Below are 57,044 nucleotides of genomic sequence, written 5' to 3' on the forward strand. Positions count from 1 at the left end.
AGTCCCCACTTGTCAGCATTTGCGCGTTGGCGGCCACGGGCCAGGCAAAGTAGCCGGACTTGGCCACTGAGTAGATCCGCCCCTCTTTTTCCAATATCGAGTAAGCGTACTGAATCGTCGAGATCGACACCTTCAAGCGAGTCGACAGCTGCCGCAGCGAAGGCAGCTTTACCGGCTTTTCAAGGCTGACTTCGTCGATCAGGTTGATCATGTAGCGGTACACCGCCTGGTAGGCAAAGTCCGCTTGCCGCTCCCCTCGCAGTTTCATGAACGTCCACCCGGTGTTGCACGTACAGGCACGCCGTCAACGTCCCGACAATTGCGCGATTTGCGCTTGCGCCCGCACCCCGTGCTGTTTGCGCGCCTGGCTGCCACGGCTCGTCTGCTGCACGCGCTTGCGGTACAGGTGCTGCAGCAGGGGCAATGGCAAGCCGCTGGTGTCGATCAGCCACTGCTGCAACATGTCCGCGACTGGCTTACCCTGCAGCGCCTTGTGCAATTCGGGAAGCCCCACCAGCATGCCAGGGTGGCATTGACGCAGGTAACCCTCCAGGCGCTCGCCATGATGGATGAAGGGTGAAAACAGCAGGCAAGTCAGCTGGCCCTCGTCCAGGCCGAAGAACTCCTGGGCGTAGGTCGTCGACAACACGCGCCCATCATTGCCGCCCATCTCATCGATCAGGGCGCTTGGGATTTGTCGGCGGCCCATTACGTCCCTCGCCTGCCGCACGAATGCCTGGACGCCTTCCTCATAGGACAGCTCACGCAGGCATTGGGCCTGTAACCCATGCAGGTGCGCCATGAGCAACGGGTTGGGGTAGTCTGGATGACTGAAGTGAAAGTCGAACGGGTCCGGTTTGTGCGCTAGAAACTCGGTAAGCAGCGCTGCCGAGGTGACGTCGACCTCGTCAAGCAGATCAGCAACCCCGATATAAGCCAGATGGCGATGTGCGCCCCGCCCTAGCCGCTCGGCCTCCACGTATTGCTCGCCATAAAGGTCGCGGTAGCAACCAGTGCTCCACTCTTCCATGCGTGCAAACAACATATTGAGCGACGCTGGCCGGCGCGGCGCAACCATGACGCCCGCGTCCAGGGCCGAGCGCTTGAGCCAGGCCAGGTACTGGCTTTGTTTGCGCGCAGAGTCGCCGCTGACCATGGCATGTACGCCGCCGTTCCACGTGCTCACACGCTGGTAAAAGTCGCCCAGGGCCAGGTAAGTGTCGTTGCACAGCGTTGCACGGACATCGCCGGAAGTCAGGTGCCCGATCATCAGCATATTGCGCTGGCTCACCTCACGACCGACGCTGGAGGCCGGCCGCTGGTGGTTGAAAGGTTGCACCTCCTGATTCTCGACCATCAAGAGTTCCACACGAGGGTCATCGTGGAAAAACAGCGCGTTGTAGCCTTCGTTCAGGCTGGCGAGTGTCGCCTGGGTCATTCCTGCATGCCGCAGAGTCGCGACCCGCAGGTGAAAGGTCTTGGGCGCACGGCCTGCGATGCTTAACTGCGCCGCGCGCAGCAGTGCCAGGGTATAACTGCTGACCTCGCCGCCACCGTGGGCGATCAGGACTTTATAGTTACCCACTTGTTCCATGCCGCCTGCGGCCACCACGATTCGCTGGATCAACAATTGAAGTGCAGTCCGTTCGGCGCGAGTGAAGTGCCCCATCAACCGTTGCAGAACTTGCTGATAAACATAGTTCATGGCTTGTTCGTGAATTGCGCTCATTGTTCTACTACCTGAGTTGAAATATCTGTTTCAAGCAACTCTTTGACGTCGTTGCCTGACCCATTACATCGATGGGTTTGTCTTCCGCTGTAGAGCGCAAGGATGATTAAACATTAGCACCTTGCAATAAAATGACTGGAGCGGGCATCCGAGCGCCTAGCGACCCAACCCTCGTACAGACGCGCCAATCCGCGGCCACCGGAGGCCATGCCGCAAGCCCTAGGAATGTTCCGACAACTTCCTACAGCGCGCTAACTCATTAACTAGCGAAAAATCCGACAAATATTAAATCACCCACTTAATGCGACCTCCTGCATGAAGACGCGGTGTCCTGACTATTCTTCGGCGGACAGGGTGTCGCCTCATTAGTTTGTCGATGTTAGAAAGTTTTGTCGGGCAGCTAATCATTGCTCAATCCTTGAGATGACGGTTAAGCCACAATTATCGGCACTCAAATAATGATTAATAGATACAGAACAGCGCAGGAAAGCAGTTCAGATGATCCCCGGCACAAACTTCGGTCACGACCACACACCAGCGCCGCGCTGGATTTCAGGGCGGCGTAGGGGCCAAAGGTATGGTTTGCGGGGCGCAGCGCCCTCGGAGCGGCTCAACCCTGGGGTGGGTTAAGCCCTGACAAATGGCGCATCTGCTGCATCTGCGCAGACGCTGGAGTATGCATTTGCGAATACTCCTACAGCTCAAACAGCTTCAACCTGCAACGCAACTCGTTCGCGGCAAGGGCATTCGTCCATATAGCGGTGCGCTTCGACGAATTGACTGAATGGAAACACCGTGGTTTTCAGCGGCACCAGTACCCGGTCGGCAGTCAGTTGGTTGATATCCCGCAAGGCGCGCTGCAATGCGACCTGGTCCTGGATGATGCCCAACTCCGGCTTACCGGTGAAGTTGCCGATGCAATGCACGAAAAACTGAATATTCTTCTGGAAGGCAGCGCAGGCCGGGAACGGTGTCTGGTTACCGCCTTGCAGGCCGTACAACACCAGGCTGCCACGTGGCGCCAGCACATCACCGAGCAGTGACATCTGCGGCCCGCCCAGGCCGTCGAACACCACATCAACGCCGCGATTATCGGTGATTTTGTTGATTTGCATGAGCAGGTCCTGCTCTTCGGTAACGATGACTTTTTCCGCGCCGAGAGACAGCAGGTAATCCCGCTCCGCACTGTCCTTGGTCGCCGCGATCACCCGCACACCCAAGGCTTTGCCCAGCTGCACGAACGACGGCCCGGCACAGTGGCTGGCATCGGTCACCAAGGCAAACTGCCCCGGTTTGACCCGCGCCAGGTCCATGTAGGCAAAGTAGGCAATCAACAGCGGCGTGTAGTGCACGCTCGCTTCAATCGGGCTCAAGACGTCCGGGTAACGGGTCAGGGCCGAACGGGGCAGGACGATTTGCTCGCCGTACACCGGGTAGTCATTGGGGCTTTCGGCGGGAAAACTGGCGACCTTATCGCCCACCGCCAAGTCGTCCACGCCATCGCCCAAGGCAACCACCACACCGGCCATTTCATGACCAAGGCCCGACGGCAGGCGTGCATGGGACGACGCCAGGTTCTGGCGCCACAGGATGTCGTACCAGCTGATACCAATCGCGTCGACACGCACCTGCACTTCGCCCGGTGCGGGCTGCGCGGCTGCATGCTCTTCGCATTTGAGCACCTCGGCCGGACCAAACTTGTGAAAACGAATCGTGCGGGACATCGCAAACCTCGTCAAAGTAACCTCTAATGCCATGAACTCTATCTGGGCTTTCCCGCTAAGACCACCGGTCGCCATTAATAGTCGACATGCCTGTCATTGATTCCGCTTCTGAGGAATAGACCTCAGCTTGCGTAGGAAAACTCAATTATCCGGTGCAGAGTACCAGCCTTTCCCCGTAAGATTCATGCCGGTCATGCTTCTGAACGGAGCCTTGGAGGTTCTTGATATGACCGCTCTCGTCAAGTTCGCTGACTCTTCCAGGACACAAGATGAACCGTAACGACCTGCGTCGTGTCGACCTAAACCTCTTGATCGTATTCGAAACCCTGATGCATGAGCGCAGCGTGACCCGCGCCGCCGAGAAGCTGTTTCTCGGCCAGCCGGCCATCAGCGCCGCCTTGTCACGTCTGCGCGGGCTGTTCGACGACCCGCTGTTCGTACGCACCGGGCGCAGCATGGAACCGTCGGCACGCGCCGTGGAAATCTTTGCCCTGCTCTCCCCGGCCCTGGACTCGATCTCCACCGCCGTCAGCCGCGCCGCCGAATTCGATCCCGCCACCAGCACCGCAGTCTTCCGCATCGGCCTGTCCGACGACGTGGAATTCGCCTTGCTGCCGCAATTGCTCAAACGCCTGCGCGCCGAAGCCCCCGGCATCGTGCTGGTGGTGCGTCGCGTCAACTACATCCTGATGCCCGGCTTGTTGGCCTCAGGCGAAATCTCCATCGGCGTCAGCTACACCGCCGACCTGCCGGCCAACGCCAAGCGCAAAGTACTGCGCCGCAGCCTGCCGAAACTGCTGCGCGCCGACAGCGTGCCGGGCTCATTGAGCCTGGACGACTTCTGTTCCCGCCCGCACGCCCTGGTGTCCTTTGCCGGTGACCTGAGCGGGTTTATCGATGAAGAGCTGGAAAAACTCGACCGCAAACGCCACGTGGTGCTGGCCGTTCCGCAGTTCAATGGCCTTGGAACGCTGCTGGCCGGCACCGATATCCTCGCCACCGTGCCGGATTACGCGGCTGAAGCGCTGACATCAGCCGGTGGCTTGCGAGCGGAAGACCCGCCGCTGCCGGTGCGTTCGTTTGAGCTGCATATGGCGTGGCGTGGGTCGCAGGATAATGACCCGGGGGAGCGGTGGTTGAGGTCGCGGATTCAGATGTTTTTTGGCGACCCTGAGAGTCTTTAGGCGTCGTCGGGTGGGCTGTTTAGCTGATCATTTCTGCCTTTCCACAAACCATGCAGTTCCATTCACTTCCGGTAGATTGCTACATTGGGGGCACATCTGAGGGCATACGTTGGATGGTTTGAAAAGGATGCCCCCAGCCTGAGGTCCAACAGTTCCCTTCTAGAAAAGTCACCCGTTGTTGTTCCCACACACCGCGGGGTAAAGGTAGGCCGATGAGATGCTCTCATCTGCCCAAGTGCGTGAGCAACCGAGTGATACCTCCTGTGCAATTAATATTTCAAGTGTAAGTCGCCAAGCTGAATTCAGGTATTGCTCCGACGCTTTTCAAAACGCTGCCAAAAGTCGGCTGCTCACTCCAGAGGGCCAGCAGGCTTTACCAGACCTCTAGTTGGACAAAGGCTGCTAACGGTAAAGAGCAAAAATTCAGTAGGCGCAGCTCCTTGTCTGCCTTGCTGCGATATCTGACACACAGGCAGTCGTGGTCTGACAGCCGCTCTCAGCAATTTTCCGTCGTACGTGAATGGTTGCTTTCGGTTACCTGATGAATCACTGCGAAAACTGCGGAGCCAAGCTCGGCGACTTCTTCATGCACAGCGAACCTGGTGGTGCTTTCTTCCCGACCTCACTACAAGAGGCTCAGCGGATGACGCTCATCAGAATCAACGAGCGGTTCGACGCCAACTGCAGCGTCGGCTTTGCATCCGAAGATTTTTTCGACTGGATTCCGGTTCGCGAACAACCCTAATTGCCCTATCCAATCCAGGACTGTCTGAGAACCTCAGGGGATTCCACGACTCCTGGGGCATAATTGAGGGCAAATTTCGGTTCCTTAAAAAGGGTGCCTCCACCGATACCCCCAGATAACGCGGTTGTTTTCAAACGAAAACTCAGAGATGCCTTGATCCGCTCGCTGACCGAACCAGGCAAACACGCCGATGGCCAAGTCCCTGGTCTCTACTTGAAGGTAAGGGCGTCGAGCAAGGTCGGCAAATCCCCTTCCAAGTGCTGACGCCTGAAGTGTTGGCTACATGGCAAAGAAAACCGCTTCTCCCCAGGGCTGGGTTCAAGCGCACGTTAAATATATTACCGAGCAGCCGCCACGGAAGCCGCTCGCTGAGCTCCTGAATGCATTCGTCGATCAGCGTGTTTTCTCAATCACCCAATAATCGGCAGTGTCGACGTTGATGTAATTGCCCCGCTCAATACGCAGGACCACGCGTACCTTGCCGTCTGCCACGAGGCGCTCGACGTGGGCGACAAAAGGCTCATGGTCCAGGTAGCTCTGGCGCGTACTGACGATCAGGTAGCCAGGGCTGCGCGCAACACGCAGCAGCTCATCAAGTGCAGTGATGGCCACATGCCCGTCGATGAACACGCCGCAGCACACCACCAGGTCATAGTGATCGTCCGCGATGGCGACATTGCGGGCGTTCAAGTCGATATCGGCCGTGAGCCGGCCGTAAGCGTTGGTTTTGCGCGCCTGTTCAATCATGCCCGCGGACAGGTCGACGCCATCGATATCGCCGTAGCCGATTCCAGCCAGTTGCTCCCCTACCAATCCGGTACCACAGCCGGCATCAAGAATGCGCGCACTGTGCGGCCCGCCCGGTTTGACCAACGCGTGGGCAACCACATCCAGCAACTTTGCACAAACCCAATGGCCGACATATTCCTCACCAAAGGCCGTCTCCACATAACCTTCTGCCCACTCATCGTAGAACTCGCGCAGCACTTCCTTTTCACCATTGAGTCTGTGGGAAGCCGTCACCAATGCACTTTCCTCTGCCGTACGTTTCATTGTCGATCCTCGATAAGGTGTCGCCTGGGTATTCGCCGGCTCAGCTTGCCAGCCGTTGGCTGCGCGCAATGCCGGCCCGGAAGCAGTCGGACAGGGCCAAGCCTTCGCCTACGGCATCCAGCAACGCTTCCGTGACGCCACCGGGCGTGGTGGCGCTGTGCAGGTAGTCGCGCCGGGCGCGGTCATCCAGCCCCCGTGGCCTTACAGCATTGGCCCAGGCAATCACCTTGCCCCAGGGCGGGAGGTTGCAGGCCGTGGCGCCGCTGGCGATGGCTTCCTGGGACACACTTACGGCCAGGCTTTCGCAGTAGGTCAATACAATCGGCAGGCATGGCCCGTAGACGGTGAAGGCGTCGAATTCAGCTTGCGAGGGCAGGTTAATCAGTTCGATCCCCAGCTGGCGTAGCAGCGTATCAACCAACACTGAATCTGCTCCGTAACGTGCACCGATGGCGCAGGCGCCGGCAATCGTATCCGGGGCACTGACCATCACGCGGATGACCTGGGGGGGCGGCTGGAACAGGGACCTGATGCGCTCAACCGGCAAACCGGCGATAAACGAGACCAGCACTGTGGCGCTTTTGAGCTGCAGCCCACCCAGAGCCCGGTAATCCTGCGGCCTTACCGTCAGCAGGATCAGTTGCGACTCATCAACGATTCGCTGGTTATCGGCATACCGGTCTTCCAGCCCGGCCTGTTCAAGCCTGGCCTGGGCTGCCCTGGAATGCCGGTTGCCGAGTAACAGATTGCCCCTGGGTAAGCCGGCGGCAATCAGCGCCTGGGCAAGGGCGACGCCCAAGTGGCCGGAGCCGAGAATCCCGATACGGGTGGACAACACACTGGAAAGCGTCTTGCAGTCATTCATAGGCATAGCGACTTGACCATTGGCAGTAGAAACAGCGGTATCACGCCTCGGACGCCAGGCGGGACGTTACCCCTGCGCGGCGCAGGGTCAGCACCTCCAGGACGCTGACGCCCAGGATCCCGATCAGTACCAGCAGCGCGCCGCACACGAACCACAGGTCCAGCGCATCATTGAGCACCACCACACCCAGCGCGACGCCTGCCACAGGCGTCAACAGCTGCAGTACGGACAGGCGTGACGCCAGGTATTTAGTCAACAGCCAGTACCAGCCCAGGAATGTCCCCAGCACCAGGACCAAGGTCTGGAAGGTCAGGTTTGCGACGACGGCACCATCGATTTCAAACGTTGAGTGGCCCATGAAAAAGGTCAGCGGGAATATCAGCAGCGTCGCGATACTCACCTGGTAGAACAGGGTTTTCTCCGGCCGCGCGCTGGCCAATGCCGACGTGCGTACCGCGATAGTGGTGGCTCCCCAGGCTGCTCCGGACAGCAGCCCAAGCCCGTCCCCCAGCAACGTGTTGCCTTGGGCATCTTCCCCCCGGCCCATGAAGGTAATGACGATGCCCAGGAACGCCAGCACCACGAAACACCATTGGCTGCCACTGAGCCGCTCCTCCTCGCGCAGGAAATGCAGGCCGAAACTCGCAAACAATGGGCCGGTATACAAAAACACCGTGATATGGCTGGCGCTGCTGTACCGCAGACCTTCAGCGATGAAGATCGATTCCAGCGCCACCAGGATTCCGACCACGACACCTGCACTGACTGTCTTGTCACCGAACAGCCCGGCGCCCTCGCGGTACCACAGGTAGCCGCCCAGGATCAGCGCAGAGATAGCGTATCGAATGGTCAGTTGCATCAACGGGTCAAGCTGCGGAGCGGCAAGCTTGATCAAGACCTGCTGCCCACCCCATAACAGACACAGGACCACCATCGTGGACACGGAAAAAACATCGAGGGATTTACGTGCGTCGAGCATAGTCATTGACCTTGAGCCACAGCATTGAAAAACATGGGTTCAAGGCTATGCGCATCGCTTCTGGCAAGTAATCGATTTTTTGCTAAGGTGCTTGCATGAAACTCAACCTGGAAAAACCTCGCCGCCTTCCCTCCCTCAGCGCCTTGCGTGCTTTTGAAGCAGCGTCTCGCTGTCGCACGCTCACCGAAGCCGCACAGGAGTTGTGCGTGACGGTAGGCGCAGTGAGCCGGCAGATCCGCCAGTTGGAGGACGACCTGGGGCTCAGCCTGTTCCATCGCACCGCCAACGGCGTGACACTCAATGAGCCGGGGCAGCGCCTGGCCCGGGATGTGTCCAAGGCATTTTCGTTGTTACTCAAGGCTACCCAGGACGTGCGCCCGCACCTGGGCACCAGCATCGTACTGACCTGCACGGTGTCCATCACCAGTCACTGGCTGAGCAAGCGCCTGCCGGACATCACTGCCGGTGGCGCTATTGCGCTGACGATTGACCCGAGTTCCGAAGTGCGCAACCTCGACCATGGCGATGCCGACCTGGCGATTCGCTATAGCCCTCGCGAGCTTGCGTCGAAAAACTCGGCGTTGCTGCTGCAGGACCGCTATTTTCCAGTCTGCAGCCCGGCCTACCTGAGCAGCCTTGGGGCTATCGACGAACCAATGGACCTGGTGGGCGCACGGCTGGTCCAGTCGCCCTGGTATCACCAGGATCGCTTGGGCAACGCCACCTGGGACGACTGGTTCATGGCGGTTGCCAAGCGCCACACCCAGACCACGGCGGCGTTATCGTTCAGCGGAGTGGGCTACGCCATGCATGAAGTAGCGCAAAATGGCGGAGTGATGATAGGCAGCTCTGCGCTGCTGCACGACGAATTGGCCGACGGGCGCCTGGTGGCAGTGTTCGGCGACCGCCATCAACTCGCCTCGCCCTACGAATACAGGCTGGTCTGGACGCAATCGGCGTATCAGTCGCGCGACCAGCAGCACCTGATCAATGGCTTGCTGCGCGCCGCCGGGCAACCGCCGACATTCCCACCCGTGGCAATTCACGCACCGGGGTAGGCACCACCGTCCATGTTGATGACCGCGCCCGACAAGTAGGACGCTTTGGGGCTGGCCAAGAACAACGCCAGGTCGGCCACTTCTTCCGGGCGGGCAAACCTGCCCATCGGAATCAATGCCTGCTGTTGCGCCATGACCCGCTCGAGGCTTTCGCCGCTGCGCTGAGCCATGCGCGCCAGGGTCGCCTGGGTGCGTGGCGTCAGGGTAAATCCAGGGTTGATCACGTTGATACGGATGCCGTGGCGACCATACGCCTGCGCCAGGCCCTGCGAGACCAGGATCAGTGCCGCATTGGCCGCGCCGCCAGCGATGTGCTCGGGCATTGCTACCTTGCCGCCGATGCCGACGATATTGACAACCGCTCGCAGCGACGGCTGCGCCTGCCCAACAAAGTGGGCGAGCACCGCATGTTGGGTGTTGATATAGGGGCAGAACTTGGCGTTGAGTGCCTGGAGGTAATGCAATGGCGTGAGTTGATCGACCGGATGCCTGGCAGCGGCACCGGCGCAGTTGACCAATACGTTGATGGCCCCATGGCTCGCAATGATCGCGTCAATCACTGACTGCGCCTGATCCACGTCTGCCAGGTCGCTGGCGAAGGCATGCACCTCCAGGCCGGCACTCGCACACTCCTGTTGCGCCTGTTCAAGGCGCTGGTGTGACCTCGAAATGATCGCCACCCTCGCACCTTCAGCGGCAAATGCCTGGGCACAGGCCAGGCCGATGCCGGAGCTACCGCCCGCGACCACCACAAGGCGTCGTTGAAGAGACAAATCCATTCGGGCAGGCCTCCTTCAGGCGTTTCCTTTCAGTTGGGCAAGGTAACGGTCCACTTCCCCGGACAACCAATGGGAGAACTCGCGCTGCTTGTCTTCCGAACTTTCCCTGGGCGGCCACACCAGCCAATAGGGATAGGCATACGGCGCACTGATGTCGCACAACTGGACCAGCTCTCCCCGCTCGATGGCGTCATGAACCAGGCTGCGCCGTTCCAGCGTGATACCCTGCCCCAGGCGAACCGCCTCCAAGACCAGGTTGGAGTCGTTGCTGCACAACCCCTTGCGTTCGTTGCCCATCTCGACGCCCGCCGCCTCGCACCAGGGCAGCCAGGATTCGGTGTTATAGATGATCTTGCTTTCAATGACCTGTTGCGGGGTCTGCGGCAAGCGTCCGCCATTGAAGTGCGGGGCGGCGACAACGACGATTTCATCATGGAACAACAGCTTCTGCTCTACACCCTCCCAATCGCCTTTGCCCATGCGGACGCCGATATCCACCGATTCCTGATGCAGGTTAGAGATCGTCAGGCTGGCTTGCAGCCGAATGCTGATATGGGGGTAAAGCTGCTGAAAACCCGGTAGGCGCGGTAACAGCCAGGATCGGCCGAACGACGGTAATACCGCCACCACCAGCTCGCCCATCTTGGGCTGGGCCTGAATCAATCGCGTGGCCTCGGCGATATCTCCCAGGGCTTTGCGGATCTGCAGCGCATACAGTCCCCATCCTCACTCACACGCAAGCCACGCCCCTCCCGCACGAACAGGGTCAACCCCACAATTTCCTCCAACACCTTGATCTGCTGGCTGATCGCTGAATGGGTGACGTGCAATTCCTTGGCTGCCAGGGTGACGCTTCCCAACCTGGAGGTGGCCTCGAAACTGCGCAGGCAGGTCAATGGAGGAAATGCACTCATGTAAGTTCAACTAACCTGTCGTGGTAAAAATTATCGATATTGAAAGGACCTCTCTCGCTATAAAGTAACCTCAATTTAACAGTCCTGCCAGTCACAGTTTTTTTCCGTTACACCGTCAACTCGCGAACCGCGGAGCGTCTCCGATGAAAACCACGATGATGGAACATAACGTCTCGACTGCCCGCATCAACCAGGCACCACAGGCATTGCTGACGCAAATGGCCCTGGGCCGACATTCGCTGAAATGGCTGGTGACCAAGGATCAACTATTCTCTTTCTGGCTGGAGCAGCAGGCCTATGTCGTCGCATTGAAGGGACGCCACTGGATTACCTCCGAAGGGTCTGACGTATGCCTGGAACAAGGGTATTTCACACGCCTTGCACCGAGCCTGATCCTATTGGAAGGTGAGGGAGAAATAGAGCTGTTCGTGGCCCCCGAGGCAGAGGCCGAAACCGGCTCCCCCGGGCTGCTGTTAAATCTGCGCAAGTACCTCAAGCACCCTCACTGCACTTTGAAAATTACCCTGACGTAAATGGAGGCTTCATGAAACTGGTCGGCATGCTGGACTCGCCCTACGTACGCCGCGTGGCAATTTCCCTGGATCTGTACGGCGTCGACTTTGAGCATCAGTCGCTCTCGGTATTCAGCGCCTACGACGAATTTGCCAGGATCAACCCGGTCGTGAAGGCCCCCAGCCTGGTGCTGGATGAATCGACTGTGTTAATGGACTCAAGCCTGATCCTCGATTACTTCGAAGCGTTGGCGCCCACCGACAAGAAGTTGTTGCCACAGCAGTCCAGCGCGCGCGCCCAGGACTTGCAATTGATCGGCCTCGCCCTGGCCGCCTGCGAAAAAACCGTACAGATTGTCTACGAGCATAATCTGCGCCCTGCAGAAAAACTCCACGAACCTTGGCTCGACCGAGTTACCGGCCAGTTACTGGCGGCTTACTCTGCCCTGGAAAGACAGCTGGCCCACGGCGCTGACGAAGCGCTGACCCAAGGTGCCATAACCGCCGCAGTGGCCTGGTCCTTCAGCCAGTTCACCGTTGCTTCAGTGGTCAACGCCGGGACGTTCCCGCATCTGCAGCGCCATGCCAAGCGACTTGAAGAACAACCGGCCTTCAAGCGCTACCCCATCGAATAAGCCGCCTGCAACGTACTGCGAGCCGGCGACCACCGGCTCTGCGTTCTGCGCCCACATGAATGGCCTTTATGTACACCGTATTTTTCTCACCCACCGCCAATGGCTATAAAATCCTGCTGATGCTGGAGGCCCTGGCGGTCAGCTACGACATTTGCCACATCGACCTCACCCGCGATGAGCAACATCTACCCGCGTATCTACAGCTGAACCCACACGCCAAAATACCGGTACTGCTGGACAACGAAACCCGGCAAGTGGTGGTGGAGTCTGCGGCGGTCCTGCTGTATCTGGCGGACAAACACGCGCGCTTTTGCGGGACATCGCCCGAGCAACGCTGGCAAGTGGTGCAATGGCTGATCTGGCAGGTCAGCAGCCTGGGACCGATGGCCGGCCAGAACTACCACTTCCACCATCAGGCCCCCCAACCCGATACGTACTCGGCCACGCGTTATCTGAACCAGACCCGCACACTGTTCCAAGTATTTGAGCAGGCGATCGCCGAGCACCCGTTCATCTGCGGCGAGTTCTCCATCGCCGACATGGCGATCTATCCTTGGCTGCGCCTGCACAACGTGTTGCAGGTCAGCCTTGAGGCCTTACCTCGCACCACGCAATACCTGCAGCGCATGGCACAACGGGACGACGTTCGGCGCGCCTATGCGGCAGGCGCGCCGTACCAGCAGCGTGCGAAGGGCGACGTCGATAAGCTGCAGGCCATTGCCGGCCGCCTCGAACGCCGCAGTGCGGGCTAGACCGCCGTCGCGTATTTACCCCCGTGAAAGATCAGCGGGCTACCCTCATTCAGGGTGAAGCTGATGACCTCGCCAATGAAGATCCAGTGATCACCGCCGTCGAATTCATTGCGTTTGATGCACTCGAACTGCGCAATCGCGCCGTCAATCAGCGGCAGTTGGTTTTCGCTGATCGCGTAATGCACCTGGCTGAATTTATCCGCCGTCGGCGTTGCAAAACGATCGCTCAGCAGTTGTTGCTCATAGGCCAGTACATTGATCGCAAAGCCATCAGCCGCCTGGAACGCCGCGGCGGTATAGGACTCCTTGCGCAGGCTCCACAGCACCAGTGCCGGCTCCAGTGAAACCGAATTGAAACTACTGACGGTAAGCCCGGCGGGCAGCCCCCGATCATCAAGCGTGGTGACCACGGTGACACCGGTGGCGTACTTGCCGTAGGCGTTGCGCAATGCACGTTTATCCAACTGTTTTTCAAGCGTCTGCATATCCCTGTCCACCTTTTCAGAGTTGGCCAACCACGGTGTGGTTGTCGAGTGTCGCCAAGCATGCCGCCAGAATCTCCAGGCCTTCGAGCAACACAGGCCGGGGAATGGTCAGGGGCATGAGAAAACGGATGACATTGGCGTATGGTCCGCATGCCAGCAGGAGCAAGCCCCGCTCACGCGCGCTTTGGATCAATTGCTTGGTCATGCGCGCAGAAGGAATGCGCCGCGCCGTATCGTCAAACAGCTCCAGGGCAACCATCGCCCCCAGGCCACGGATACGGCAATGAATGCCCAGGGCGCTGGTGATTTCCTCAAGGTGATAGCGCAGATCCTTGCCGAGCTCCCGGGCGGCGTTGAGCAACCCTTGCTCATCGAATGCCCGCAATACCGCCAACGCCGCCGCACAGGCCAGCGGGTTGCCCGCGTAGGTCCCGCCGAGACCACCGGGCACAGGTGCATCCATGATCGCCGCCTTGCCGGCCACACCTGCGAGCGGCAAGCCTCCGGCGATGGACTTGCCGAACACAATCAAGTCGGCGTTCACACCCATTTGCTCCATCGCGAAAAAACTGCCGGTGCGCCCGGCGCCACACTGTATTTCGTCTGCGATCAGCACGATGCCGTGCTGGTCGCACAGAGCGCGCAGCGCCACCATGAACGCCACAGGGGCAGCGACAAACCCCCCCTCACCCTGGACCGGTTCGATGACGATGGCCGCGATATCTGGATCCGTGAAATCGGTCGTCAGGCATCGGGCAACATCTGGCGCAACGTCTATCCCCGGGAGTCCTTCAGCAATCGCCACTCGCGATCGCTCGCACACCCGGTGCGCATTGGGGGCAAAATCGGGGGCACAACTAGCATTTTTTTGTCTGAAACTACCGTTCTAGAGCCCAGTCAAAATGTTTTTGGGGGACCCCGATAGCTTGTAATGGAGTGCCAGTGAATTCCATAAAACTCCTGCGTAACAAGCAGTTATTGTTAATTAACGTCAACTCAAGCTCTGGCGCTTGAATTAGCGGCGCGCTTAACAATCACACCTTGCTCATCACGTGATTTTCACAGCTCCAATCGATAGCCACCGGCCTTCTGAGCCACGTGAGCACCTGCAGTTCGTCGCCCAATCGCAAAACGCTAAAATCTCGACTACTGTCTATATGTACAGATGAAAAAGTAGTGGGTTACTTCGACCCGAGCTCAAGCACGCTCTTTACTTAAGGATGAGTAACATGAACGACGATTTGAAGCAGTCAGGCTCCACCACCACCGCACAATCCACGGTTTCCATGGAACAGATCAAAACCGGTCGAGTCCTTGATTTCACCTGGGCGCCCAACGCCAACACCACGACCACCATCGTCTCGGCGGACTTTGTCGACTACAAGGTCGATACCTCCCAAGGCAGCCCGACGGGCGACAGTCACTCAATAGCGCGGTTCACCTATGTCCAGGGCAAAGGCGGTGGCCAGATCGATACGCTGTTTCTTGAAGAGATGCGTGCAGGTGTACGTGCCAACGCCCGGATCGGGCTGATGGTGGGACGCAAATGGGTGATGGACTCCAACGCAGAGGTGTCCGGCAGCATCGGCACCTACGTTGTGGAGCAGTTCGATGACATGCGCGCCAGTGTCAATTATGTTGGCGCCTTCGCCCGTGTCTTCGCCGATCCCAGGATGGTCAGCTATCACGCCGGCGGCCATGTGCACACCAACGCCTCGATCACTGCCAGCAGACCTTTGACCATGGCCGATTCAGGCAAGTCGATTCTGGTCATCAGCAACACTGACGTCACGCTGACTATCGATGACGATGTGACTGAGGGGTTCAAGGCCACACTGATCCAGGCGGCCGCCGGCAAGATCAACATCGTCGCCTCCGGCGGCCACACGCTCTACAGCAATGCCGGGCGCCGAACAGGCACACTCGCGCCACTGGATGAGCTGGAGATCAGCACCTTTCCGGCCGGTCCGGTATTCCTGGCCTTTCGCGCAAGGCCTGCCGCCTGAAGCACTGCAGTCTGAAGGGGGGATTGGACGGGCGCTCGGGACCTAGCGATACCCGCGCGCCTGTACATCGAACAACTCGGCATAGCGCCCACCCGCCGCCATCAGTTGGTGATGGCTGCCCTCCTCCAGGATTCGCCCGCCGTCCAGCACGATGATGTGGTCGGCATTGCGCACGCTGGAGAATCGATGGGAAATCAACAACGTCATGCGGCCCTTGGCGTGTTCGCGAAAGTGCTCGAACACCGCCGCCTCGGCGCCGGCGTCCAGCGCAGCCGTCGGCTCGTCAAGAATCAGCAGATCCGCCTCTTGGCGCATATACGCGCGGGACAAGGCGACTTTCTGCCATTGCCCACCCGACAACTCCTGGCCGCCAAGCCAGCGCCCCAACTGTGTGCCGTAGGTCCTGCTCAGGCGCTCGATGAATTCCGCGGCCACTCCCTGGGTTGCGGCAGTGCGCCAGCGCGCCTCGTCATTCAACGCATCGACGTCACCCACTCCAAGGTTCTCGCCGACGGTCATCTGGTAGCGGATGTAATCCTGGAAAATCACCCCAATGCGCTGGCGCAGTGTTTGTTCATCCCAGTCCTGCAAGTCGCTGCCATCCAGCAGAATGCGTCCCTCGTGGGGGGTATACAGGCGCGTGAGCAGTTTGATCAGGCTGGTTTTGCCCGAGCCATTCTCGCCCACCAGGGCCAGGCTTTGCCCCGGCGGCAAGTGCAGGTTGATGTCGGTCAATGCCGGCCGCTCAGCGCCGGGGTAACTGAACCCCACGTGCTCGCAACGCAGGCCGTCGCCGGGACGCGCGCCCTGGGTAAGCCGGCCACTCGGCACGACCACAGGGGTTAGCAGGTACTCATACAGGTCCGACAAAAACAGGCTGTCGTCATACAGGCCGGCAATCGCGCTGAGGCTGGCGGTGATCGCGCTTTGCCCCTGCTTGAACAGCACGATGTACATGGTCATCTGTCCCAGGCTGGTCTGGCCGCGCACGGTGTCCAGCACCACCCAGGCGTACGCCACATAAAACGCCGCAGTGCCCAGCAGGCCCAGGGCAAAGCCCCAGGCATCCCGGCGCACCGTCAACTGGCGGTCTTCGGTGTACAAGCGCCGGGCGTTGTCGCGGTAGCGTTTGAGGAACAGCGGCGCCAGGCCGAACAGCTTGACCTCTTTGGCATGGGTCTCGTGGGACAGCAGCGATTCCAGGTAATTCTGCTGACGGGTCTCGGGCGCGCGTCGGTGGAACAGACGAAACGCATTGCCCGAGAAATGCGTCTCGGCGAAAAACACCGGTAAGGCGCCGACCACCAGAATCACCAGCGCCCACGGCGAAAAGTGCACTAACAGCACGGCAAAGCTGATCAGCGAGATCAGGTTCTGCACCAGCCCCAGGCCCTTGGTGACCAGGCTCAGCGGCCGTGTCGACGCGCCCTGGCGCACGCGCACCAGCTTGTCGTGGAACTCGGCGTCTTCAAATTGCAGGAGTGAGAGGGTCTGGGCTTTCTCCAGAATCATCAGGTTGACCTTCACCCCCAACTGCACCCGCAGCAACGATTGCTGCATCGACAACGCGCGCTGGGCGGCGGCCAGCAGCGCCAACACGCCCGCCTCGGCCAGCACGTACTGCATCACGGGCCACACGGGCGCCTGGCTGCCGGCGGCATGGATCTGCATCGCGTGCACCACGCCATCGACAATACGCTGGCCGATCCAGGCCGCCAGCGCAGGCAACAGACCGGCAATGATGGTGGCCAGCAGCAGGCCTATGAACAGGGGACGCGACGTCCCCCACACCAGCTTCAGTGCTCTGCGCGCCTGAATGGAAAACGCGCTCAATCGATTCAACAGCACCATGAATGGCATGGACTCCGTATGGGGGCTGGGGTGAGACCGGTGGATTATGACAGGCGATGACGTTGCGCACATCCAACGGCGAAGCGACACGCCGCACCGGCCAGATAATAAAAATAGATGATCTTATTAAAACGAAAGATAACAATATCTGATAATTAGCTTATTCCAAAAAAGAATTTCCCCGCAGTTTTTTATAGAGATACCTTCGTTTCACAGACCGACCCCATGCCTGGCGGAGGACGTACTCCCGACATGGATCTCTCTTGATATGCCAGATATTTATCTCCCCGCCCCGCTGAAAAAATTCCACCTGTCGCTGTTGACCAGCTCGCTGCTGCTGGCGGCGCTGCCCGCCTGTGCCGAGGACGCCAAGCTCGGCACGGTAAAACGGTGATTTCCACTGGTTTGCGCGGCCAGGAGCGCACCGTCGCCGACAGCCCGGCACCCATTGATGTGATCAACAGCGAGCAGTTGCTAAAGACCGGCCGCGCCGAGTTGTCCGAGGCGATTGCCAAGCTGCTGCCCTCCTTCAACTTCGGCACCAATATCGCCGGCTACAACTCGGTGACCCGCCCGCTGAGCAACCGCAGCCTCGGCCCGGCCTACACCCTGGTGCTGGTCAACGGCAAACGGCGCCACAACGGCGCCACCGGCCAGCGCGGCTCGATCGACAACAGCGGCGCGAATGCCGTGGACATCGACCTGATCCCGGTCAGCTCGGTCGACCATATCGAAGTCCTCAAGGACAGCGCCGCCGCCCAGTACGGCTCGGATGCGGTGGCTGGGGTGATCAACATCATCCTCAAGTCCGCCAACAACGGCGGGCACCTGGAGACCAGCTATGGCCAGTTGTATTCCGGCCAGGGCGAAACCATCAAGGTCGCCGGCGACCAGGGTTTCAAGCTCGGCGATGGCGGCTTCTTCCACCTCTCGGCCGATGCGCGCAAACGCGGCGAAGCCTCCTGGAACGACAAGGCCGACAGCAGCGTACGCGCCTTCAACGATCCGGCCAAGGAAGCGGCCTGGGACCGGGTGGCAATCAAGAACGGCGACCCCGACCTCAAGGCCTTCAACCTGGCCTACAACGCCGAGCTGCCGCTGGAGGACCTGACCCTTTATTCGTTCTCCACCTACGGCGAGCGCGACGCCGAAGCGGCCAATTATTTCCGTCTGCCCACCGGCCGCGCGGCGGTGCCCGAGGCGTTCCCCGACGGCTACTACCCGCTGAACAACATCAAGGACCGCGACTACCAGTTGCTGTTTGGCGGCAAGGGCCAAGTGGCCGAGTGGAACTGGGACCTGAGCACCACCTACGGGCGCAACAATGTGCACCACTCCAGCGACCTGAATATCAACCCGTCGCTGGGCACCGCCTCGCCGACCCAATTCGACAACCTGGCGACCTTTCGCTTCGAGCAATGGGTCAACAACCTCGACTTCACCCGCCGTTACGACAGCCTGTTCAACCTCACGGCACCGGTGCAGGTGTCGGCCGGCCTGGAGCATCGCTGGGAGCATTTCAGCACCTTCGCCGGCGACCCCGAGGCCTACCTCACCGGCACCTACCCGGCGGCATCGGGCGCACAGGCGGCAGTGACCATTCGCCCCGAAGATGAGGTCAGCCTGATCCGCAACAACTACGCCGGCTACCTGGACCTGGGCTTTGACCTCACCGAGCGCTGGTTCCTCGATGTGGCCGGGCGGGTCGAACATTACGACGATGACTCAGGCAACACCTTCGGCCTCAAGGTGAACTCGCGCTACGAGCTGACCGACAGCGTGGCGGTGCGCGGCACCGTCGGCACTGGTTTCCGTGCGCCGTCGCTGACCCAGATCGGCTACACCGTGGCAGACAACCGCGTGGCCACCGACGTCAACGGCAACGTGGTTCCGGCCGTCACCCGCCTGACCCCGTCGGGCAGCAACCTGGCCAAGGCGCTGGGTGGCGATGACCTGAAACCGGAGAAGTCGCGCAACCTCGGCCTGGGCCTCACCTGGCAACCCGCGCCGCGCACCAGCATCACCGCCGACGCCTACCTGATCGACATCGACGACCGTATCGCCCTGACCAGCAATATCTATGACCAGGGCAATGGCGCAGTCAACGCGATCCTCGCCGCCCAGGGCGTGCCCACCGGCACCTGGGTCAACTATTACACCAACGCCTTCGACACCCGCACCCGTGGCCTGGATGTGGTCGCCGACCACACCACGCCGCTGGATGCCTGGGGCGACGTGCGCTGGAGCCTGGGGTTCAACTGGAACAAAACCACTATCGAAGGCACCCGCGACACCCCGGCCGCACTGAACGGTTCCGGCGTGACCCTGGTGGGCCGCGACCGCGAGGGTGACCTCACGCAGGCGTCGCCCAAGACCAAGTGGATCCTCGGCGCGAACTGGAAGGTCCGGGACCTCGCGGTCAACCTGCAAACCGCCCGCTACGGCGCGGTCAAGACCCTGGCGGTCAACCCCACCGGGGACCGCAGCTTCGGCGCCAAATGGATCACCGACCTCGACGTCAGCTACACCTTCGTCGACAGCATCACCGTCAGCATCGGCGGCACCAACATCTTCGACGTGCGCCCCGACCGGCACGCCGTCTACAGCAACCTGGGCCTGGCGCCTTACGGCAACCCGCCGTTCTATCCGGGCGGCGGCTACTGGTACACCAAGCTGGCCTACGACTTCTGATTCACATCGCCAAACGAGGGCACCCCATTGAACACCTCCAACTTGATGAGCCGTCTGCTGGCCCCCTGCGCCCTGGCAATCAGCCTGGCCGCCTGCTCACCTTCGGGTGACCCGGCGCAAGCGAACAAAACCCTGAACATTGCATTTTTTGGCGACAACACCACCCTGGTCAGCGTCGACCCGTTCCAGGTCTACTGGCTGGAACACCGCGTGCTGCTGCGCAATGTCGCCGAGTCGCTCACCGATCAGGACCCGGCCACCGGCAAGATCATCCCCTGGCTGGCCAAGCGCTGGGAGATCAGTGACGACGCGCTGACCTACACCTTTCACCTGCGCGACAACGTGACGTTCAGCAACGGCGAGCGCTTCGACGCGAAAGCGGTGAAAACCGCGTTCGACAGCGACAAGGCCCTGGCCACCGAGCTGCCGGCGACCTTCGGCGCCACCTACCTGGCGGGTTATGACCACGCCGAAGTGGTCGACGACTTTACCGTCAAGCTGGTACTGGCCAAACCCAACGCGGGCTTTTTACAAGCCACCTCTACCACCAACCTGGCAATCCTCGCGCCCGCGTCCTATGCACTCACGGTCAAGGAGCGCTCTCTGGGCAAGATCATCGGCACCGGGCCGTTTGTGCTGGCCAGCTATACCCCGGAAGTCGGCGCGCACCTGACCAAACGCAAAGGTTACGCGTGGCCCTCGGCAAATATGAAGAACCCGGGTGAGGCACACCTGGACGCCGTCGACATCAGCTACATCCCTGAAGAGAGCGTGCGCAACGGCCTGTTCCTGCAGGGCAAAGCCGACATCCTGTGGCCACGCAACCCGTTTTCGGAAGTCGACCTGAAGCTGTTCCAGTCCAAGGGCGCGACCATCCAGAGCCGCTCACTGCCCGGCCCGGCGCTGAACCTGTACCCCAACACCCGTGGCGAACGCATCCTCGCCGATCAACGCGTGCGCCTGGCCGTGCAGAAGTCCATCGACCGCAGAAGCTACGCCAGCACCGTGTATAACGCCGAGTTTCCGGTGGTAGACGGCATCTTCGACGTGACCACGCCTTACTTCAAAAGCCAGGGCAGCAAGCTCGGCTACGACCCGGCAGCTGCCGAAAAACTGTTGGATCAAGCCGGCTGGGCCAAGGGCGCGGACGGTTACCGCAGCAAAAACGGCAAGCGCCTGAGCCTGAGCTACAACATCAGCCCGGCCGAAACTGCGGGTGACGTGCTGATCCAAGACCAACTGCGCAAGGTCGGCATCGAGTTGAAACTCAGCGTGGTGACCCGCGCCGAATGGGTGGCCAACAACTCCGCCGGCAACTACGACCTGACCATCAACTACATGACCCGCGCCGACCCGATCATCCTGCAAACCATCCTCGACCCGCGCAGCGCCAACAGCTCCACCGTGGCCACTAACACCTACGAACCGGCCACCCTGGAAGCAGCCAAGGGCTTGTTCGATGCCGGCATTACGGCCACCCAAGGCGCACAACGTGCCGCCGCCTATGGTGCCCTGCAGGACCTGCTGGTCGACGAAAGCTCGGCGTTCCCGGTGTACGAGCGCGTGTGGCAGGCGGCAACGTCGCCCAAGGTGAAGAACTTTCGCTGGACCGCCGAGGGCTTCGCGCTGCTGGGTGATATCGAGATCGGCACGCCATGAGTCGCTACCTGATCGGCCGCGTCGGCCAGGCCCTGCTGGTGCTATGGGGGGCCTATAGCATCACCTACTTCATCCTCTACCTGCTGCCGGGCGACACGCTGTCGATCATGCTCAGCGCCTCGGGCATGGAAGCCGATTCATTGTCGGTGGCCGACCTGGCCAAGGCGCGGGCCTATTACGGCCTGGACAAGGGCCTGTTCGAGCAATATGTCGACCTGCTGCTGGGCGCCTTGCGCGGCGACTTCGGCCAGTCGCTGTCGCTGAACCGCCCGGTCGCCGATCTGCTCGCCGAGCGCCTGCCGCAAACCCTGTCCCTGGCCGGCCTGGCGATTGTGTTGTCGCTGGTCGGCGGCATCGGCCTGGCCTACCTGACCGCTTATATTCGCTGGCAACCGCTGAAAAAAGTCCTGGCGCGCCTGCCTTCCCTGGGGTTTTCGGTGCCGGTGTTCTGGATGGGCCTGCTGCTGATCCAGGTGTTTGCCTTCGGCCTCGGCTGGTTCCCCGCCACCGGGAGCCGGGGCTTTGAAAGCCTGGTACTGCCGGCGATCACCCTGGCGATTCCCAGTGCGGCGGTGTATGCCCAAGTGCTGCAGCGCAGCTTCCAGGGCGTGTGGCAGGAGCCATATATCGTCACCGCCTACGCCAAGGGCTTGAGCCGCGCTCAGGTGCAGGCGCGACACGGGTTTCGCAACGCGGCGCTGCCCATTCTCACGCTGATCGGCCTGCAGGTGGGCAACACGGTGTCCGGTGCGGTGTTGGTGGAAACCATCTTCGCCCGCTCCGGTATCGGCCGCCTGGCCCAGGAGGCCGTGCTGCGCCAGGACATCCCGGTGGTGCTGGCGATTGTCGCGGTGTCGGCGGCGGCCTTTGTGCTGGTCAACCTGTTGGTGGACTTGCTGTACCCGTGGCTCGACCCGCGCATCGCCCACACGCCAAAGGTGTCCTAGACCATGACTATTCTTGAGCAAAACCTCGGCCTTACGACCCCACTCTGGCAACGCCGCACCCGCCGACAACGTGCCACGGCGGCGGCGATGCCCTTGCTGCGGCGACCGGGCTTCAGCCTGGCGGTGTTGATGGTGTTGTTTTCATTGCTGGCCGCCGTGGCGCCGCAGTGGTTGACCAGCTTCGACCCCTATGCCACCGCACCTGTGGTCAAGCTCACGGCGCCGAACCTGACCCACTGGTTCGGCACCGACGAGCTGGGCCGCGACCTGTACACCCGGGTGGTCTACGGCTCCAGCCTGTCGGTGCTGGCGGCCTTTCTGGCGGTGGGGATCGCGTTGTTGGGCGGGCTCGGGCTGGGCATTCTGTCCGGCTTTGCCGGTGGGCGTATCGATGCGCTGATCATGCGGTTTGTCGACGTGCTGCTCGCCCTGCCCGGCTTGCTGCTGGCCCTGGCGATTGTCACCGCCATCGGCTTCGGCACGGTGCCGGTGGCGATCGCCGTGGGCGTCGGGATTATCCCCGGATTCGCCCGCACCACCCGCGCCGAAGTGCTGCGGGTCAAGACATTGCCGTACGTGGAAGCCGCACGCCTGGGCGGCGCCAGCTGGGGCCGCACCTTGCTGCGGCACATCCTGCCAAACGCCTGGGGGCCAGTGGCGGTACTGGCGACCCTGGATTTCGGTGCAGCCATCCTCGCCACCGCCGGCCTGAGTTTTCTCGGTTTCGGCGCCGCGCCTCCGGCCGCCGAATGGGGCACGTTGATCGCCAACGGTCGGCACTTTCTGATCACCGCCCCCTGGGTGTCGTTGCTGCCCGGCCTGTTCCTGGTCGCGGTGGTGTTCAGCCTCAACCACATTGCCCGCACGTTCGAGGAAGTCCAGCGATGAATGCCTTAGTGGATGTTCGCCAGCTTAGTGTCAGCTACCGGCACGGCAACCTGGCGGTAAACCAGCTGTCACTGACCATCGCCCAAGGCGAGACGCTGGCGATTGTCGGCGAGTCCGGCTCGGGTAAATCCACCCTGGCCAACGCGATTCTCGGCCTGTTGCCGGGCAGCGCAACCATCAGCGCCGGCGAGCTGTGGGTGGACGGCAACAACCTCACCCACGCCGGCGAACGCCAGAAACGCGGCCTGCGCGGGCGCACCATCGGTTTGGTGCCCCAGGACCCGATGGTCAGCCTCAACCCGACTCTGCGCATTGGCCAGCAGATTGCCGAGGCGCTGATCCTGGCCAAGGGCAAGCGCTACCCCGGCGTCGATGCGGATATCGTCGAGCTGCTGCAACAGGTCGGTATCGACAAGCCGGTACTGCGCGCGCGCCAGTACCCGCATGAACTCTCCGGGGGCATGCGCCAGCGCGTGCTGATCGCCATCGCCCTGGCCGGCAACCCACGCTTGATCATCGCCGACGAGCCGACCAGCGCCCTCGACGTCACCGTGCAGCGCAAGATCCTCGACCACCTGCAGCGGCTGGTCAGTGAGCGCGGGATTTCGTTGCTGATCATCACCCATGACCTTGGCGTGGCGCTGGATCGCGCCGACCGCGTGCTGGTGATGCAACAGGGGCAAGTGGTGGAGCAAGGCGCGCCACGGCAGATTCTCGGCGCGCCGCAGCATGACTACACCCGCGCCTTGATCGCCGCCGCGCCGGCGTTCGCCACGCGCCGCCAGCCACTGCCCCGACCGGACCCGACGCAGCCGCCGATCCTGCACCTGCAAAACGTTGGCAAGACGTTCGCGCTGCCCAAGGTCAAGGGCGAAGACGCGACCTTTGTGGCGCTGGAGGACCTGAGCCTGCAGGTCTACCCCGGGCAGACCCTGGCGATTGTCGGCGAGTCCGGCTCAGGCAAAAGCACCGCGCTGCGCATCGCCCTCGGCCTGGAAAAACCCAGCCGCGGGCGGGTGTGGTTCGAGCAACAGGACGTCACCGACCTCAGCTGGCGCGACTTCCGCCCGCTGCGCCAGCGCCTGCAACTGGTGCAACAAAACCCGTTTGCGGCGCTGGACCCACGCTTCACTGTGTTCGACAGCATCGTCGAACCGCTGGTGTCGTTCGGTTTGCTCAAGGGCGCGGCCCTGGAACAGGCCGCGCGCGAGCTGATCAGTCGCGTGCATTTGCCGGTGAGTTTCCTTGATCGCCTGCCGCGCGAGCTTTCCGGCGGCCAGTGCCAACGGGTCGCCATCGCCCGCGCCCTGGCGCTGAAGCCCGATCTTTTGCTGCTGGATGAACCGGTCAGCGCCCTCGACGTGTCCGTGCAGGCGCACATCCTCGAACTGCTGCAAGAGCTGCAACGGGACATGGGCATCGCCTACGTGCTGGTGTCCCACGACTTGTCGGTGGTCGCCAACTTCGCCCATGAGGTGCTGGTGTTGCGCAATGGCCGGGTGATCGAACAGGGCTCGGTGGAGCGCATCTTCAACCGCCCGACCAGCGACTACACCCGTGAGCTGATTGGCGCCATTGCGGGCCAGCACGCTACCGCGAGCGCCGCCTGCGGATAAGCCCTTACGCAGTCAGGGGCCCGGACACCCGGTAGGCGTCTATCAAGGTATCGAAAAGCGAGATGTCCGACCGGCTTCTGGCGATGAGTTGAGCGCCGGCGACGGCTGCAAACATGGCGCGTGCCCGCGCTTCAGCGTCTTGCGGTGTGCACACCTCGGCGGCCGTAAGAAGTTTGGTTATCCAGGCGATATTCACGTCAGCAAACGCCTGGATTTCCGTGGTCATTTCGCTTGGCAGTTTGTCAGTTTCGGCGCCCACGAAGCTGGCGAGGCAAAGGCGATTATCGGCTTCAAGGGATCGACGAAAAATTTCGGGAAAGCGACGCAGCGCGTCTATCGGGTTGGGGTCTTCTTCGGAAATCGTTTCGAGTGCGGCCGCGCCATCTTGCCAATAGCGCTTGGCGACCGCCACACCCAGATCGGCTTTGCTGGGGAAGTGATAGTAGATGCTCGCTGCTTTGATCCCGACAGCTTGGGCAAGGTCGCGAAAATTCAGGCCATTGTAGCCCTGTGACTGGGCAATTTTGGTGGCGGCCAACAGGATGGCTTCTCGGGCGTTAGTGTTCATTGTGATGCCTTTCGCCCTAAGGACGATGTCTCGGAGGATGTGCAGCTATGCTATCTCAAAAGCCTACCTTTGGTTAGGTAGATATCAATGTCTAACGGGTATCCGTCAGGAACGCCATGTGGCAGCGGTCCCGACGGTTGCACGGCAATCCACCCAACCTTTATTCGGCCGGCGAATCCAGTTCAGGAATGCCACTGCTGCGATCGGCGTAGGCAGCCTGGAAGCTAGGGCGTTTCTGCCAGCGCTTCCAGTAGGCGTCCAGAAACTCGAAGCGCTCGTCCAGCGGGGTGGCGTTGACCGGGAACTTGGAAAATGCGATGGCGGTGGCCAGGGTTATGTCTGAGAAGGTCGGAGCATCCCCGCCCAGCAGCCATTCGCGGCCGTCAGACAGATGACGGTTGACCAGCGCCGCATGGGCCAAGGCTTCCTTGCGGCAGTGCTCGCCCCAGGCCTCGTTCTTGGTCAGTTCGAGCTTGAACCCGAGCCCGGTGTGCAGCACGTGAAACGCGGTGACGATACGGTACAGGATGTGCACCCAGACCCGGTTGTCCCACATGTTATCGAGCCCTTGCTCCAGCGCGTTCTCGCCCATGATCTTGCGACCGGGATAGGTCTGGTCGAGGTAGCGAACGATGGCGGCCGTCTCGGAAATGAAGCTGCCATCTTCCAGTTGCAGCGTAGGCGTCTCGCCCCACGGATTCATGTTCAGGTGACGCCAGCCACGCTGCTCGCCGCCCGGGGACATGTCATAAACGGTTTCGTCGAACAGAGCAGCGATGCCCTTTTCGTGCATGAACAGGCGCAGGCGCTGTGGGTTAGGGAAGGCCGAAGGAGATGTGAAGAGCTGGAGTTTAGTGGTCATGATCAATCCTGAGTGGGGCTGGCTGATTACCTAACTAGCGTTAGGTAACTGAACAATAGCGAGCGAACTGGCTAGCGTCAAGCCCCCTGCCTAACATTTGTTAGGCTTCTTGATTGCCACGGTTTGCATTGAAGCGCTGATAGGTTTCGGTTACAGCGTCTGGATTTTCGCAGGCCATTTCATGCACTGAATCAGGCGATGTCGGGGAGGGAGTATTGGATGAGTCTGGTGCGCGCGCGGGGTGTCAGGTAGATCGCTTTCGCAGGCAAGCCAGCTCCTACAGGCAGTGTGGGAGCTGAAGATTATTTAGCGCTGAACACCGAACAGTTTGGCGAGGCTGGTTGAGCCTTTGGATAGCCTGACCCGAGTAACTTTACTTAGCCCCGGCCCTTTGGATCGCTTCTCGGACTTTGATTAGAAATACAGATATTTCAAACGGCTTCATGATCATATCCATCCCTTCGTCAAGAATGTCCTGACGGTTCAGAGCGTTTTCCGCATAGCCCGTCATGAACAACACCGGAAGGTCTGGGCGACCCACTCTCGCCAGATGAGCGAGTTGGCGTCCATTCATTTCTGCCATTCCAACGTCCGTCAGCAACAGGTCGATAGACCCATCTCGCTCCATAGCGGACAGTGCGGTCGTCACGTCTGCCACCTGAGTGCATCGGTACCCTGCATCAACCAATACCTCCTCCACGAACATGCGCACTGAGGCGGTATCTTCAACGATCAATACGTGCTCTCCCTGACCCAGTTCCACGTCTTGCTGCTTTTGCGGCGCTGTAACCGGTTGATCAATTGCCGCAGGCAACATCAATGTCACCTCTGTTCCCTGGCCAATCACACTGCGAATCTTTACGTCGCCTCCAGACTGGCGGGTAAAGCCATGAATGGTCGAAAGACCGAGACCGGTTCCTTTACCAATGGGCTTGGTAGTGAAGAAAGGGTCGAACACCTTGCTGATAACACTATGCTCGATGCCAACCCCGTCATCACGTACAGCCAGGGCAATATAGGGGCCATCCGCTAAACGGGAGTCGCCGCTGGAATAAGCTTCGAATGTCCTGATCCAGATATTACCGCCCTCTGGCAGGGCATCCCGCGCATTGATTACAAGATTAAGTACGGCGCTCTCCAGTTGCCCCGCATCGACCATCGCGACTGTGCTGCGTGATGTCAGCTCAAGTTTCAGGCCAATCCGCTTACCAATCGTTCGTCTGACCAGCTCCTCGAACGAGCGCACATGTCGATTGACGTCCGTAGGCCTTGTATCCAAAGGCTGCTGTCGCGCGAACGCCAGTAACCGTTGAGTCAGCGTCGCGGCGCTCTTGGCTGAGCCGAGTGCCGCATCTGCATAGGCAAGCACCTTCTCCGGTCGGCCGTCCTCAGTGCGTTTTTTAATGAGCTCAAGCCCCGTCACGATGCCCGTCAGCAGGTTGTTGAAATCGTGCGCGATGCCTCCCGTGAGTTTGCCAATAGCGTCTATTTTTTGTGCTTGCAGTAACTTCTCTTCAGTTCTTTCGCGCTCCGCGACGGCATCGGCAAGCTGATTGCTGACTGAATCCAAGCGAAGTAAATGTGACTGTTCACGGCGTCGGTGATCAGTGACATCCTCGATAAATACCAGGCTTAATCCGGTGGCACGATAGGGCGAGACTTGCCATTCGGTTTCACGCACATCGCCTCTGACACGCATCGTCAACGTGCCCTTCCAGCGCTCACCCGTGCTGAGGGCATTACACAGACCCGCAACCACTGGCGCCTGGTTTTCGCTGAAACACTCCAGCAAGCCATGTTCACTGGAGCCTTTGGCAATCAGTCTGGCGAAGGCGTGGTTGCATTCGTGCACATTGAGCGCGCCATCTATAACTGCAATCGGGGCCGAAACATTGATGAAAATTTCACGAAAGCGTTCTTCGCTTTCCCGTAATGCGAATTCGGTATCACGTACCCTCAACAGGGTCCGTATTGTTGCCAGCAACACATCGGAATCGACTGGGTGGGTAAGGTAAGCATCAGCGCCTGCTTCAAGGCCGGTCACGACGTCTGACGTTTGTATCGACGCCGCCGATACATGCACCACAGGAAGCAGCGCGGTGCGCGGCTCGGTACGTAGCTGGCGTACGATATCAAAGCCGCTCATGTCCGGCAGGTTGACGTCCAGAATCAGGGCATCCGGAACGCGCTCTGCGATCTGCGCGAGCCCATCGGTGCCCGTCCCCGCCTCAAAAACCGAAAACCCATGCCGCTCCATTCGCTTACGCAGTGCGTAGCGAGTCGCTTCGTTGTCATCAACGATCAACAGTCGAACTTCAACTTTCATCAATGATTTCCTGGGTAACCGCTAAAGGAATGACAACATAGAAAGTCGACCCTATGCCGGGCTCGCTTTCCAGGCCTACCCGACCGCCAAGCAATTCAGCGAACCGTTTACAGAGTGACAATCCCAAGCCGGTACCCCGAAGACGTTTCTGCAAGGGTGAATCAACTTGTATGAAGTCTTCAAACAGCTTGCTGTGCATCTCTTGGGGAATACCAATCCCCGTGTCGCTCACCGCAAAACGTACTTCTCGCAGATTTTCCATACGCGCAGACACCCGAACCTCTCCACGCTGCGTGAACTTCAGAGCGTTCGAAATGAAATTGCGAAGTATCTGCGCGAGCTTTTTGTCATCGGTGTAAAGCCTAGGTAGCCCTAACGGCTCCTCAAGAATCAGATCCACCGAAGATGCGTCGATAATTGGGCGAAACATACCGCGCAGCGCCGAGAACAAATCAAGCATGTCAAACCAGGCAGGCGAAATGCTTATCCGCCCGGCCTCAATTTTAGCCAGATCCAATAGGTCGTTGACCATATCATTCAGTTCACGCGCAGCTGTACTCACGAAGGTGACCTGCTTGTGCTGTTCTGGGCTCAAAGGGCCATCGAGTTCGTCACTCAAGATGCTGGCAATGCTTAGAATCGAGCCCAGTGGCGTTCGAAATTCGTGACTCATGTACGATAAGAATCGGCTTTTTAGATCAGAGGCTTGGCGTAATTCATCGGCTTGGTTATCCAATTCGGCATACAGCGCCAGCACGCCCTGGTTGGTCTCTTCCAGTTCGGCTCGCAGTGCCTGTGCTTCCGCTCGCAACTGTCGAAGTTCTGCTGACTCCTCGACTAAACCGCTAAGGGGTAGGTCAGTCATCAGCGCTCTCCAGTGCAATCACAACTACCGTTACGTCGTCTCTACCTCTGCAATAATCCCGGTGGAGCACCGCCGCGATAACAGCGGGGTGTCTAAATATCAATCCGGGGTAGTCACGAAGATTCCAGCGCGACTGGAGACCATCGCTATACAGTATCAGCAAGGCGCCAGCACATTCAGGATAGTCGGTCACTCGAATTTTTCGGTATTGAAGTCCAACAATACCTGGGTGCGATGCAATGCCACGAGTCTTGTCAGTTGCCACCAGCGTGGCTCCGATATTGCCAATACCGATGAACCGTAAAATGTTCTGGTTTGCGTCGAATTGCGCAATGGCAACCGCGCCTCCGCGTGTGCCACGCATGTCGTGATGGAGCTCTTCAAGCATAAAGTCAGGATGAGCGAACGGATCACGGTTGAACGCACAAACCCCTGCCTTCGCGGCATCTTCAGCTTCGGGGCCGTGTCCGAGTCCATCGATGACGAGGACACTTATTTGCTTATCGCTGATCGCCACCTCCCACGCATCGCCGCACGCAGGATCATTGTAGAGCGAGTGTTGGCTGAAGCCGGCACGTACGTCTCTCGTAACGGAGGAACGCGGGTAAAAACGGGTCAACAGCACCGTCCCACGACTGTCCGTATGAACATCAAATACTTGCGCCTGGCGTAGGATCGAACCCAAGCCGATCCCCTGGGTGCCACGGGTTGAAAAACCGTCAACCAGGCAATCCTGCGGATCGAATCCCGCTCCGCGATCAATCGCGATGACCTCTATACCCAACGGCGAGGAATTTAAAACGCGCAGATGCAACTCACCATTGCTCGCGTGCTTGAGGATATTGCTGGCGAGCTCTGTAACAACCAATGCCACACGACCTGAGTCGACGGCATCGAAGCCAGACTGTTCAGCCAGACTCTGGGCCGTCCGTCGGGCGTGCCCTATCTGGCTACTGTCTTCTATGGGCAATACCAGCGTTAAGCCACCGCCAAGCCTTATGTCCATTTGCAAATCATCACGCGCGTGCCCGCCCCAGGCGCCGTTTCAAGGTCGAAATCATCGACCAGGCGCTTTGCGCCCGTCAGTCCCAACCCAAGGCCACCGCCAGATGTCCAGCCATCGGTCATGGCCAGCTTGAGATCGGGGATACCCGGACCTTCATCGCGAAAGGTCAGACGCACACCGGTACGCATGCCATCCTCGATAATCTGCCAGTCCATGACACCACCACCGCCGTAGGTCATGGTATTTCGCGCCAACTCGCTCACTGCTGTTACCAGCTTGGTCAAGTCGATCAAGCGCATGCCGCAGTCCTGAGCAAGCTTGCGAGCCAGTTGCCTGGCCAACACAACGTCTTGTTCAATGTTAACGGGCTGAGTGCCGCTCACGCGGACGTTCATTGTGAGGCTGCCCGAGCACGCAACAGCGTCATGCCTCGCTCAACATTCAGCGCAGTGCTTACGCCTGGCAGCGTCATGCCCAGCTCTACCAATGTGATCGCCACCGCAGGCTGCATGCCCACCAGCACGGTTTCAGCGTCCATGATTCTGGACAATCCTGAAATCATGCCAATCATGCGACCGATGAATGAGTCGACCATATCCAATGCCGAGATGTCGATTAGGACGCCACGTGCCGATATCTGACTGATGCGCTCGGAAAGATCGTCCTGCAGCGTCAGTGCCAGTTGGTCATGCATATCGACTTGAATGGTGACGAGAAGAAAGTCACCCATTTGCAGGATTGGAATCCGCTCCATTTTTTTATACCGAAGCCTTGGCGACAGTCACACCCAGACGCCGCAGCGCCAGGGCCAGCGCGTCAGCAAGATTGGCTTTGGTCACAACGCCCTGCAGGTCGAGTCCCAGGTGAACGATGGTTTGGGCAATCTGCGGTCGGACTCCGCTGATGATGCAATCGGCACCCATTAGACGGATAGCGGTGACGGTCTTGAGCAGATGCTGGGCGACCAGCGTGTCGACAGTCGGGACGCCCGTAATATCAATGATCGCAATTTCAGAACCTGTATCGACTATTCGCTGCAGCAACGACTCCATCACAACCTGGGTGCGCTGGGAATCCAACGTGCCAATCATGGGCAGTGCCAGCACGCCATCCCACAGCTTGACCACCGGCGTCGACAACTCCAATAGCTCTTCTTGTTGGCGCTTGATGACGGCTTCGCGTGATTTCTGGTAGGTGCGAATAGTGTGCATACCGAGTGTATCGAGCAGTTGCGAGAGCTCCCAGAGTTGCTCTGCCAATAAACTTGCATCGTCGGAATACTCAGTTTGCAGCAAAGCAAAAAGCGGCCCTTTCAATGAGAAAATAAAGTAAGCCGTCTGCTGCGCGTCTTGTCCGACAAGCGCACGCTGCTGCGAAAGTTTTTCCAGGAATTGACGTACTTCATCACCCTGAGCCGATCCGACAGTTTGTGAGCCACCGTCATTCGCTATGGCATTTAACAAGCGCAGAAATTCAGCCATTTGCTGCTTGATATCATCGACTTTCAGGTTGCGAGTAGAACCACTGGCTTCAAGATCTGCCATCCAGCGGACGGCCAGTTCCACGTCGGATTTCTTGAGCAGATTTACGGTTCGCTGATGCAATGCAGCCATGTGTCGGAGCTCCAAGGTTTCGTGTGCGAGCCTTGAGCAATGAGCCGGCCGACACAAACAATTTGAGGATATTGAGAAGTACGCTGAAGACGAAGCCTTGCCGAAGAATGCAAGACATCCGGCAGAGTAGCAGCAGAACTAAATGAGGCCTAGCAGATTGATTCAGGTGCTTTTCTTTATCGATAAATTGCCAAGGGCGATACATAAGCATCAGCGTCCGGCCAAGTCACCCACCGAACGACAGCATTTAGGCCCAGGGTATCCGCGTATTGTTAAGCGTCATATTGTTCATGGGTTATCTCCTGGTTACGAACGGGATCAAGGCGGCCGGCAAACAGGATCAAAGATGCAGCGCGGGCTTGGGCTGGCCAACGCCATGGGCAGAACGGACGCGGACCCGCAGCGCAATCAGCACCGCGGCCAGCAGCATCAGCACGGCCGCTGCGACGAATACGCCTGCGCTGCCACCGAGGCTGAACACTGCCCCGCCAGCGGCGGCGCCGGTTGCGATGGCCGACTGCACAGAGGCCACCACCATGCCCCCGGCGCTTTCCGCCTGATCAGGTACCGCACTGGCAACCCAGTTCGACCACGCCACCGGCACACCGCCAAAGGCCAAGCCCCAGATCGCCAGCAATACCGCCTGCCCCGGTACCGAGGCCGGCAACAGCACCAGCGCCAGTGCTGCAACACCGACCAGCGCGGGCATCAATACGAGCGTGGCCAGCGGGTGGCGCTCCAGCAGCTTCCCGGCCAGCAGCGTGCCGGCGAAGTTCGCCACACCAAACCCCAGCAGCATCAGTGACAACCCTTGCGGGCCGATGCCGGTAGTGCCTTCAAGGAATGGCCGAACATAGGTGAACATCGCGAAGTGGCCGCTGTGCACCAGCACGCATCCGAACATCCCCATGGCGATGCCCGGGCGCTGCAACACCTCGAGTACGGTGCGCAGACGTGCCGGCCGGCGTGGCGCAAGGCGCGGCAGCGTGAACGACTGGAACGCCAGGGTCAGCATGCCAACCGCCGCCGCTGCAAAGAACGCGCTGCGCCATCCATACAACCCGCCCAGATAGCTGCCCAGCGGCACCGCAACGACCGTCCCGATGGCAATGCCGCTGAAAATGATCGACAGCGCCCGGGGTAGCAAAGCGCTCGGCACCAAGCGCATCGCCACCGCCGCCGCCATGCTCCAGAACCCGCCAAGGGCAATGCCCAGCAAGATACGCATCAACAACAGCACCGCGAAGCTGGAGGATACGGCGACCAACAGATTAGAGGCGACCATCAACGTGGAAAAGCCCAACAACACCCAACGTCGGTCGATGCTGCGGGTCAGGCCTGGCACCAGTAAGCCGGCGAACAGCGCCACCACGGCTGTCACCGTTACCGCCTGGCCAGCCAGCGCCTCGGACACGCCCAGGTCAGTGGCCATCAGCGTCAACACACTGGCCGGAAGATACTCGGCGGTCAGTAACCCGAACACACCCATTGCCAACGAGAACACGGCCATCCACGCGGGGGTCGCAGGCTCTACGTCCGCACCGACGCCGGGATGGCGGTCGGATGCGGCATTACATACACAGTCAGTCATTGCACGGATCTCCCAATCTTCAATGCGAGCCGCAGTCTAGGCACTGAAAGCTGGATGATCTATGATCGAAAATCTCTATTTTTTGACTAAAACACCTGAACGATGCCTGCTGATCAGTTTGCGCTTTCCTCGGACCTCATCAACGAGCTGCTACGCGGCATGCGCCTGCGTGGCGTCGAATACCGGCGTATCCAGGCGGGCCCCACCTTCGGTTTGGGTTTCGCGCAAAAACCGGGGCATGCCTGGTTCCACTTCATGGCCGTCGGCACTGCGGTGCTGCACATGGAGGACGGCAGCACCTATACGCTGTCTGCCGGCAACGCCGTGTTTATCTCCCATGGCGCGGCCCATCAGCTGGTTTCTCATCCCGGCGTGCCGGTTGAGGACATCGATCGTCTAGCGAGCGCCCCCCTCGGTGACAGCGTCAGCGCGGTGGATACCGGAGCCGAAGCCTGCCCCACGCCGAGCACTATTTTGTTCAGTGGCTGCATGGAGTTTGAACTGGGCAGTATCCACGGCCTTGGTCGGCTGATGCCGGGCATGATGCTGATTGATGCCGGCGGCCAGCGTTACCCCGGACTGGTGCCGATCCTGACCACCATGGAACGCGAGGTCAGCGCCGCACGTGTCGGCTTTGCCGGTATCCTCGCGCGGTTGGCCGACGTGGTGGCCGCCATGGTCGTTCGCGGCTGGGTGGAGTGCGCCTGCGGGAATGCTTCTGGCCTGGTCGCCGCCTTGCGCGATCCACGCTTGGCCGGTGCGCTGCTCGCGCTCCATCAACAACCGGGCCGCGACTGGACCGTCGCGCAGCTGGCGGAGCATTGCAATACCTCGCGTTCGGTCTTCGCGGAGCGCTTCCAGCTGACGATTGGCATGACCCCGCTGCGCTATGTCACCGAACTGCGAATGCGGCTCGCAAGCCAGTGGCTGACACTCGAAAGGCTGCCGATTGAGGAGGTGGCGCAGCGCTTGGGCTACACATCCCAGGCCGCTTTCAGTCGTGCATTCAAGCGCATTACCGGCAAGACACCGGGTTTGAGTCGTAAGGTGAGGCAGTCCGCTGTAACGTGAAACCGAGCGCAAGGTTATTGACCCGTAAGTCGATGCGTCCGAATGGGCGCGCCTGCGAGACGTTGACCATTGACATAGCGCCTGAACCGTCGGCTGTATCAGCCGATGATGAAGGTACCGCTGGCGATCACTACGCATGCCAGTATCCGGCGTGCGGTGAGCGTCTCGCCGAGGAACACATAACCGATCAACGCCGCAAACAGCACGCTGGTTTCGCGCAATGCCGATACCGCGCCGAGGGGCGCCTGGTTCATCGCGTAGATGACCATTGCGTATGCAAGCAAAGAGACCAACCCTCCAACCAAGGCGGTCACTGTTCCGGGCCGAACGGAGAACAAGCTGCGGGCATCGCGTAGACCGATGTAGAGCACAGGCATCAGCACGCCCCACAGGGCACACATCCAAACCGTGTAGGCAAGCGGCGCATTGGACAACCTGGCGCCAATGCCATCGACCACGCTATAGGCCGCGATAAAGCAGCCCGTTCCCAGCGCATAGGGCAGACTGGGTACCGACAGACTGCGCCCTTTGAAGGCCAGCGAAATAATCCCGCCTGACACCAGCACAATACCGAGCAACGTACCCGGCGTGATGCTTTCTCCGGCAAAAACGGCGGCGCCCAGGGTAATCAGCACCGGCGACGATCCGCGTGAAATCGGATAAATCTGCCCCAGGTCGCCGACTCGGTAACTGCGCACCAGAAACAGGTTGTAGCCCACATGCAGCACCCCCGATAGCACCGCGTAGCCCCAGCTTTCAATCGCCGGGGGCACCATGAACGCTGCGGCGACGACACAAGTGATGGCGATTGCAATGCACATCACTGTCATGGACCACAGCCGATCGGCACCGCTGCGCAGCAGCGCATTCCAGCTGGCATGCAGGAGCGCTGCGAAAAGCACAAGGAGGATGATATGAATAGGCATGCGCCACTTTAAGCAATCCGGAGCCCTGACTGAAGCGAAGTCTGTTCATTGCAGCATGCCGATGAGCATTACGCCCCCGAAGTCCCTCGCGAGATAGCCGCCACTGGCCCTTAACTGAACCTGACCTGAAGCCACTCGGGATCGAAAATCAAACCATTTGATAAATGGCGTCGGGTATTCCAATCATAGCGCGCCTATTTCCCCAGGCCTTGCCGGCATTTTTTACCCGAACTCAAACGCTCAGGAGATGCACTTGAAGCCCAGCACTTGCCTTGTGCGCTGCTTGTCTGTGTCCGTGCTGTGCGCGGCGCTGATGTCACCCCTGTGTTCGTGGGCCGACGCGCGCCCTGAGGGTTTTGCCAAAGGAGTCACCGGCGGCGGTAACGCCATGGTTGTGCGCCCCGCGACGCCCGATGAACTTAAAACGGCCCTGTGTGCGACCTACGACACTCACGGTCAGTGCACCGATGACACGCCGCGCGTCATTGCCCTGGACCACACGTTCGATTTTCGCGGTTCGGTCATCTCGAACGGCAGCGCCCAGGTCACCGAAGCCGGCTGCATGGCCAATGCCTGCCCCCATGGCGGCGGGCAGTGGGCGATCGATGGCGCCAATCATTTTTGCCAGTCCAAGCCTCCGGCCACCGTGACCTACGACAAGGCCGGGTTGCAACGCCTGAAGGTCGGGTCGAACAAGACGCTGATCGGTCTGGGCAGTCATGCTGGTATCCAGGGCATGGGCCTGTTCGTCGGTGGTGGCTCGCACAATGTGATTGTGCGTAACCTGACCCTGTCCGACATCAACCCACGCGTGGTCTGGGGCGGCGACGCGCTCACGCTGGACGATACCGATGGCGTGTGGATCGACCATGACACGTTCGTACGCATTGGCCGCCAGATGGTAGTCACCGGTTGGGGCAGCGCGACGCACGTGACGCTGTCCAACAATGAGTTCGATGGCCGCACCCCCTACTCCGCTACCTGCGATGGCCATCATTACTGGGTGTGGTTGTTTCTTGGGCATCACGACACCCTGACGCTGGTCGGCAACTACGTGCATGACACCTCGGGACGCGCGCCTCATTCCGGCGGCATGGGCGATGCCGATGTTCGCGCGCAACTGGTCAACAACGTGTTCGCGCACCTGTCCTACCAGGGCGCGATCATGTCGCGTACCGCCACCTCGCACTTGCTGGTGGAGGGCAATGCCTTCGTGGACGTGGCACATCCTTTGTTCAACGACACCCGGCAACCCGGTACGGCTTTCGCGCCCTTCACGCAAGCGACCGGCGACGCCTGCCGGGTTGCGATTGGCAGGCCTTGCGTGGTCAATCAACAACACCTGAGCGGCGACGACTACCGGCCCGAAGACGTGCCGGCGTTGGCGGCGTTCAGTGCGTACCGTGAATACCTCGTGACGCCACAGCCGGCTGAAATTGCGCTGGCCCAAGTGCCCGCACACGCAGGAGCAGGCCACCTTACCGAGCGCCTCACACAGCTGCGTCGTAGCACATCAGGTTTTGCAAAGCATTGATTTGGGAATCAGCAGGATCAGCACGCAGCTGACGAGCAGGCAACCCCCCAGCACATAGGTGCCGTTGTTCATATCGCCTGTCAGCGTTTGCGCCATGGCCGTGATCATGGAACCGGTGAACCCGGAGAGGTTGCCGATCGCGTTGATCATGCCGATGCCCGCCGCAGCGGCCACACCGGATAAAACCGTGCCCGGCAAGGTCCAGAAAATCGGCATAAGGCTCAGCAAACCTGAAGCGGAAACGCTGAGGAAGAAAATCGACAGTGGCAGGTTGTGGGCAAAAACAGCGCTGCACATCAGGCCGACTCCGCCGATGAACGCCGGGATTGCCGCGTGCAAGCGGCGCTCACCGGTTTTGTTGGAGTGCCAGGCGTTGAGGGTCATGGCAACAATGGCGGTGGCATAGGGAATTGCCGTCAGCAAGCCGATGTGCAGGGTGTTGGAGATACCGGTTGCCTTGATGATCGTCGGCATCCAGAACGCCAGCCCGTAAAAGCCGGTGTTGAATGTCAGCAGGATCAGTACCAGCAACCACACGCGACCATTGAAGATCACCTCCCGAAGGCTCGATGCCTTCGAGGTGCTTTCTTGATCGAGGTTGTTTTTGAGCATGTTCTTTTCGGCGGTCGTCAGCCACTTGGCGTTGTCGATTTTATCCACCAGCAACGTCACCACGACGACGGCCATGATCAGCGATGGAATGCCTTCGATAATCAGCATCCACTGCCAGCCGGACATACCGTGGACACCCTGCATCGCCCCCATTAACCAGCCTGAAAGAATCCCGCCGAGGGTCAGGCTGATCGGCATCGCCATCAGGAAACCCGCCATGACGCGGCTCTGCCGGTGCGTCGGAAACCAGTAGTTGAGGTAGAGGATTACCCCTGGAAAGAAACCGGCTTCGCATATCCCCAGCAAGAAACGCAGCACGTAAAACATCGTTTCCGATTCGATGTGGAAGAACTTCGCCAGCGGTACCGTGAACGCCACCGCCATGGAGACAATGCTCCAGCTGATCATGATGCGAGCGATCCAGAGGCGCGCGCCAAAGCGATGCAGCAATAGATTGCTGGGGACTTCGAAGAGGAAATAACCCCAGAAGAAAATGCTCGCGCCCAGCGCGTAGACGGTGTTGCTAAATTGCAGATCGTTGAGCATGTCCAACTTGGCAAAGCCGATGTTCACCCTGTCCAGGTACGCCGCCATGTAGCAAAACAGCAGGATTGGCAGGATACGCAGGATGACTTTGCGGTAGGTGCGGTCCTCGGAGGTAAGCGCCGCCGAGCCCTCTCTTACGAGAGAACGCTGAGATACTGATTCCATCTGTCGACCTCAAGGCATGTCGTCATGCCGATTGTTATTGTTTTGGCTTGCGACCTTGAGCCCCGTGGGTCGACCTGAATCAATCGACAGGAAAAGGAATCTGCAAGTGGTCTGTTACCGGTAACATTTTTAGTTTAGCCATTAATTTCATGGCATGGCAAGCGGGTTAGATTTAAAAAATTCAGGTGCTTTCGCGCGCGATGATTTTGAATTCGACGACTTCGCACGCTTGCGGGCGGGGCCGCCCAAGGCGTTGCGCCGCTGCGCTGGCCACCAGCAATTCGCCGGCGCGCCGGCCAATTCGATAGGGATCGACCGAGACGGTGGTAATGGTCGGCGTGCAATAGCGGGAGACTTCGAAATCGCCGAACCCGGCGATTGCGATGTCCTCGGGGACGCGTCGACCCTGCCGATGGCACTCCATGATGGCGCCGAACGCCGACAAGTCACTGACGCACATCACCGCCTCGGTGTCCGGCCATTTTTCCAGCAGCCGCTTCACCGACTCCCCGCCATGGCTCATGGTAATAGGCGACTCGCCATACTCCATCACCCTGGGCTCCCCTGCCCCCGCCGCCGCGACGGCCTGAAGATAACCCTGTTGACGTTGCTTGCCACGGTGGTCGAGTACCGACGCCCCGCCGATGTAGCCGATGCGCCTATAGCCTTGCTGGTACAGGTGTTCATACAGCGCCGCGGCGGCGACAACGTTACTGAACCCGACCGATTGCTCGATAGGATCGTCCGGGATGTCCCATGTCTCGACAACCGGGACCTGCGCCTGGCGCAACAGCCTGCGGGTTTCATCCAGATGCGCGCTGCCCGTCAACATCACGCCCACCGGTCGATGGCGCAGCAACGTGCGCACCAGCAATGCCTCCTGCTCCAGATGGTAATCGGTATCCCCCAACAGCAGGCACAGACCGTGTTCGCTGACCGCATCATTCAGGCCACGCACGGTGTCGGCAAAGTTCGAGCTGGCCAGTGAGGGCACCAGCGCCACGATAAATTCCGAACGCCCGGTGGCCAGGGTTCCCGCAGACGCGTCAGGCAGATAGCCGAGCTTTTCAATCGCGGCGTGAACGAGCTTTTGCGTGCGCTCCGACGCGTCGCGACCGGCCAGGACCCGGGAAACCGTCATCTTCGAAACACCGGCCAGTTTGGCAACATCGGACATGCGCGGCGGCGTGGTGGTTTTGCCTGGATCCTCGTAACTCATGAACGTCGTGTTTTCCTGAAAGTGATCGGCGGCCCCTGGAAATCAACGCCCCCAACGCGAATGGAGGCTGATTATACATCGGCGGCGACAGACCTACCTCCGCTCCGTGCAGGCGTGCGCACCGCCGATTGGATTGTCGATATTGGGTCTTTACAAACACACTGTTACCGGTAACATCGAGCCATCCACATGGCCTCGAGTCTTCCTGGCGAGCGCCCTGCGCGGATATTCACTTTCCGTTGATATACCCCTAACAAGAGAAAAAACCATGCCTGATGTCCCTCCTCTGCCCCTGCGAAGTCAACAATGGTTTGACGATCCCAACCATGCCGACATGACCGCGCTCTACGTTGAACGCTTCATGAATTACGGTATGACGCGCGAGGAGTTGCAATCAGGCCGTCCCATCATCGGCATCGCGCAAACCGGCAGCGATCTTGCGCCGTGCAACCGCCACCACCTTGAACTCGCGCAGCGCACCAAAGCGGGCATTCGCGATGCCGGGGGGATTCCGATGGAGTTCCCCGTGCACCCGATGGCCGAACAGACCCGACGCCCCACCGCCGCACTGGATCGCAACCTGGCTTACCTGGGCCTGGTCGAGATCCTGCACGGCTACCCGCTGGACGGCGTGGTGCTGACCACCGGCTGCGACAAGACCACCCCCGCCTGCCTGATGGCAGCAGCAACGGTGGATATACCGGCGATTGTGTTGTCGGGCGGCCCCATGCTTGATGGACATCACAAGGGCCAATTGATCGGCTCTGGCACGGTGCTGTGGCACGCGCGCAACCTGCTGGCCAGCGGTGAAATCGACTACGAAGGTTTCATGGAAATGACCACCGCAGCCTCGCCTTCGATCGGTCACTGCAACACCATGGGCACGGCGTTATCGATGAATGCGCTGGCCGAAGCGCTGGGCATGTCGCTGCCCGGCTGCGCGAGTATTCCGGCGGCCTATCGCGAACGCGGCCAGATGGCCTATGCCACGGGCAAGCGCATCGTTGACATGGTGCGCCAGGATATTCGGCCCTCCCACATCATGACCCGCGAAGCCTTCGAGAATGCCATCGCCGTGGCGTCGGCGCTGGGTGCCTCGACCAATTGCCCGCCGCACCTCATCGCTATTGCGCGGCACACGGGCATCGACTTAAGCCTGGAGGACTGGCAACGCATCGGTGAAGACGTGCCGCTGCTGGTCAACTGCATGCCTGCCGGCAAATACCTCGGTGAAGGCTTCCACCGCGCGGGCGGTGTGCCTGCGGTGATGCACGAACTCAAACACGCCGGCCGCCTGCATGAAGCGTGCAACACAGTGTCGGGCAAGACCATTGGCGAGATCGTCAACAACACCGCCGCCAGCGATACAGATGTGATTCATGCGTATGAAGACCCCCTGATCCAACGCGCGGGGTTTATCGTGTTGAGCGGTAATTTCTTCGACAGCGCCATCATGAAAATGTCGGTGGTCGGCGAAGCCTTCCGTAAAACCTACCTGTCTGAACCGGGCGCGCAGAACAGCTTCGAAGCCCGCGCCATCGTCTTCGAGGGCCCCGAGGACTATCAGGCCCGCATCAACGACCCGGCCCTGGACATCGATGAGCGCTGCATCCTGGTCATTCGGGGCTGCGGCACCGTGGGTTATCCGGGCAGCGCCGAAGTGGTCAACATGGCCCCACCCGCTGCACTGATCAAACGTGGCATCGACTCCTTGCCCTGCCTGGGTGACGGGCGCCAGAGCGGGACCTCGGCAAGCCCCTCGATTCTCAACATGTCCCCTGAGGCCGCTGTGGGCGGCGGGATAGGTTTGCTGGAAACCAACGACCGTCTGCGCGTCGACCTCAATGCGCGCCGGGTCGATCTGCTGGTGGACGAAAGCGAAATAGCGCGCCGCCAAGCAGCGTACAAGCCGTCCATCCCAGCATCGCAAACGCCGTGGCAGGAAATCTACCGACAACAGGTTGGCCAGCTCTCGACCGGCGGTTGCCTGGAACCCGCCACCCTGCACCTGCGGGTCATCGCACGCAGCGGCGACCCCCGTCATTCCCATTGAATCGTTGTTTTACAGAGGGTAATGCCCATGTCCCAAACATCTGCTGCAACCCCCTTGTCGGCGTCTTACGTTCCGGCCCAAGACCTGGCGCAAGGCACCTGGATCAGCCGCGCCTGGGTGCCCGGTGTCGTTGCCGGGCCCGCCGTGGTGCTGCTCAAAGGCACGCAGGTCTATGACATCAGCGCCCGGGTGGCGACCGTTTCGGCTCTGCTTGAGCTGGAAGACCCCGTTGCTTACCTGCGCAGCCTGCCGTTGACCACGCCGTTGATCAGTGTTGACGACCTGCTCATCAACAGCGATGTATCCGTTCGCGACGAGACACAGCCCTGGCTGTTGGCCCCGATCGACTTGCAAGCCGTAAAGGCCGCCGGGGTTACCTTCGCCACTAGCATGCTCGAGCGAGTGGTTGAAGAGCAGGCCAAGGGCGACCCGGCCAAGGCCGACAGCATTCGCGCAACCCTGGCCGAGAGCATCGGTGCCGACCTCGGCCAAATCGTGCCGGGTTCCTCTCAAGCCGCGGCGCTCAAGGAAGTGCTGATCAGCCAAGGCATGTGGTCGCAATATCTGGAAGTGGGCATCGGCCCGGACGCGGAGATATTCACCAAGGCCCAGCCGTTGTCAGCGGTGGGATACGGATCGGCCGTGGGTCTGCACCCCAAGTCCAGCTGGAATAACCCCGAGCCGGAGGTGGTACTGGCGGTTTCCAGCCGTGGCAAGGTACAGGGCGCCACGCTGGGCAATGACGTCAACCTTCGCGATTTCGAGGGGCGCAGTGCGCTGCTGCTGTCCAAGGCCAAAGACAACAATGCGTCGACCGCGCTGGGGCCATTTATCCGGCTGTTTGATGAAACCTTCGGCATTGAGGACGTGCGTTCGGCTGAAGTTGCATTGCGCGTGGTCGGCGAGGACGGCTTCATCATGGACGGCAGCAGCTCGATGAATCAGATCAGCCGCGACCCGCTGGACCTGGTGGCCCAGACACTTAACGAGAACCACCAGTACCCGGATGGCTTCGTGCTGTTTCTCGGCACCTTATTCGCGCCCAAGCTGGACCGCGACTTGCCCGGCGCAGGCTTTACCCACAAGGAAGGTGACATTGTAGCCATCAGCAGCGCCAAGTTCGGCACACTGGTCAACCGGGTGACAACCAGTGACCGGGCGCCCGCCTGGCAGATGGGGTATCGCGCCCTGCTCGACAACTTGAACGAGCGCGGCCTGGTTTCTGCCGCGATCAAGCCACGCTAGCCAGAATGAGCACTTTCATGAATGCCAAGCCACTCGGCATTCTGCGACCCTGTGGGTTTACAGGTCGTAGCGCAGAGCCATCGGCCATCCAATGCGCGCTGCACGAAGGAGGCTGGCCCTGACAACCAAGCGATGAAACGGAGCGATAACGAAGAGGTAGGCCCGCCCCAAGCGGTTGTGGCAGTGGACAACGGTTGAAAATATCAGCTGGCGACCGCCTTGCGGCTCTGCCTCATCGGAACATAGCAGCGATATACGGAAATCGAGGTGCTTGTCGTCTTCCCCCAACACGATTTCAGTCGGGTTCGCGCTGTAGACCTTGAAGATGCCGATTCGATTAGTAAGTGATGCCAAATATTTGGCTGTCTTGAGACCAAAGCAGGCAACGAGAGTGTCTCGGACGTTCATGAGCCACCCGATCCAGGCTGGCTGGTGGGCCAGGATGAATCGCGCGAGTACATCCGGATCGCTGGATGCGCCCCCAGGAAGCCGAATCGCAAAAGCATCCGCCAGATGCATCAGTTCATATAGGTGGGCGATGCCGGATCCTGAGGGGACCGGCACACAGGTAACGCGCTCAAATTCTCGGGCCATCGGGGAATCCTTTCTGAGTTATAGCGGCCAGGTTGACAGTGGTGACGACAGCGTCCGGATAATCCAGCGCCTCGCTGAGCGAGCATGAATTAGCTGATTGTTGGTGAAACGCCCATTTCTCCCTGGCGGATACTGAGCCCGATCAAGGCATCATAAAGCTCTTGCTGCCCAGTTGGCAGAACTGGGAGCAACGTCGAACGGCGCTTGTCGGCACCAAACCAGGATTCAATCAGCCATCCCACCAGGTAGAGCGCCGAAAGACATCCGCCAGCGGTTGCAACGTTCCCCTGGAATACAAGAGGCTGATCCCTGGGCTCAATTCCTAGAGCCTGCAAGTTCGATCGTGCCTGCGGGTGTGTAGTTGCCTGGCCGCTGAGCAGCCCAAGCCGTTCGAGTATGAAAGCGCCGGCGCATATTGAGCCGATTCGCTGGCGTTTGGCGTCAAGTTCAAACGACGCCAGGAAATCCGGGGCGGCAAGGGCAGCGGGTATCCCCTCCCTACCACTCGTGAACAGCACGGCGTCGGCGCTGTTAGCCTCGCGAAGCGGGCCGTGCACCGGAACAGGCAGGCCGTGTGCAGACTGCACAACTGGGCTGGAACCTAATATTCGAACGTGCCAGTCCTCGGCGTTGCGGCCTAGAATGTCCCACATCAGAAATAGGTCGATATCAGTGAATTGATCGAAAGCGACCAGAACGATTTTTTTCACGTTGAACTCCATGATTGCTGGCCTGCAAAACGCAATGGCCATCATTGCCGAAGTTCGCAGCGTATCAATCGGTTGCGCACCATACACAGCCTGTATGGCGCTAAATAGGGAGCACATACCGGTGAGCAAACTGACGCGTAACCATTGGATCGCCGCTGGCTTTGAGGCACTTGAGCAAATCGGGCATGTTGGCGTTTCGGCCGAGAGTTTATCGCGCTGGTTGAATGTGACCCGTGGGTCGTTCTATCACCATTTCCGCAACCGCGAAGACTTTGTGCGCACCTTGCTGGCAGCCTGGGAAGAAGACTATACGGAGCGCATGCTCGCTTATGCGGCGCAAGGTCGTAGCGCAGGCGAAACCTTGAAACGCTACTTGAGTATTGCTGCTGAAAAACAACCTGGGCGGGAAGTTTCCATCCGAGCGTGGTCGCTGCATGACCCGTTGGTTGGCGAGTTTCAACAGCGTGTTGACACAACGCGACTGAATTTTGCAATAAGGACGTGCCGCAGCCTGGTCCCTATCTTAGGCGAAGCAGAAGTAATGGGTCAGATGGCCCATCTGTGCCTGATTGGCGGTCAACAGGCAGGACTGCGGCGTGATGCCGCGCGCTTCAACAGCTTTGTGCATCGAGCCGTTTCACTTTTCGAAGGGGCTCTTTCACCGTGGCGGCCTAAGTGATCAGCAAAACTCACGCCGCCCCCTCTGTTCTATCAACATCGAGCCTGCCGGTTCGCACTAAAGAGTACCGTGACTCGGGCGTTGATCTTGGCGCTCATGATGACCACCCAAGCCTGGCAATGATCTCCCTTCGGTAAGGCGTGTCGATCTGCGCGGGCACGTTTTCTACGTAGTCACGGGCATGGTTGAGTGCCTCTCCCGTCAGGCCTGCCAAGTACGCAACCGCGTCGTCAACAGACGGCACCCGGCCCTCGACATCGTTGAGCCTTGGCGGCAGAGCAGTCCATATCACGGCGTCCAGTTGACGAGCCATTGCCCAATCGGCCAGCACTCCCACCGCAGAAGTGCTGGGCTTAAACACACCTATGCCGTCCTGGCGGTGTTCAGCAATCTGCTCTCGCCTGCGCAACGCCTGACACGCCTCATCGAGCGACCGCGTTTGCAGTACGGCCCAAAGGACTTGGCAAGGAGGCGCGTTGGCGCATATCACCGTGGCCAGTTCTGCCCCGTCACTGACTCGAGCGAATTCAATAGGAAGGCTGGGCCCGTCCTGAAACCATTGCGTAGCCAACGGCAATGTGTCCGGTTTCCAGATCAACGATCCCCATCCCAGGCATGCGATTACCATGATCCATCCTTAGTGGTTGCCTGTGCCGTCTCGGCATTGAAAGAGTGCCATTCGTCGAAGCTTTGGCAGATGTTTAAAACTTAAATTCCCGACTCCGCCTCCCATTTTGTATGGAGCGACACATTCGATGTCCTGACATGCCGCTCCATTGCGTCCGACCTGAAGCATCTATAGCCCACGTTCAACAGACCTTACAGGCGAGGAAGTTTTCATGAAATCTCCATTGCTAAAAGCGTTGATGATAGCCGGCGTGCTGTGCGCATCCGGCACACCGGCATTCGCCGCCAACTCCGGCAGCAACACCGGAACCGGCGGTTCGTCGTCCTCTTCCGGCGCAAGCGATGCCGGCTCTGCCCTACCTCCTGGAACGGGCCCGACTGCGCCTCAAGGCGGCAGTGGCACAGGCGCCAGCGGTAATGACACCGCGCCCGATAGTGGAAGCGGCGGCGGAAGCGATGGCGGGAGCAGCGGCGGGAGCGGGAGTGCTGGCTCGGGCTCGGGCTCGGGCGGCTCCGGTGGCTCAGGCGGCTCAGGCGGCTCAGGCGGCTCAGGCGGATAGAGCAGGCTTGAAGCGCGGCACCCAAACAGCGCATGGGGACTCTCAAAGCCCCCATGCGCTGCACGTTTCTCTCGGCCATCTGGACTGAACACCCCTTTGCGCCGACGTTTTTACCGCGAACACACGACGGAGGATGTGGTGATGATCGACTCTGCAACCGGAATGAAGCCCGGCGAGCGCTATGCCGTGCATAACCTGGAGCGAACGCACAATTTTGGTGGCTTTTTTCTCGATGGAAAATACTACTTGAGCCCGGAATTGATGACGGCGGTCGGGTGGCTGGACGGCCAGACATTTTTCTACGACGAACTCGATGCCGCTGGCGAGCCGGTTTTTCCGGATCGGGTCGCCGGTATTGTCGATGATCTGACCCTGGTATTGAACGACGGCGCGCGCCTGAAGCTGCACGAGCTGCCCGTACAGGTTCAGGCGGCAGAGGATCGGCCCGAGGCCCCGCCTGCGAACGCCAATGTCAGCGGTCAATTGCACGGCAAGACGGTGGTAATCACCGGAGCCTCCAGCGGAATCGGCCGCGCCGCGGCGCATGCCTTCGCCAAGCAAGGCACACGCCTGGTCCTTGCAGCCCGGGACGACAGCGCCCTGGCCGACGTCGTCGAAGAATGTGCCGTGCTGGGCGCCGAGGCGATTGCCGTCAAGACCGACGTCACCCAGGGGGACCAGATGAGGGCTCTGGCGTCTGAAGCGGTAGCGTTTGGTCATGGCCGCATCGACATCTGGATTAACAACGCCGGGGTGGGCGCCGTGGGCAGATTCGAAGACACGCCGCTGGAAGCCCCTGAGCAAGTGCTGCAGACGGACTTGCTGGGTTACTTGCGTGGTGCCTACGTAGCGTGGCCGTATTTCAAGGCACAAAAAGCCGGCATTTTGATCAATACCCTGTCACTTGGCAGCTGGGTTGCCCAACCCTACGCCGTCGCCTATTCCGCAAGCAAATATGGCCTGCGTGGCTTCAGCGAAGCGTTGCGCGCGGAGTTGACAGGATTGCCGGATATTCACGTGTGCGACATTTACCCGGCCGTGATGGACACACCCGGCTTTCGCGACGGCGGCAATTTCACCGGCCATGCGCTGAAGCCGCCGCCACCGGTTTACGACCCTCGTCTTGTGGCTGAAGCGATGGTCGCCTGCGCGCTGCAGCCGCGCAAAAGCACGACCGTGGGCCGCGCCGCCACCGCCGCACGAGTCGCGCATTGGCTGGTGCCAGGCTTTGCGCAGATGTCCGGCTGGCTGACTCGCTTCGCGCTCGGTCGCAGCCCTCAAGCCAGTACCTCTTCAGGCAACCTGTTTACCCCTCCAACGGGGCAGCGCCGAATCGAGGGTGGATGGCGTAAAGATTCCCGACCCGCCCGTTACCTGCTTGTCGCCGCCGGTGCTGCGCTGTTGTTGGGTGGGGTTGCGATTGCACGCAACCATCAATCGAACGGCAAACGGCAACGGTGACCGGTCCCGTATAGGGGAGTCGTTCGAAACGCTCCCCTGCCACCACCTGCATTACTCAAATTGATAGCAACCTAACGAAAACCCCCGTCCTGCAAGGCTTTCCACGCGCTTATATCATTCCGAATGATAGTTACCTTCGCTTCATTCGATTCGTGACATACCGCCTCCCCGCGCATGATCCGCCCATCTCAAATACATTGGCGGATGCACCTCATGGAACAGTCACTCAAACATTTGCGCTTCCCCCTGGCGATTCTGGCCGTGGTGGTGATGAGCGCGTGCGGCAAGACCCCGGACCAAGCGGCCGCCATGCCTGCTGCCAAAGTCAGCGTGGCCAAGGTGCTCGAGCAACCGGTCAACGAGTGGGATGAGTTCACCGGGCGCCTGGAAGCGCCGGAAACTGTACAGATTCGGCCACGCGTGTCGGGCCAGATTGACCAAGTCGCTTTCACCGAAGGCGCTTTGGTCAAGAAAGGCGACCTGCTGTTCCAGATCGACCCGCGTCCGTTCCAGGCTGAAGTTCGCCGCCTCGAAGCCCAGCTTGCTCAAACCAAAGCCGCCGCCACCCGCAGCGATAATGAAGCGCAACGCGGCGATCGCCTGCGCCAGAGCAATGCGATCTCCGCCGAGCTGGCCGACTCGCGCACCACCGCCGCCCAGGAAGCCCGCGCTGCGGTTGCCGGGATCCAGGCGCAGTTGGACCTGGCCAAGTTGAACCTGAGCTTCACCCGCGTGACCGCGCCGATCAGCGGCCGCGTCAGCCGCGCCGAGATCACCGCCGGCAACCTGGTGACCGCCGACACCACCGCGCTGACCAGCGTGGTGTCCACCGACAAAGTCTATGCCTACTTCGACGCCGATGAGCGCGTGTTCCTCAAGTACACCGAACTGGCCCGTCAAGGCCGTCGTGGCGCGACCACTCCGGTGTACTTGGGCCTGTCGAATGAAACCGGCAACCCGCACTTGGGCCAGATGAACTTCATCGACAACCAGGTCAACCCTGCCACCGGCACCATCCGCGGGCGCGCCGTGTTCGACAACAGCAAGGGCGAATACACCCCGGGCCTTTACGCCCGCCTGAAGCTGGTAGGCAGCGGCACCTACTCCGCGGTACTGATCAACGACGAAGCCGTGGGCACCGACCTGGGCAAGAAGTTCGTGCTGGTGATGGAAGGCGACAAGCCGGCCTATCGCGCCGTGGAACTGGGCCCGAAGATCGAAGGTTTGCGCATCGTGCGCAGTGGCCTGAACAAGGACGACACCATTATCGTCAAGGGCCTGCAGCGCGTGCGTCCAGGCTCGCCGGTCGCGCCGGAAACCATCCCGATGGCCAGCCAGGAAACCCTCGCCGCCTTGGCCCAACAACGACAAGCGCTTGAAGCCAGCAACCTGGAGCAAGTGGCGCCGGAAAAAACCGCGCCCAAGCTCGCCAGCGCGACTCCACGCGGTTAAGGGATACGACTCAAGATGAATTTTTCCAAGTTCTTCATTTCGCGGCCGATCTTCGCAGCGGTGCTGTCGCTGCTGATCCTGATCGCCGGTGCGATCTCGCTGTTCCAACTGCCCATCAGCGAATACCCGGAAGTGGTGCCGCCGACCGTGGTGGTCCGCGCCAACTTCCCCGGCGCCAACCCTAAAGTGATTGGCGAAACCGTGGCAGCGCCGCTGGAGCAAGCCATCACCGGCGTCGAAAACATGCTGTACATGTCTTCGCAGTCGACCGCCGACGGCAAGCTCACCCTGACCATCACCTTCGCCCTGGGTACTGACCTGGACAACGCGCAGGTGCAGGTGCAAAACCGCGTGACACGCACTCAGCCAAAACTGCCTGAGGAAGTGACGCGCATCGGTATCACCGTGGACAAGGCCTCTCCCGACCTGACCATGGTGGTGCACTTGACCTCCCCGGATCAGCGTTACGACATGCTGTACCTGTCCAACTACGCGATCCTCAACATCAAGGACGAGCTGGCCCGCCTGGGTGGCGTCGGCGATGTGCAGCTGTTCGGCATGGGCGACTATTCCCTGCGCGTCTGGCTGGATCCGAACAAGACCGCTTCGCGTAACCTGACCGCCACCGACGTGGTCACGGCGATCCGTGAGCAGAACCGTCAGGTGGCAGCTGGTGCCTTGGGCGCACAGCCTGCACCGAGTGACACCAGCTTCCAGTTGTCGGTGAATACTCAAGGCCGGCTGGTCACCGAGGAAGAGTTCGAGAACATTGTGATTCGCGCCGGTGCCAATGGTGAAATCACGCGCCTCAAGGACATCGCCCGCGTCGAGTTGGGCTCCAGCCAATACGCACTGCGTTCGCTGATCGATAACCAACCCGCCGTCGCGATCCCGATTTTCCAGCGTCCAGGCTCCAACGCCATCGACATCTCCAACGATGTGCGCAGCAAAATGGCCGAGCTGAAAAAGAACTTCCCGGCGGGCATGGATTACCGCATCGCCTATGACCCGACCATCTTCGTACGCGGCTCCATCGAAGCGGTGGTGCACACCCTGTTCGAAGCGCTGATCCTTGTGGTGCTGGTGGTGATTCTGTTCCTGCAGACCTGGCGCGCCTCGATCATTCCATTGGTGGCGGTGCCGGTATCGCTGATCGGTACGTTTGCGGTGATGCACCTGTTCGGGTTCTCCCTCAACGCGCTGTCATTGTTTGGCCTGGTACTGGCCATCGGCATTGTGGTGGACGACGCCATCGTGGTGGTGGAGAACGTCGAACGTAATATCGAGTTGGGCCTGGAGCCGTTCCCGGCCACTGAAAAGGCCATGAGTGAAGTGACCGGCCCAATCATCGCCACGGCGCTGGTGCTGTGCGCGGTGTTCATCCCGGCTGCGTTTATCAGCGGCTTGACCGGTCAGTTCTACAAACAGTTCGCCTTGACCATTGCGATCTCGACCGTGATCTCGGCGTTCAACTCGCTGACGCTGTCCCCTGCCCTCGCCGCCGTGCTGCTGCGTGGTCACGATGCGCCGAAGGATCGCTTCTCAAGGTTCCTCGACAAACTGTTCGGCGGCTGGCTGTTCCGCCCCTTCAACCGCTTTTTCGAAAAAGCCAGCCATGGCTACGTGGGTACCGTGCGCCGAGTGATACGCGGCAGCGGTATTGCGCTGTTCGTGTATGCCGGCCTGATGGTGCTGACCTTCTTCGGGTTTGCCCACACCCCGACCGGCTTCGTGCCGGCCCAGGACAAGCAATACCTGGTGGCCTTCGCCCAACTGCCCGACGCCGCGAGCCTGGACCGCACTGAAAATGTGATGAAGCGCATGTCGGAGATTGCCCTGAAGCAACCCGGCGTGGAAGCCGCGATTGCCTTCCCAGGCCTGTCGATCAACGGGTTCACCAACAGCCCGAACAGCGGCATCGTGTTCGTGACCTTGAAACCCTTCGATGAGCGCAAAGACCCGAGCATGTCCGCCGGGGCAATTGCCGGCGCATTGAACGGCCAATACAGCAACATCGAAGAAGCCTACATGGCGATCTTCCCACCGCCACCGGTACAAGGCCTGGGCACTATCGGCGGGTTCCGCCTGCAGATCGAAGACCGTGGCAACCTCGGCTATGACGAGCTGTATAAAGAAGTGCAGAACGTCATCGCCAAGAGCCACAACGTGCCTGAGCTGTTCGGCCTGTTCACCAGCTACACGGTCAACGTGCCACAAGTCGACGCTGCCATCGACCGTGAAAAAGCCAAGACCCACGGCGTGGCGATCAGCGACATCTTCGACACGCTGCAGGTCTACCTGGGCTCGTTGTATGCCAACGACTTCAACCGCTTTGGGCGCACCTATCAGGTCAACGTGCAGGCCGAGCAGCAGTTCCGCCAGGACTCCGATCAGATCGGTCAGCTCAAAGTGCGCAACAACAAAGGCGAGATGATCCCGCTGGCGACCTTCATCAAGGTCAGCGACACCTCGGGCCCGGACCGCGTGATGCACTACAACGGCTTTATCACTGCTGAAATCAACGGCAACGCCGCACCGGGCTACAGCTCCGGCCAGGCCCAGATAGCGATTGAAAAGCTGCTCAAGGATGAACTGCCCAACGGCATGACCTACGAGTGGACCGACCTGACCTATCAGCAGATCCTCTCGGGCAACACCGCGCTGTTCGTGTTCCCGCTCTGCGTACTGCTGGCGTTCCTGGTACTGGCCGCCCAATACGAAAGCTGGAGCCTGCCGTTGGCGGTGATTCTGATCGTACCGATGACGCTGCTGTCGGCCATCACCGGGGTGATCATCTCCGGCGGCGACAACAACATCTTTACCCAGATCGGCCTGATCGTACTGGTGGGCCTGGCGTGCAAGAACGCGATTCTGATCGTCGAGTTTGCCAAGGATAAACAGCAGGAAGGCCTCGACCCGCTCGCCGCGGTACTGGAAGCCTGCCGCTTGCGTCTGCGGCCGATCCTGATGACCTCGTTCGCCTTCATCATGGGTGTGGTGCCCCTGGTGCTGTCCAGCGGTGCCGGTGCCGAGATGCGTCATGCCATGGGCGTGGCGGTGTTCTCCGGGATGATCGGGGTGACCTTCTTCGGTCTGTTGCTCACACCCGTGTTCTACGTACTGATCCGGCGCTATGTGGAGCGCCAGGAGGCGCGCAAAGCGGCCAAGGCCTTGAAGCTGGAGACACAGCAATGAGCGTGAAAGTATTCCTGCCGAGCCTGCTGGTACTGGCGCTCAGCGCCTGTGCCGTAGGCCCGGACTACAAAACCCAGACCCCGGAGGCGGCCAACATCACGGCCGCTGCCGATGCCAAGCAATATGACCATGCCAAGTTCGAAGGCATCTGGTGGCAGCAGTTCGAGGACCCGACCCTCAACCAACTGGTGACCCAGTCGCTGCAAGGTAACCGCGATCTGCGCGTAGCCTTTGCCCGTCTGCGGGCGGCGCGGGCCATTCGTGATGACGCCAGCAATGACGCCATGCCGACGATTACCAGCAGGGTCAGCAGTGATCAGGGCAAAGGCCAGATTCCGGGCCAGACCACTAGCCGGGTCAAGACCGAGCGTTACGACCTTGGCCTGGACATGGCCTGGGAACTGGACCTGTTCGGTCGCATCCAGCGCAACCTGGAAGCCACCGACGCCGACCAGCAGGCCGCCGAGGCTGACTTGTACCAGCTGCAAGTCACCCTGATCGCTGAACTGGTGGACGCCTATGGCCAGTTGCGTGGCGCGCAACTGCGTGAACGCATTGCCCTGGACAACCTGAAGAACCAGCAGGAATCGCGCACTATTACCGTCAGCCTGCGCGACGCCGGTGTGGGCGACCAGCTTGATGTAGAACGGGCCGATGCACGCCTGGCGGCTGTGGAAGCCAGCGTGCCGCAACTGCAGGCCGAACAAGTGCGCGAGCGAAACCGCATCGCCACCCTCCTCGGCCAGCGCCCCGACAAACTCAGCGTGGACCTGAGCCCGAAAGACCTGCCGGCGATTGCCAAGGCGCTGCCGATTGGCGACCCAGGGCAACTGTTGCAACGGCGTCCGGACATCCTCAGCGCCGAACGCAAACTGGCCGCCGCCACCGCGCGCATCGGCGTGGCCAAGGCCGACCTGTTCCCGCGGGTCAGCCTCAGTGGTTTCCTCGGCTTCACCGCCGGGCGCGGTTCGCAGATCGGCTCATCCGCCGCCAATGCCTGGGCCCTTGGCCCGAGCATCACCTGGGCCGCCTTTGACCTGGGCAGCGTACGCGCCCGTTTGCGCGGCGCGGATGCCGAGGCCGACGGTGCCCTGGCCAGCTACGAGCAGCAAGTGTTGCTGGCGCTGGAAGAATCCGAAAACGCCTTCAGCGACTACGGCAAGCGTCAGCAACGCCTGGTCTCGCTGATCCGCCAAAGCGAATCCAGCCGCGCCGCCGCCGACCTGGCCGCGATCCGCTACCGCGAAGGCACCGTGGACTTCCTGGTCCTGCTCGACGCCCAACGCGAGCGCCTGGCCGCCGAAGACTCCCAGGCCCAGGCCGAAGTGGATCTGTATCGCGGGATAGTCGCGATCTACAAAGCGCTGGGGGGTGGCTGGAAGCCGGATACGGTGGTTGCCACCGCCAAGTGATGTAAAGAGCTCCTTTGGTTGGTCGCATCCAGCCAATTTTTAGCCCTGTGATCGATTCGGTCATGGGGTTTTTTTTGCTACGAACGTCCTAAAATGTTGAACGTTATTTCTGTAAGACGAACAAGAAGTCCTTGGTAAGTAATTTCCTAATACCGCACTGCGCCTAGCGATCAGGATTAAGTGTTTTTAAACACTGCGTCATTTTCTCTTCTTACGGATATCCTGATACATAAAGTCACAACCTGTACATTTGCCTAATACGACCAACATGTTCTTTACTGATGACGTCACTGATTAGCTTAAACGAATACGCAGATCGTCCACGAGAAATCAGGGTGTGTCGCGTAACTCAGGGCTGGAACGTCAAATTAATCAGTGGCCGCCTGCTTAATTAAGCACCGTCACTAGCCCGCCAATTAAAAAAAGGTATAAAAAAATGAAAACTGAAGAAGTGAATGAGCAAGTACCAGAACCAGATAACAGCTTTTCTGCCACGAATGAAAATGAAGACGTCTCTTTCTTCATGGACCTAGCAGATGATGAATTGATGCTTCAGGCTGTTTTTAGTCGTTGTTAGTAGTCAGCTAGCGCCGTCATAAAAAAGGTCATTCATTAGTTTGGCCTTTTTTCAAACCAATAGCAGTTTGTTAAGCAGGATTATGCCCATGCTAAATAAACATATTATTCCTCTTGAAAGCGTAGATGCTAGCGAGGTAATGAGATTTCAAAAAAATTACCTTCTGAGTGAAACGCCAGTCATTTTAAAAGGGATGGGAAAAAATTGGCCAGCTATGAAACGATGGTCTGCGGATTTTTTCAAAAAAAATTACGGAGCTGTTAATGTACCTATCTGTTACTACAAAACAAAACAGCAAGAACCTTACAAAAACCAAACTAGAATGCCGTTAAGGAAATATATATGTATAGCAGAAAATAAAGGCATTACTGACTATGAGGCTGAGTTACCGTATCTGGGTGGATGGATCTATCATAAAGAGTTTCCTGAACTACTAAATGACATAGACATGACATTACCCTGCTTTCCCGATAACTGGCTGTACAAATTACCACCTTCGATTTCAATACCACCAACAAATTTACTTATCGGCTATGAAAAAGTATCTAGCCCTCTACATACAGATTCTTTTTTCGTTAACTCCGTACTAACCATGATTGTGGGCAAAAAAAAAGCGCGCATGGTGTCGCCTCTCCACACTTCTGCAGTTTCGAATGGACAAAATTTATTTGATAATGAAACTGCTAATAAAGTGCTCGGGCAAGGCGCCGAAATTTTTGAAGGTACAATATCGGCGGGTGACGCATTTTATATCCCCCCTGGATGGTGGCACAACGTGATCAACTGCGGGTTCACTATCGCTGTTCAGAACTTACATGTAGATACTCATAGATTCCCACTATTTGAACAGCAAATGCGCGGATTCGTTTTACCCATATTAAGCAAAATCGAGGACTTAGGTAAAGAAGCTAGAGCAGAACTATTTGAAGTAGCGCAGAAACTGCCCCCTCCCCTATCTCATGAAATAGGTAGTTTTATTGAGCATGAGAAAAAATATATCGAGTTCCTCAAAAACGCAGCAGAAAAAACTGAAGACTATTTAAGAAACCATTACTTAAAACCTTAGTTATTTAGAAGCCTCACACCCAACGAATCTAAACTGATAGGGCCCATTAACTTTTTGCGCGGAGCTTTTTTTCAGAACATTCAATCGCTAAAAACGATCCAAGCCAACGATAAAAACTTAAAGCTCGCACATCTGACACTAAAAAGTAAGGAGGCTGCGTGGTGAATAACAATAAATTTTTCAGAATTGCTGTAGATGCAGTTCCGGGATCACTAAAATCCCCTAGAAATTATGGCGCATTACAATTAGCAAGCTTGGGAGCCCTTCCTCCACGAACGCCGTTATCTACACCGCTCCCGAACGTGAGCATAGAAGGCGGCTGTGATATAAAAGTTCAGGATGAGGAGCATACATACATTCTTTCCCCCAAAGCTAATAAGAACTGCGAACTGAATAAGATTTCAGGCAAGGATTATCTAAGCGGGCTTATCTATCTGGCAAGTAAAGATATTCTTGTTCGTCATCTAATTATGAGTAATGCCAAATTAGAGTTAACACCAGATGGCAGCGCCATGATCAGATTTCAAGATAGGATGCCGGCCTTTGAAGGATTACTATCATCCCCAGCTTGGATACCATTTCGTGCTGATAAATGGCCTGGAGCACGACAGATCTGTGAGATTGCTCCTAACCGGTGGGAGGCTTTCTGCCCCTACAATAGCATTCCGCCTATACTTATAGAAGTTGTTCGCAATCCTGAAGAAAATATTACTCTTTACGAAAAAGGAATCATTAATCAGACTGCAGACACCGCCACTCCATTTAACTCAACCGCATTGGTTAATGGACAGCGTATTGTTAAGAAAACGCCACTCAGAAGTGTTCTTGTTTTTTCAGGCGAGCTTATTGGAGATGACAAAAAATCACTTCGTAAAGAAATTAAAAACATTTTAAAAGAGGCAAACTGCGGAGAACACGTAGGTTGGGCAAAGGCATCTACACCATCTGACGACCCCGTACCACTAAAAAATTTAATACCATTAGACTGGTCTCCTATAGCATCCAAAAATGGTCTTCTTCTTGCATTTTCTGATTATTACCCAAACGCTACAGTAGCTTGGTCCATTGCGATGACTCTACATAAGAATGGTATACCTTGCACTCCAGTTTCTGACAGCTATTCAAATCCTAAAGTTAAAGCTGCTATGCGCCTATTGATTATTTCTGGACCAACCGATGATGCTTGGGGTAGATATGCGTCATTAATGTTATGCCCAGCTTGGCGAAATGAATCAGAAGCCCAACAACTATATTTCAATACATTAAAATCACCTATGTTTAGCAATCCACATAGAAGATTGCTTGATCATCTATTAGACGATATATGCCCAAGTGTCACTATTGGTGCTATTCCAAGTATCTGTTTGAGCAATATTAACCTCCAAGATTGATAGACCTGCTGTAGCCAATAAGCCAACAGGAGCGATGCTATGAGTA

At 59.2% G+C, this 57,044-nt stretch carries 51 protein-coding genes and 1 pseudogene (2 of these 52 running past the window's edge); 26 read left to right on the plus strand and 26 right to left on the minus strand.

What is annotated here, in order from left to right; all coding sequences use genetic code 11:
* The 3 genes from QF045_RS16530 to QF045_RS16540 all read right to left on the minus strand — a co-directional run.
* Positions 1–268: the 5' portion of a PLP-dependent aminotransferase family protein gene (locus QF045_RS16530; protein ID WP_306493156.1), read on the minus strand. 1,136 nt of this gene lie to the left of the window's left edge; 268 of the gene's 1,404 nt are visible here — the first part of the coding sequence; its start codon is at positions 266–268; the stop codon falls past the left edge of the window.
* 36 nt (positions 269–304) lie between these two features.
* Complete coding sequence (locus QF045_RS16535; RefSeq protein ID WP_306493157.1) at positions 305–1,729, minus strand: hypothetical protein; 1,425 nt, start codon at positions 1,727–1,729, stop codon at positions 305–307.
* A 701-nt stretch (positions 1,730–2,430) separates the two neighbouring features.
* Positions 2,431–3,453: a zinc-dependent alcohol dehydrogenase family protein gene (locus QF045_RS16540; protein ID WP_306493158.1), complete on the minus strand. Its 1,023-nt coding sequence runs from the start codon at positions 3,451–3,453 to the stop codon at positions 2,431–2,433.
* 269 nt (positions 3,454–3,722) lie between these two features.
* Here QF045_RS16540 and QF045_RS16545 point away from each other — a divergent pair, with 269 nt between their 5' ends.
* Together QF045_RS16545 and QF045_RS16550 are read left to right on the plus strand one after the other, a co-directional pair.
* Positions 3,723–4,637 (plus strand): LysR substrate-binding domain-containing protein, encoded by a 915-nt coding sequence (locus QF045_RS16545; protein WP_003230110.1) that lies wholly within the window; start codon positions 3,723–3,725, stop codon positions 4,635–4,637.
* A 541-nt stretch (positions 4,638–5,178) separates the two neighbouring features.
* Positions 5,179–5,382, plus strand: a complete 204-nt coding sequence (locus QF045_RS16550) for a hypothetical protein (RefSeq protein WP_306493159.1) — start codon at positions 5,179–5,181, stop codon at positions 5,380–5,382.
* A 393-nt stretch (positions 5,383–5,775) separates the two neighbouring features.
* Here the strand turns inward: QF045_RS16550 and QF045_RS16555 are convergent, their stop codons facing one another.
* The 3 genes from QF045_RS16555 to QF045_RS16565 are packed head-to-tail and all read right to left on the minus strand — an operon-like array spanning position 5,776 to position 8,279.
* A complete protein-coding gene (locus QF045_RS16555) occupies positions 5,776–6,435 on the minus strand; it encodes a class I SAM-dependent methyltransferase (RefSeq protein WP_306493160.1) in 660 nt (219 codons plus the stop codon).
* 40 nt (positions 6,436–6,475) lie between these two features.
* Positions 6,476–7,306: a pyrroline-5-carboxylate reductase gene (locus tag QF045_RS16560; protein WP_306493161.1), complete on the minus strand. Its 831-nt coding sequence runs from the start codon at positions 7,304–7,306 to the stop codon at positions 6,476–6,478.
* A 34-nt stretch (positions 7,307–7,340) separates the two neighbouring features.
* Entirely contained in the window at positions 7,341–8,279 is a 939-nt protein-coding gene (locus QF045_RS16565) for a DMT family transporter (protein WP_306493162.1), read from the minus strand.
* A 95-nt stretch (positions 8,280–8,374) separates the two neighbouring features.
* Here QF045_RS16565 and QF045_RS16570 point away from each other — a divergent pair, with 95 nt between their 5' ends.
* Positions 8,375–9,337, plus strand: coding sequence for a LysR substrate-binding domain-containing protein (locus QF045_RS16570; RefSeq protein WP_306493163.1), 963 nt, complete (start codon positions 8,375–8,377; stop codon positions 9,335–9,337).
* Here the strand turns inward: QF045_RS16570 and QF045_RS16575 are convergent.
* Together QF045_RS16575 and QF045_RS16580 are read right to left on the minus strand one after the other, a co-directional pair.
* Positions 9,322–10,116, minus strand: a complete 795-nt coding sequence (locus tag QF045_RS16575) for an SDR family NAD(P)-dependent oxidoreductase (RefSeq protein WP_306493164.1) — start codon at positions 10,114–10,116, stop codon at positions 9,322–9,324. The two genes, QF045_RS16570 and QF045_RS16575, sit on opposite strands and share 16 nt — an antisense overlap.
* A gap of 15 nt (positions 10,117–10,131) precedes the next feature.
* Positions 10,132–11,030: pseudogene (locus tag QF045_RS16580) on the minus strand (LysR substrate-binding domain-containing protein).
* A gap of 143 nt (positions 11,031–11,173) precedes the next feature.
* Here QF045_RS16580 and QF045_RS16585 point away from each other — a divergent pair.
* From QF045_RS16585 to QF045_RS16595, 3 genes are all read left to right on the plus strand, one after another.
* Positions 11,174–11,563: a hypothetical protein gene (locus tag QF045_RS16585; RefSeq protein WP_306493165.1), complete on the plus strand. Its 390-nt coding sequence runs from the start codon at positions 11,174–11,176 to the stop codon at positions 11,561–11,563.
* A gap of 11 nt (positions 11,564–11,574) precedes the next feature.
* Positions 11,575–12,177 carry a glutathione S-transferase gene (locus QF045_RS16590; protein WP_306493166.1) on the plus strand — a complete coding sequence of 201 codons (603 nt, stop codon included), beginning with the start codon at positions 11,575–11,577 and terminating at the stop codon, positions 12,175–12,177.
* A 68-nt stretch (positions 12,178–12,245) separates the two neighbouring features.
* On the plus strand, positions 12,246–12,929 hold the full coding sequence (locus QF045_RS16595) for a glutathione S-transferase family protein (RefSeq protein ID WP_306493167.1): 684 nt from the start codon (positions 12,246–12,248) through the stop codon (positions 12,927–12,929).
* Here QF045_RS16595 and QF045_RS16600 read toward each other — a convergent pair.
* Together QF045_RS16600 and QF045_RS16605 are read right to left on the minus strand one after the other, a co-directional pair.
* On the minus strand, positions 12,926–13,414 hold the full coding sequence (locus QF045_RS16600) for a flavin reductase family protein (RefSeq protein WP_306493168.1): 489 nt from the start codon (positions 13,412–13,414) through the stop codon (positions 12,926–12,928). The two genes, QF045_RS16595 and QF045_RS16600, sit on opposite strands and share 4 nt — an antisense overlap.
* A gap of 16 nt (positions 13,415–13,430) precedes the next feature.
* On the minus strand, positions 13,431–14,237 hold the full coding sequence (locus tag QF045_RS16605; RefSeq protein ID WP_373424449.1) for an aminotransferase class III-fold pyridoxal phosphate-dependent enzyme: 807 nt from the start codon (positions 14,235–14,237) through the stop codon (positions 13,431–13,433).
* Positions 14,238–14,643: 406 nt separating this feature from the next.
* On the opposite strand from QF045_RS16605, the gene QF045_RS16610 reads away from it, so the two are divergent.
* Positions 14,644–15,420, plus strand: a complete 777-nt coding sequence (locus QF045_RS16610) for a hypothetical protein (RefSeq protein ID WP_306493169.1) — start codon at positions 14,644–14,646, stop codon at positions 15,418–15,420.
* Between the two features lie 42 nt (positions 15,421–15,462).
* Here the strand turns inward: QF045_RS16610 and QF045_RS16615 are convergent, their stop codons facing one another.
* Positions 15,463–17,271, minus strand: coding sequence for an ABC transporter ATP-binding protein (locus QF045_RS16615; RefSeq protein ID WP_306493170.1), 1,809 nt, complete (start codon positions 17,269–17,271; stop codon positions 15,463–15,465).
* A gap of 268 nt (positions 17,272–17,539) precedes the next feature.
* On the opposite strand from QF045_RS16615, the gene QF045_RS16620 reads away from it, so the two are divergent.
* The 6 genes from QF045_RS16620 to QF045_RS16645 are packed head-to-tail and all read left to right on the plus strand — an operon-like array spanning position 17,540 to position 25,072.
* On the plus strand, positions 17,540–17,665 hold the full coding sequence (locus QF045_RS16620; RefSeq protein ID WP_306493171.1) for a hypothetical protein: 126 nt from the start codon (positions 17,540–17,542) through the stop codon (positions 17,663–17,665).
* Complete coding sequence (locus QF045_RS16625) at positions 17,626–19,962, plus strand: TonB-dependent receptor plug domain-containing protein (protein WP_373424487.1); 2,337 nt, start codon at positions 17,626–17,628, stop codon at positions 19,960–19,962. Before QF045_RS16620 ends, QF045_RS16625 begins: the two co-directional genes overlap by 40 nt.
* A 45-nt stretch (positions 19,963–20,007) precedes the next feature.
* The gene (locus QF045_RS16630) at positions 20,008–21,621 is read left to right on the plus strand and encodes an ABC transporter substrate-binding protein (RefSeq protein WP_306494909.1); all 1,614 of its coding nucleotides are present in this window, start codon (positions 20,008–20,010) and stop codon (positions 21,619–21,621) included.
* Entirely contained in the window at positions 21,618–22,568 is a 951-nt protein-coding gene (locus QF045_RS16635) for an ABC transporter permease (RefSeq protein WP_306493173.1), read from the plus strand. The genes QF045_RS16630 and QF045_RS16635 overlap by 4 nt, the downstream gene beginning before the upstream one ends.
* A gap of 3 nt (positions 22,569–22,571) precedes the next feature.
* Positions 22,572–23,456, plus strand: coding sequence for an ABC transporter permease (locus QF045_RS16640; RefSeq protein ID WP_306493174.1), 885 nt, complete (start codon positions 22,572–22,574; stop codon positions 23,454–23,456).
* Positions 23,453–25,072 (plus strand): ABC transporter ATP-binding protein, encoded by a 1,620-nt coding sequence (locus QF045_RS16645; protein ID WP_306493175.1) that lies wholly within the window; start codon positions 23,453–23,455, stop codon positions 25,070–25,072. Before QF045_RS16640 ends, QF045_RS16645 begins: the two co-directional genes overlap by 4 nt.
* A gap of 4 nt (positions 25,073–25,076) precedes the next feature.
* Here QF045_RS16645 and QF045_RS16650 read toward each other — a convergent pair whose 3' ends face one another.
* The 9 genes from QF045_RS16650 to QF045_RS16690 all read right to left on the minus strand — a co-directional run bounded on the left by QF045_RS16650 (position 25,077) and on the right by QF045_RS16690 (position 33,903).
* Positions 25,077–25,640, minus strand: a complete 564-nt coding sequence (locus QF045_RS16650; RefSeq protein ID WP_306493176.1) for a TetR/AcrR family transcriptional regulator — start codon at positions 25,638–25,640, stop codon at positions 25,077–25,079.
* 160 nt (positions 25,641–25,800) lie between these two features.
* Positions 25,801–26,502 (minus strand): glutathione S-transferase family protein, encoded by a 702-nt coding sequence (locus QF045_RS16655; RefSeq protein WP_306493177.1) that lies wholly within the window; start codon positions 26,500–26,502, stop codon positions 25,801–25,803.
* Positions 26,503–26,875: 373 nt separating this feature from the next.
* Positions 26,876–28,828 carry a response regulator gene (locus QF045_RS16660; protein ID WP_306493178.1) on the minus strand — a complete coding sequence of 651 codons (1,953 nt, stop codon included), beginning with the start codon at positions 28,826–28,828 and terminating at the stop codon, positions 26,876–26,878.
* A complete protein-coding gene (locus QF045_RS16665; RefSeq protein ID WP_306493179.1) occupies positions 28,818–29,693 on the minus strand; it encodes a sensor histidine kinase KdpD in 876 nt (291 codons plus the stop codon). The genes QF045_RS16660 and QF045_RS16665 overlap by 11 nt, the downstream gene beginning before the upstream one ends.
* On the minus strand, positions 29,686–30,699 hold the full coding sequence (locus QF045_RS16670) for an ATP-binding protein (RefSeq protein ID WP_306493180.1): 1,014 nt from the start codon (positions 30,697–30,699) through the stop codon (positions 29,686–29,688). The genes QF045_RS16665 and QF045_RS16670 overlap by 8 nt, the downstream gene beginning before the upstream one ends.
* On the minus strand, positions 30,690–31,094 hold the full coding sequence (locus QF045_RS16675) for an anti-sigma regulatory factor (RefSeq protein ID WP_306493181.1): 405 nt from the start codon (positions 31,092–31,094) through the stop codon (positions 30,690–30,692). The genes QF045_RS16670 and QF045_RS16675 overlap by 10 nt, the downstream gene beginning before the upstream one ends.
* A complete protein-coding gene (locus QF045_RS16680) occupies positions 31,091–31,453 on the minus strand; it encodes an STAS domain-containing protein (protein ID WP_306493182.1) in 363 nt (120 codons plus the stop codon). Before QF045_RS16680 ends, QF045_RS16675 begins: the two co-directional genes overlap by 4 nt.
* 4 nt (positions 31,454–31,457) lie before the next feature.
* Complete coding sequence (locus tag QF045_RS16685) at positions 31,458–32,312, minus strand: STAS domain-containing protein (RefSeq protein ID WP_306493183.1); 855 nt, start codon at positions 32,310–32,312, stop codon at positions 31,458–31,460.
* Between the two features lie 340 nt (positions 32,313–32,652).
* Entirely contained in the window at positions 32,653–33,903 is a 1,251-nt protein-coding gene (locus QF045_RS16690; protein WP_306493184.1) for an MFS transporter, read from the minus strand.
* A 102-nt stretch (positions 33,904–34,005) separates the two neighbouring features.
* Between QF045_RS16690 and QF045_RS16695 the strand changes: the two genes are divergently transcribed.
* Positions 34,006–34,974 carry an AraC family transcriptional regulator gene (locus QF045_RS16695; RefSeq protein ID WP_306493185.1) on the plus strand — a complete coding sequence of 323 codons (969 nt, stop codon included), beginning with the start codon at positions 34,006–34,008 and terminating at the stop codon, positions 34,972–34,974.
* A 98-nt stretch (positions 34,975–35,072) separates the two neighbouring features.
* On the opposite strand, the gene QF045_RS16700 is transcribed toward QF045_RS16695, so the two are convergent.
* Positions 35,073–35,900, minus strand: a complete 828-nt coding sequence (locus tag QF045_RS16700; RefSeq protein WP_306493186.1) for a DMT family transporter — start codon at positions 35,898–35,900, stop codon at positions 35,073–35,075.
* A gap of 313 nt (positions 35,901–36,213) precedes the next feature.
* On the opposite strand from QF045_RS16700, the gene QF045_RS16705 reads away from it, so the two are divergent.
* The gene (locus QF045_RS16705) at positions 36,214–37,434 is read left to right on the plus strand and encodes a pectate lyase (RefSeq protein ID WP_306494910.1); all 1,221 of its coding nucleotides are present in this window, start codon (positions 36,214–36,216) and stop codon (positions 37,432–37,434) included.
* Here QF045_RS16705 and QF045_RS16710 read toward each other — a convergent pair.
* Together QF045_RS16710 and QF045_RS16715 are read right to left on the minus strand one after the other, a co-directional pair.
* Positions 37,414–38,757, minus strand: coding sequence for an MFS transporter (locus QF045_RS16710; RefSeq protein ID WP_306493187.1), 1,344 nt, complete (start codon positions 38,755–38,757; stop codon positions 37,414–37,416). The genes QF045_RS16705 and QF045_RS16710 overlap by 21 nt on opposite strands.
* A gap of 181 nt (positions 38,758–38,938) precedes the next feature.
* Positions 38,939–39,976: a LacI family DNA-binding transcriptional regulator gene (locus QF045_RS16715; RefSeq protein WP_306493188.1), complete on the minus strand. Its 1,038-nt coding sequence runs from the start codon at positions 39,974–39,976 to the stop codon at positions 38,939–38,941.
* 268 nt (positions 39,977–40,244) lie between these two features.
* On the opposite strand from QF045_RS16715, the gene QF045_RS16720 reads away from it, so the two are divergent.
* Positions 40,245–42,029 (plus strand): IlvD/Edd family dehydratase, encoded by a 1,785-nt coding sequence (locus tag QF045_RS16720; protein WP_306493189.1) that lies wholly within the window; start codon positions 40,245–40,247, stop codon positions 42,027–42,029.
* A gap of 27 nt (positions 42,030–42,056) precedes the next feature.
* Positions 42,057–43,274, plus strand: coding sequence for a fumarylacetoacetate hydrolase family protein (locus tag QF045_RS16725; RefSeq protein WP_306493190.1), 1,218 nt, complete (start codon positions 42,057–42,059; stop codon positions 43,272–43,274).
* 57 nt (positions 43,275–43,331) lie between these two features.
* On the opposite strand, the gene QF045_RS16730 is transcribed toward QF045_RS16725, so the two are convergent.
* Both QF045_RS16730 and QF045_RS16735 read right to left on the minus strand, forming a co-directional pair.
* Positions 43,332–43,868, minus strand: coding sequence for a DUF2867 domain-containing protein (locus QF045_RS16730; RefSeq protein WP_306493191.1), 537 nt, complete (start codon positions 43,866–43,868; stop codon positions 43,332–43,334).
* 89 nt (positions 43,869–43,957) lie between these two features.
* A complete protein-coding gene (locus QF045_RS16735; protein ID WP_306494911.1) occupies positions 43,958–44,578 on the minus strand; it encodes a DJ-1/PfpI family protein in 621 nt (206 codons plus the stop codon).
* A gap of 10 nt (positions 44,579–44,588) precedes the next feature.
* Between QF045_RS16735 and QF045_RS16740 the strand changes: the two genes are divergently transcribed.
* Complete coding sequence (locus tag QF045_RS16740) at positions 44,589–45,257, plus strand: TetR/AcrR family transcriptional regulator (protein WP_306493192.1); 669 nt, start codon at positions 44,589–44,591, stop codon at positions 45,255–45,257.
* 94 nt (positions 45,258–45,351) lie between these two features.
* Here the strand turns inward: QF045_RS16740 and QF045_RS16745 are convergent, their stop codons facing one another.
* Entirely contained in the window at positions 45,352–45,885 is a 534-nt protein-coding gene (locus QF045_RS16745; RefSeq protein WP_306493193.1) for a hypothetical protein, read from the minus strand.
* Between the two features lie 700 nt (positions 45,886–46,585).
* Between QF045_RS16745 and QF045_RS16750 the strand changes: the two genes are divergently transcribed.
* The 8 genes from QF045_RS16750 to QF045_RS16785 all read left to right on the plus strand — a co-directional run.
* Entirely contained in the window at positions 46,586–47,905 is a 1,320-nt protein-coding gene (locus QF045_RS16750; RefSeq protein ID WP_306493194.1) for an SDR family oxidoreductase, read from the plus strand.
* Positions 47,906–48,118: 213 nt separating this feature from the next.
* Positions 48,119–49,357, plus strand: coding sequence for a multidrug efflux RND transporter periplasmic adaptor subunit MexE (gene mexE, locus QF045_RS16755; protein ID WP_306493195.1), 1,239 nt, complete (start codon positions 48,119–48,121; stop codon positions 49,355–49,357).
* Between the two features lie 15 nt (positions 49,358–49,372).
* Positions 49,373–52,552, plus strand: a complete 3,180-nt coding sequence (locus QF045_RS16760) for an efflux RND transporter permease subunit (RefSeq protein WP_306493196.1) — start codon at positions 49,373–49,375, stop codon at positions 52,550–52,552.
* A complete protein-coding gene (locus QF045_RS16765; protein ID WP_306493197.1) occupies positions 52,549–53,964 on the plus strand; it encodes an efflux transporter outer membrane subunit in 1,416 nt (471 codons plus the stop codon). The genes QF045_RS16760 and QF045_RS16765 overlap by 4 nt, the downstream gene beginning before the upstream one ends.
* A gap of 436 nt (positions 53,965–54,400) precedes the next feature.
* A complete protein-coding gene (locus tag QF045_RS16770; RefSeq protein ID WP_306493198.1) occupies positions 54,401–54,541 on the plus strand; it encodes a hypothetical protein in 141 nt (46 codons plus the stop codon).
* 88 nt (positions 54,542–54,629) lie between these two features.
* Positions 54,630–55,607 (plus strand): cupin-like domain-containing protein, encoded by a 978-nt coding sequence (locus tag QF045_RS16775; RefSeq protein ID WP_306493199.1) that lies wholly within the window; start codon positions 54,630–54,632, stop codon positions 55,605–55,607.
* 161 nt (positions 55,608–55,768) lie between these two features.
* Entirely contained in the window at positions 55,769–56,998 is a 1,230-nt protein-coding gene (locus QF045_RS16780) for a hypothetical protein (RefSeq protein WP_306493200.1), read from the plus strand.
* Between the two features lie 39 nt (positions 56,999–57,037).
* Positions 57,038–57,044, plus strand: partial view of a ThiF family adenylyltransferase gene (locus QF045_RS16785; protein WP_306493201.1) — the start only. The gene runs 2,396 nt beyond the window's last position; the window shows 7 of its 2,403 coding nt (coding positions 1–7); its start codon is at positions 57,038–57,040; the stop codon falls past the right edge of the window.

The sequence above is a fragment of the Pseudomonas sp. W4I3 genome (assembly GCF_030816195.1).
Lineage (GTDB): Bacteria > Pseudomonadota > Gammaproteobacteria > Pseudomonadales > Pseudomonadaceae > Aquipseudomonas.

What these genes read in the sequence shown, in the direction of transcription:
- QF045_RS16535 (WP_306493157.1), bottom strand. Translation starts at nt 1,729, where the DNA reads ATGAGCGCAATTCACGAACAAGCCATGAACTATGTTTATCAGCAAGTT.
- QF045_RS16540 (WP_306493158.1), bottom strand. Translation starts at nt 3,453, where the DNA reads ATGTCCCGCACGATTCGTTTTCACAAGTTTGGTCCGGCCGAGGTGCTC.
- QF045_RS16545 (WP_003230110.1), top strand. Translation starts at nt 3,723, where the DNA reads ATGAACCGTAACGACCTGCGTCGTGTCGACCTAAACCTCTTGATCGTA.
- QF045_RS16550 (WP_306493159.1), top strand. Translation starts at nt 5,179, where the DNA reads ATGAATCACTGCGAAAACTGCGGAGCCAAGCTCGGCGACTTCTTCATG.
- QF045_RS16555 (WP_306493160.1), bottom strand. Translation starts at nt 6,435, where the DNA reads ATGAAACGTACGGCAGAGGAAAGTGCATTGGTGACGGCTTCCCACAGA.
- QF045_RS16560 (WP_306493161.1), bottom strand. Translation starts at nt 7,306, where the DNA reads ATGCCTATGAATGACTGCAAGACGCTTTCCAGTGTGTTGTCCACCCGT.
- QF045_RS16565 (WP_306493162.1), bottom strand. Translation starts at nt 8,279, where the DNA reads ATGCTCGACGCACGTAAATCCCTCGATGTTTTTTCCGTGTCCACGATG.
- QF045_RS16570 (WP_306493163.1), top strand. Translation starts at nt 8,375, where the DNA reads ATGAAACTCAACCTGGAAAAACCTCGCCGCCTTCCCTCCCTCAGCGCC.
- QF045_RS16575 (WP_306493164.1), bottom strand. Translation starts at nt 10,116, where the DNA reads ATGGATTTGTCTCTTCAACGACGCCTTGTGGTGGTCGCGGGCGGTAGC.
- QF045_RS16585 (WP_306493165.1), top strand. Translation starts at nt 11,174, where the DNA reads ATGAAAACCACGATGATGGAACATAACGTCTCGACTGCCCGCATCAAC.
- QF045_RS16590 (WP_306493166.1), top strand. Translation starts at nt 11,575, where the DNA reads ATGAAACTGGTCGGCATGCTGGACTCGCCCTACGTACGCCGCGTGGCA.
- QF045_RS16595 (WP_306493167.1), top strand. Translation starts at nt 12,246, where the DNA reads ATGTACACCGTATTTTTCTCACCCACCGCCAATGGCTATAAAATCCTG.
- QF045_RS16600 (WP_306493168.1), bottom strand. Translation starts at nt 13,414, where the DNA reads ATGCAGACGCTTGAAAAACAGTTGGATAAACGTGCATTGCGCAACGCC.
- QF045_RS16610 (WP_306493169.1), top strand. Translation starts at nt 14,644, where the DNA reads ATGAACGACGATTTGAAGCAGTCAGGCTCCACCACCACCGCACAATCC.
- QF045_RS16615 (WP_306493170.1), bottom strand. Translation starts at nt 17,271, where the DNA reads ATGGTGCTGTTGAATCGATTGAGCGCGTTTTCCATTCAGGCGCGCAGA.
- QF045_RS16620 (WP_306493171.1), top strand. Translation starts at nt 17,540, where the DNA reads ATGCCAGATATTTATCTCCCCGCCCCGCTGAAAAAATTCCACCTGTCG.
- QF045_RS16630 (WP_306494909.1), top strand. Translation starts at nt 20,008, where the DNA reads ATGAGCCGTCTGCTGGCCCCCTGCGCCCTGGCAATCAGCCTGGCCGCC.
- QF045_RS16635 (WP_306493173.1), top strand. Translation starts at nt 21,618, where the DNA reads ATGAGTCGCTACCTGATCGGCCGCGTCGGCCAGGCCCTGCTGGTGCTA.
- QF045_RS16640 (WP_306493174.1), top strand. Translation starts at nt 22,572, where the DNA reads ATGACTATTCTTGAGCAAAACCTCGGCCTTACGACCCCACTCTGGCAA.
- QF045_RS16645 (WP_306493175.1), top strand. Translation starts at nt 23,453, where the DNA reads ATGAATGCCTTAGTGGATGTTCGCCAGCTTAGTGTCAGCTACCGGCAC.
- QF045_RS16650 (WP_306493176.1), bottom strand. Translation starts at nt 25,640, where the DNA reads ATGAACACTAACGCCCGAGAAGCCATCCTGTTGGCCGCCACCAAAATT.
- QF045_RS16655 (WP_306493177.1), bottom strand. Translation starts at nt 26,502, where the DNA reads ATGACCACTAAACTCCAGCTCTTCACATCTCCTTCGGCCTTCCCTAAC.
- QF045_RS16660 (WP_306493178.1), bottom strand. Translation starts at nt 28,828, where the DNA reads ATGAAAGTTGAAGTTCGACTGTTGATCGTTGATGACAACGAAGCGACT.
- QF045_RS16665 (WP_306493179.1), bottom strand. Translation starts at nt 29,693, where the DNA reads ATGACTGACCTACCCCTTAGCGGTTTAGTCGAGGAGTCAGCAGAACTT.
- QF045_RS16670 (WP_306493180.1), bottom strand. Translation starts at nt 30,699, where the DNA reads ATGGACATAAGGCTTGGCGGTGGCTTAACGCTGGTATTGCCCATAGAA.
- QF045_RS16675 (WP_306493181.1), bottom strand. Translation starts at nt 31,094, where the DNA reads ATGAACGTCCGCGTGAGCGGCACTCAGCCCGTTAACATTGAACAAGAC.
- QF045_RS16680 (WP_306493182.1), bottom strand. Translation starts at nt 31,453, where the DNA reads ATGGAGCGGATTCCAATCCTGCAAATGGGTGACTTTCTTCTCGTCACC.
- QF045_RS16685 (WP_306493183.1), bottom strand. Translation starts at nt 32,312, where the DNA reads ATGGCTGCATTGCATCAGCGAACCGTAAATCTGCTCAAGAAATCCGAC.
- QF045_RS16690 (WP_306493184.1), bottom strand. Translation starts at nt 33,903, where the DNA reads ATGACTGACTGTGTATGTAATGCCGCATCCGACCGCCATCCCGGCGTC.
- QF045_RS16695 (WP_306493185.1), top strand. Translation starts at nt 34,006, where the DNA reads ATGCCTGCTGATCAGTTTGCGCTTTCCTCGGACCTCATCAACGAGCTG.
- QF045_RS16700 (WP_306493186.1), bottom strand. Translation starts at nt 35,900, where the DNA reads ATGCCTATTCATATCATCCTCCTTGTGCTTTTCGCAGCGCTCCTGCAT.
- QF045_RS16705 (WP_306494910.1), top strand. Translation starts at nt 36,214, where the DNA reads ATGTCACCCCTGTGTTCGTGGGCCGACGCGCGCCCTGAGGGTTTTGCC.
- QF045_RS16710 (WP_306493187.1), bottom strand. Translation starts at nt 38,757, where the DNA reads ATGGAATCAGTATCTCAGCGTTCTCTCGTAAGAGAGGGCTCGGCGGCG.
- QF045_RS16715 (WP_306493188.1), bottom strand. Translation starts at nt 39,976, where the DNA reads ATGAGTTACGAGGATCCAGGCAAAACCACCACGCCGCCGCGCATGTCC.
- QF045_RS16720 (WP_306493189.1), top strand. Translation starts at nt 40,245, where the DNA reads ATGCCTGATGTCCCTCCTCTGCCCCTGCGAAGTCAACAATGGTTTGAC.
- QF045_RS16725 (WP_306493190.1), top strand. Translation starts at nt 42,057, where the DNA reads ATGTCCCAAACATCTGCTGCAACCCCCTTGTCGGCGTCTTACGTTCCG.
- QF045_RS16730 (WP_306493191.1), bottom strand. Translation starts at nt 43,868, where the DNA reads ATGGCCCGAGAATTTGAGCGCGTTACCTGTGTGCCGGTCCCCTCAGGA.
- QF045_RS16740 (WP_306493192.1), top strand. Translation starts at nt 44,589, where the DNA reads ATGATTGCTGGCCTGCAAAACGCAATGGCCATCATTGCCGAAGTTCGC.
- QF045_RS16745 (WP_306493193.1), bottom strand. Translation starts at nt 45,885, where the DNA reads ATGGTAATCGCATGCCTGGGATGGGGATCGTTGATCTGGAAACCGGAC.
- QF045_RS16750 (WP_306493194.1), top strand. Translation starts at nt 46,586, where the DNA reads ATGATCGACTCTGCAACCGGAATGAAGCCCGGCGAGCGCTATGCCGTG.
- mexE (WP_306493195.1), top strand. Translation starts at nt 48,119, where the DNA reads ATGGAACAGTCACTCAAACATTTGCGCTTCCCCCTGGCGATTCTGGCC.
- QF045_RS16760 (WP_306493196.1), top strand. Translation starts at nt 49,373, where the DNA reads ATGAATTTTTCCAAGTTCTTCATTTCGCGGCCGATCTTCGCAGCGGTG.
- QF045_RS16765 (WP_306493197.1), top strand. Translation starts at nt 52,549, where the DNA reads ATGAGCGTGAAAGTATTCCTGCCGAGCCTGCTGGTACTGGCGCTCAGC.
- QF045_RS16770 (WP_306493198.1), top strand. Translation starts at nt 54,401, where the DNA reads ATGAAAACTGAAGAAGTGAATGAGCAAGTACCAGAACCAGATAACAGC.
- QF045_RS16775 (WP_306493199.1), top strand. Translation starts at nt 54,630, where the DNA reads ATGCTAAATAAACATATTATTCCTCTTGAAAGCGTAGATGCTAGCGAG.